This is a genomic window from Pseudomonas fluorescens, assembly GCF_004683905.1.
Taxonomy (GTDB): domain Bacteria; phylum Pseudomonadota; class Gammaproteobacteria; order Pseudomonadales; family Pseudomonadaceae; genus Aquipseudomonas; species Aquipseudomonas putida_A.
In genome coordinates, this window is sequence record NZ_CP038438.1 from 4122039 (window position 1) to 4179709 (window position 57671).

Annotated in this window: 45 protein-coding genes, 2 tRNA genes and 2 rRNA genes (2 of these 49 cut by a window edge); 27 read left to right on the forward strand and 22 right to left on the reverse strand. The window is 61.8% G+C overall.

The genetic code is table 11. The annotated features are described in order from the left end of the window. The 4 genes from E4T63_RS18905 to E4T63_RS18920 form a co-directional block, all read right to left on the reverse strand. Positions 1-536 (reverse strand): 23S ribosomal RNA (locus tag E4T63_RS18905); it reaches 2356 nt to the left of the window's first position. A 247-nt stretch (positions 537-783) separates the two neighbouring features. After that, positions 784-859: transfer RNA gene (locus E4T63_RS18910), tRNA-Ala, on the reverse strand. 29 nt (positions 860-888) lie between these two features. Further along, positions 889-965: transfer RNA gene (locus E4T63_RS18915), tRNA-Ile, on the reverse strand. Between the two features lie 81 nt (positions 966-1046). Continuing rightward, positions 1047-2583, reverse strand: a 16S ribosomal RNA gene (locus E4T63_RS18920). The 16S and 23S rRNA genes sit together here with 2 tRNA genes alongside, the layout of an rRNA operon. A 682-nt stretch (positions 2584-3265) precedes the next feature. On the opposite strand from E4T63_RS18920, the gene rhtA reads away from it, so the two are divergent. Both rhtA and E4T63_RS18935 read left to right on the forward strand, forming a co-directional pair. Next, positions 3266-4153 (forward strand): threonine/homoserine exporter RhtA, encoded by an 888-nt coding sequence (rhtA, locus tag E4T63_RS18930; protein WP_135296258.1) that lies wholly within the window; start codon positions 3266-3268, stop codon positions 4151-4153. 169 nt (positions 4154-4322) lie between these two features. Next, positions 4323-4604, forward strand: coding sequence for a hypothetical protein (locus E4T63_RS18935; RefSeq protein ID WP_096795010.1), 282 nt, complete (start codon positions 4323-4325; stop codon positions 4602-4604). 1 nt (position 4605) lies between these two features. On the opposite strand, the gene E4T63_RS18940 is transcribed toward E4T63_RS18935, so the two are convergent. Beyond that, complete coding sequence (locus tag E4T63_RS18940; RefSeq protein WP_135296259.1) at positions 4606-5184, reverse strand: TetR/AcrR family transcriptional regulator; 579 nt, start codon at positions 5182-5184, stop codon at positions 4606-4608. A 92-nt stretch (positions 5185-5276) separates the two neighbouring features. On the opposite strand from E4T63_RS18940, the gene E4T63_RS18945 reads away from it, so the two are divergent. Both E4T63_RS18945 and E4T63_RS18950 read left to right on the forward strand, forming a co-directional pair. After that, on the forward strand, positions 5277-6005 hold the full coding sequence (locus tag E4T63_RS18945) for an SDR family oxidoreductase (protein ID WP_135296260.1): 729 nt from the start codon (positions 5277-5279) through the stop codon (positions 6003-6005). Positions 6006-6045: 40 nt separating this feature from the next. Next, on the forward strand, positions 6046-6642 hold the full coding sequence (locus E4T63_RS18950; protein WP_135296261.1) for a 2-hydroxychromene-2-carboxylate isomerase: 597 nt from the start codon (positions 6046-6048) through the stop codon (positions 6640-6642). Between the two features lie 49 nt (positions 6643-6691). On the opposite strand, the gene E4T63_RS18955 is transcribed toward E4T63_RS18950, so the two are convergent. The 4 genes from E4T63_RS18955 to E4T63_RS18970 form a co-directional block, all read right to left on the reverse strand. Next, on the reverse strand, positions 6692-8500 hold the full coding sequence (locus E4T63_RS18955) for an aminopeptidase P family protein (protein ID WP_135296262.1): 1809 nt from the start codon (positions 8498-8500) through the stop codon (positions 6692-6694). A gap of 56 nt (positions 8501-8556) precedes the next feature. Further along, complete coding sequence (locus tag E4T63_RS18960) at positions 8557-9723, reverse strand: aminotransferase class V-fold PLP-dependent enzyme (RefSeq protein WP_135296263.1); 1167 nt, start codon at positions 9721-9723, stop codon at positions 8557-8559. Positions 9724-9928: 205 nt separating this feature from the next. Further along, positions 9929-10543, reverse strand: a complete 615-nt coding sequence (locus E4T63_RS18965; RefSeq protein WP_003226640.1) for a LysE family translocator — start codon at positions 10541-10543, stop codon at positions 9929-9931. Positions 10544-10643: 100 nt separating this feature from the next. After that, a complete protein-coding gene (locus E4T63_RS18970; RefSeq protein ID WP_135296264.1) occupies positions 10644-10901 on the reverse strand; it encodes a hypothetical protein in 258 nt (85 codons plus the stop codon). A gap of 392 nt (positions 10902-11293) precedes the next feature. Between E4T63_RS18970 and msuE the strand changes: the two genes are divergently transcribed. The 4 genes from msuE (at position 11294) to E4T63_RS18990 (ending at position 15458) form a co-directional block, all read left to right on the forward strand. Continuing rightward, a complete protein-coding gene (gene msuE, locus E4T63_RS18975; RefSeq protein ID WP_135296265.1) occupies positions 11294-11857 on the forward strand; it encodes an FMN reductase in 564 nt (187 codons plus the stop codon). A gap of 10 nt (positions 11858-11867) precedes the next feature. Continuing rightward, entirely contained in the window at positions 11868-13013 is a 1146-nt protein-coding gene (gene ssuD / locus E4T63_RS18980; protein ID WP_135296266.1) for an FMNH2-dependent alkanesulfonate monooxygenase, read from the forward strand. Positions 13014-13141: 128 nt separating this feature from the next. Next, on the forward strand, positions 13142-14329 hold the full coding sequence (locus tag E4T63_RS18985) for an acyl-CoA dehydrogenase family protein (RefSeq protein WP_135296267.1): 1188 nt from the start codon (positions 13142-13144) through the stop codon (positions 14327-14329). A gap of 25 nt (positions 14330-14354) precedes the next feature. Further along, positions 14355-15458, forward strand: a complete 1104-nt coding sequence (locus E4T63_RS18990; RefSeq protein ID WP_135296268.1) for a sigma-54 interaction domain-containing protein — start codon at positions 14355-14357, stop codon at positions 15456-15458. On the opposite strand, the gene E4T63_RS18995 is transcribed toward E4T63_RS18990, so the two are convergent. Next, positions 15455-15820, reverse strand: coding sequence for an antibiotic biosynthesis monooxygenase (locus E4T63_RS18995; protein WP_134786976.1), 366 nt, complete (start codon positions 15818-15820; stop codon positions 15455-15457). The two genes, E4T63_RS18990 and E4T63_RS18995, sit on opposite strands and share 4 nt — an antisense overlap. A gap of 95 nt (positions 15821-15915) precedes the next feature. Here E4T63_RS18995 and soxR point away from each other — a divergent pair, with 95 nt between their 5' ends. The 4 genes from soxR (at position 15916) to E4T63_RS19015 (ending at position 19017) form a co-directional block, all read left to right on the forward strand. Beyond that, a complete protein-coding gene (gene soxR / locus E4T63_RS19000) occupies positions 15916-16365 on the forward strand; it encodes a redox-sensitive transcriptional activator SoxR (RefSeq protein ID WP_103368494.1) in 450 nt (149 codons plus the stop codon). Positions 16366-16468: 103 nt separating this feature from the next. Continuing rightward, positions 16469-16927 (forward strand): VOC family protein, encoded by a 459-nt coding sequence (locus E4T63_RS19005; RefSeq protein WP_097088236.1) that lies wholly within the window; start codon positions 16469-16471, stop codon positions 16925-16927. 239 nt (positions 16928-17166) lie between these two features. Beyond that, positions 17167-18042, forward strand: a complete 876-nt coding sequence (locus E4T63_RS19010; protein WP_134786977.1) for an alpha/beta fold hydrolase — start codon at positions 17167-17169, stop codon at positions 18040-18042. 24 nt (positions 18043-18066) lie between these two features. Next, positions 18067-19017 carry a LysR substrate-binding domain-containing protein gene (locus E4T63_RS19015; RefSeq protein WP_135296269.1) on the forward strand — a complete coding sequence of 317 codons (951 nt, stop codon included), beginning with the start codon at positions 18067-18069 and terminating at the stop codon, positions 19015-19017. Positions 19018-19143: 126 nt separating this feature from the next. Here the strand turns inward: E4T63_RS19015 and leuD are convergent, their stop codons facing one another. Beyond that, the gene (leuD, locus tag E4T63_RS19020; RefSeq protein WP_134786979.1) at positions 19144-19758 is read right to left on the reverse strand and encodes a 3-isopropylmalate dehydratase small subunit; all 615 of its coding nucleotides are present in this window, start codon (positions 19756-19758) and stop codon (positions 19144-19146) included. Further along, the gene (leuC, locus tag E4T63_RS19025) at positions 19755-21173 is read right to left on the reverse strand and encodes a 3-isopropylmalate dehydratase large subunit (protein WP_135296270.1); all 1419 of its coding nucleotides are present in this window, start codon (positions 21171-21173) and stop codon (positions 19755-19757) included. Before leuC ends, leuD begins: the two co-directional genes overlap by 4 nt. Positions 21174-21579: 406 nt before the next feature. Between leuC and E4T63_RS19035 the strand changes: the two genes are divergently transcribed. From E4T63_RS19035 to E4T63_RS19075, 8 genes are all read left to right on the forward strand, one after another. After that, complete coding sequence (locus E4T63_RS19035; protein ID WP_135296271.1) at positions 21580-22770, forward strand: PepSY-associated TM helix domain-containing protein; 1191 nt, start codon at positions 21580-21582, stop codon at positions 22768-22770. After that, a complete protein-coding gene (locus E4T63_RS19040; RefSeq protein WP_027613388.1) occupies positions 22767-23309 on the forward strand; it encodes a hypothetical protein in 543 nt (180 codons plus the stop codon). The genes E4T63_RS19035 and E4T63_RS19040 overlap by 4 nt, the downstream gene beginning before the upstream one ends. Beyond that, positions 23306-23647 carry a hypothetical protein gene (locus E4T63_RS19045; RefSeq protein ID WP_097088250.1) on the forward strand — a complete coding sequence of 114 codons (342 nt, stop codon included), beginning with the start codon at positions 23306-23308 and terminating at the stop codon, positions 23645-23647. The genes E4T63_RS19040 and E4T63_RS19045 overlap by 4 nt, the downstream gene beginning before the upstream one ends. Beyond that, the gene (locus E4T63_RS19050; RefSeq protein ID WP_098964847.1) at positions 23644-24219 is read left to right on the forward strand and encodes a DUF6162 family protein; all 576 of its coding nucleotides are present in this window, start codon (positions 23644-23646) and stop codon (positions 24217-24219) included. Before E4T63_RS19045 ends, E4T63_RS19050 begins: the two co-directional genes overlap by 4 nt. Before the next feature lie 35 nt (positions 24220-24254). Further along, complete coding sequence (locus E4T63_RS19055) at positions 24255-25184, forward strand: metal ABC transporter solute-binding protein, Zn/Mn family (protein ID WP_135296272.1); 930 nt, start codon at positions 24255-24257, stop codon at positions 25182-25184. A 179-nt stretch (positions 25185-25363) separates the two neighbouring features. Then, positions 25364-26212, forward strand: coding sequence for a metal ABC transporter ATP-binding protein (locus E4T63_RS19065; RefSeq protein WP_098964851.1), 849 nt, complete (start codon positions 25364-25366; stop codon positions 26210-26212). Continuing rightward, complete coding sequence (locus E4T63_RS19070) at positions 26212-27111, forward strand: metal ABC transporter permease (protein WP_098964853.1); 900 nt, start codon at positions 26212-26214, stop codon at positions 27109-27111. The genes E4T63_RS19065 and E4T63_RS19070 overlap by 1 nt, the downstream gene beginning before the upstream one ends. Next, positions 27112-28017, forward strand: a complete 906-nt coding sequence (locus tag E4T63_RS19075; protein WP_135296273.1) for a metal ABC transporter substrate-binding protein — start codon at positions 27112-27114, stop codon at positions 28015-28017. Positions 28018-28203: 186 nt separating this feature from the next. On the opposite strand, the gene E4T63_RS19080 is transcribed toward E4T63_RS19075, so the two are convergent. The 5 genes from E4T63_RS19080 to E4T63_RS19100 form a co-directional block, all read right to left on the reverse strand. Further along, on the reverse strand, positions 28204-28428 hold the full coding sequence (locus E4T63_RS19080; protein WP_003226665.1) for an MbtH family protein: 225 nt from the start codon (positions 28426-28428) through the stop codon (positions 28204-28206). Positions 28429-28511: 83 nt separating this feature from the next. Then, entirely contained in the window at positions 28512-29927 is a 1416-nt protein-coding gene (locus E4T63_RS19085; RefSeq protein ID WP_135296274.1) for an aspartate aminotransferase family protein, read from the reverse strand. Between the two features lie 143 nt (positions 29928-30070). After that, positions 30071-30556, reverse strand: coding sequence for a GNAT family N-acetyltransferase (locus E4T63_RS19090; protein ID WP_134786987.1), 486 nt, complete (start codon positions 30554-30556; stop codon positions 30071-30073). Between the two features lie 217 nt (positions 30557-30773). Further along, on the reverse strand, positions 30774-32096 hold the full coding sequence (locus E4T63_RS19095) for an ATP-binding protein (protein WP_049827920.1): 1323 nt from the start codon (positions 32094-32096) through the stop codon (positions 30774-30776). After that, a complete protein-coding gene (locus tag E4T63_RS19100; protein WP_096794987.1) occupies positions 32096-32776 on the reverse strand; it encodes a response regulator in 681 nt (226 codons plus the stop codon). The genes E4T63_RS19095 and E4T63_RS19100 overlap by 1 nt, the downstream gene beginning before the upstream one ends. Positions 32777-32929: 153 nt before the next feature. Between E4T63_RS19100 and dsbD the strand changes: the two genes are divergently transcribed. From dsbD to dsbG, 3 genes are read left to right on the forward strand one after another with little or no spacing between them, the layout of a single operon-like run. Then, positions 32930-34663 carry a protein-disulfide reductase DsbD gene (dsbD, locus tag E4T63_RS19105; RefSeq protein WP_135296275.1) on the forward strand — a complete coding sequence of 578 codons (1734 nt, stop codon included), beginning with the start codon at positions 32930-32932 and terminating at the stop codon, positions 34661-34663. Next, entirely contained in the window at positions 34664-35533 is an 870-nt protein-coding gene (locus E4T63_RS19110; RefSeq protein WP_027613398.1) for a TlpA disulfide reductase family protein, read from the forward strand. Beyond that, complete coding sequence (dsbG, locus tag E4T63_RS19115) at positions 35509-36279, forward strand: thiol:disulfide interchange protein DsbG (RefSeq protein WP_027613399.1); 771 nt, start codon at positions 35509-35511, stop codon at positions 36277-36279. Before E4T63_RS19110 ends, dsbG begins: the two co-directional genes overlap by 25 nt. 113 nt (positions 36280-36392) lie before the next feature. On the opposite strand, the gene E4T63_RS19120 is transcribed toward dsbG, so the two are convergent. Continuing rightward, complete coding sequence (locus E4T63_RS19120) at positions 36393-37208, reverse strand: alpha/beta fold hydrolase (protein WP_135296276.1); 816 nt, start codon at positions 37206-37208, stop codon at positions 36393-36395. A gap of 198 nt (positions 37209-37406) precedes the next feature. Beyond that, complete coding sequence (locus tag E4T63_RS19125) at positions 37407-50405, reverse strand: non-ribosomal peptide synthetase (RefSeq protein WP_135296277.1); 12999 nt, start codon at positions 50403-50405, stop codon at positions 37407-37409. A gap of 369 nt (positions 50406-50774) precedes the next feature. Between E4T63_RS19125 and E4T63_RS19130 the strand changes: the two genes are divergently transcribed. Then, the gene (locus E4T63_RS19130; protein WP_134786992.1) at positions 50775-51329 is read left to right on the forward strand and encodes an RNA polymerase factor sigma-70; all 555 of its coding nucleotides are present in this window, start codon (positions 50775-50777) and stop codon (positions 51327-51329) included. A 134-nt stretch (positions 51330-51463) separates the two neighbouring features. Here the strand turns inward: E4T63_RS19130 and E4T63_RS19135 are convergent, their stop codons facing one another. The 3 genes from E4T63_RS19135 to E4T63_RS19145 all read right to left on the reverse strand — a co-directional run bounded on the left by E4T63_RS19135 (position 51464) and on the right by E4T63_RS19145 (position 54070). Continuing rightward, complete coding sequence (locus tag E4T63_RS19135; RefSeq protein ID WP_135296278.1) at positions 51464-52477, reverse strand: GNAT family N-acetyltransferase; 1014 nt, start codon at positions 52475-52477, stop codon at positions 51464-51466. A gap of 79 nt (positions 52478-52556) precedes the next feature. Then, positions 52557-53354, reverse strand: a complete 798-nt coding sequence (locus E4T63_RS19140) for a substrate-binding periplasmic protein (RefSeq protein WP_098964866.1) — start codon at positions 53352-53354, stop codon at positions 52557-52559. 92 nt (positions 53355-53446) lie between these two features. Further along, positions 53447-54070, reverse strand: a complete 624-nt coding sequence (locus E4T63_RS19145; RefSeq protein ID WP_027613405.1) for a TetR/AcrR family transcriptional regulator — start codon at positions 54068-54070, stop codon at positions 53447-53449. A gap of 183 nt (positions 54071-54253) precedes the next feature. Between E4T63_RS19145 and E4T63_RS19150 the strand changes: the two genes are divergently transcribed. The 3 genes in view from E4T63_RS19150 to atuC are tightly spaced (at most 12 nt apart) and all read left to right on the forward strand, a layout consistent with a single transcriptional unit that may run on beyond the window. Next, positions 54254-56044, forward strand: coding sequence for an acyclic terpene utilization AtuA family protein (locus tag E4T63_RS19150; RefSeq protein WP_134786995.1), 1791 nt, complete (start codon positions 54254-54256; stop codon positions 56042-56044). 12 nt (positions 56045-56056) lie between these two features. Further along, positions 56057-56926: an SDR family oxidoreductase gene (locus E4T63_RS19155; RefSeq protein WP_115989249.1), complete on the forward strand. Its 870-nt coding sequence runs from the start codon at positions 56057-56059 to the stop codon at positions 56924-56926. 3 nt (positions 56927-56929) lie between these two features. Further along, a protein-coding gene (atuC, locus tag E4T63_RS19160; RefSeq protein ID WP_027613408.1) for a geranyl-CoA carboxylase subunit beta crosses the window boundary here: on the forward strand, positions 56930-57671 show its 5' portion. Its footprint extends 875 nt past the window's final position; only the first 742 of its 1617 coding nucleotides appear in the window; the start codon lies at positions 56930-56932; its stop codon lies beyond the right edge, outside the window.

Consider the following 57671-nt stretch of genomic DNA (forward strand, 5'->3'; position numbering starts at 1 on the left):
AGTGGGCTCCCACTGCTTGTACGCATACGGTTTCAGGATCTATTTCACTCCCCTCTCCGGGGTTCTTTTCGCCTTTCCCTCACGGTACTAGTTCACTATCGGTCAGTCAGTAGTATTTAGCCTTGGAGGATGGTCCCCCCATATTCAGACAAAGTTTCTCGTGCTCCGTCCTACTCGATTTCATGACTAAGAGACTTTCGCGTACAGGGCTATCACCCACTATGGCCGCACTTTCCAGAGCGTTCCGCTAATCTCAAAGCCACTTAAGGGCTAGTCCCCGTTCGCTCGCCACTACTAAGGGAATCTCGGTTGATTTCTTTTCCTCAGGGTACTTAGATGTTTCAGTTCCCCTGGTTCGCCTCTTGCACCTATGTATTCAGTACAAGATAACCATCTTATGATGGCTGGGTTCCCCCATTCAGACATCTCCGGATCAAAGTCTGTTTGCCGACTCCCCGAAGCTTTTCGCAGGCTACCACGTCTTTCATCGCCTCTGACTGCCAAGGCATCCACCGTATGCGCTTCTTCACTTGACCATATAACCCCAAGCAATCTGGTTATACTGTGAAGACGACATTCGCCGAAAATTCGCAAAACTCTTAAGAGTCACTCACAAATTTTACCTTAGCCTGATCCGTTACCAGTGAAAGTAACGTTCAGTCTATCTTTCTATCACATACCCAAATTTTTAAAGAACGATCTAATCAAAAGACTAGAAATCAGCATTCACCATCACAGCGATGGAATGCTCATTTCTAAGCTTTCAAACTTCAGAAGCAGTGGTGGTGGAGCCAAGCGGGATCGAACCGCTGACCTCCTGCGTGCAAGGCAGGCGCTCTCCCAGCTGAGCTATGGCCCCGTATTTCTACAGGTTTCCCACACAAAAATTGGTGGGTCTGGGCAGATTCGAACTGCCGACCTCACCCTTATCAGGGGTGCGCTCTAACCAACTGAGCTACAGACCCAATTTCGGGCTGCTTCTATCGTCTTCTTCAATGAATCAAGCAATTCGTGTGGGAACTTATGGAGCAGCTGATGTCGTCGATTAAGGAGGTGATCCAGCCGCAGGTTCCCCTACGGCTACCTTGTTACGACTTCACCCCAGTCATGAATCACACCGTGGTAACCGTCCTCCCGAAGGTTAGACTAGCTACTTCTGGTGCAACCCACTCCCATGGTGTGACGGGCGGTGTGTACAAGGCCCGGGAACGTATTCACCGCGACATTCTGATTCGCGATTACTAGCGATTCCGACTTCACGCAGTCGAGTTGCAGACTGCGATCCGGACTACGATCGGTTTTATGGGATTAGCTCCACCTCGCGGCTTGGCAACCCTCTGTACCGACCATTGTAGCACGTGTGTAGCCCAGGCCGTAAGGGCCATGATGACTTGACGTCATCCCCACCTTCCTCCGGTTTGTCACCGGCAGTCTCCTTAGAGTGCCCACCATTACGTGCTGGTAACTAAGGACAAGGGTTGCGCTCGTTACGGGACTTAACCCAACATCTCACGACACGAGCTGACGACAGCCATGCAGCACCTGTCTCAATGTTCCCGAAGGCACCAATCCATCTCTGGAAAGTTCATTGGATGTCAAGGCCTGGTAAGGTTCTTCGCGTTGCTTCGAATTAAACCACATGCTCCACCGCTTGTGCGGGCCCCCGTCAATTCATTTGAGTTTTAACCTTGCGGCCGTACTCCCCAGGCGGTCAACTTAATGCGTTAGCTGCGCCACTAAGAGCTCAAGGCTCCCAACGGCTAGTTGACATCGTTTACGGCGTGGACTACCAGGGTATCTAATCCTGTTTGCTCCCCACGCTTTCGCACCTCAGTGTCAGTATCAGTCCAGGTGGTCGCCTTCGCCACTGGTGTTCCTTCCTATATCTACGCATTTCACCGCTACACAGGAAATTCCACCACCCTCTACCATACTCTAGCTTGCCAGTTTTGGATGCAGTTCCCAGGTTGAGCCCGGGGATTTCACATCCAACTTAACAAACCACCTACGCGCGCTTTACGCCCAGTAATTCCGATTAACGCTTGCACCCTCTGTATTACCGCGGCTGCTGGCACAGAGTTAGCCGGTGCTTATTCTGTCGGTAACGTCAAAATTGCAGAGTATTAATCTACAACCCTTCCTCCCAACTTAAAGTGCTTTACAATCCGAAGACCTTCTTCACACACGCGGCATGGCTGGATCAGGCTTTCGCCCATTGTCCAATATTCCCCACTGCTGCCTCCCGTAGGAGTCTGGACCGTGTCTCAGTTCCAGTGTGACTGATCATCCTCTCAGACCAGTTACGGATCGTCGCCTTGGTGAGCCATTACCTCACCAACTAGCTAATCCGACCTAGGCTCATCTGATAGCGCAAGGCCCGAAGGTCCCCTGCTTTCTCCCGTAGGACGTATGCGGTATTAGCGTTCCTTTCGAAACGTTGTCCCCCACTACCAGGCAGATTCCTAGGCATTACTCACCCGTCCGCCGCTGAATCCAGGAGCAAGCTCCTTTCATCCGCTCGACTTGCATGTGTTAGGCCTGCCGCCAGCGTTCAATCTGAGCCATGATCAAACTCTTCAGTTCAAACATCTTTGGGTTTTTAAGAAACCCTAAACTTGGCTCAGCAATCGTTGGTTACATCTTTGATTTCTCGCGGAGTAACTTGTGATGCTGATAATCTTGTTGACTATCAGTCTGACTCCACAAGCACCCACACGAATTGCTTGATTCAGTTGTTAAAGAGCGGTTGGTTAAGATCTTTCGTCTCAACCGAGGCGCGCATTCTACAGCAGCCTCATTTGCTGTCAAGTGATTATTTTCAGAAGTTTTCGAAGATTTCTTCAACAACTTCAACCACTTGCGCTTCCGATCTCTCGTTAGCGGGAGGCGAATTCTACAGCGTTACACGCTGCTGTCAACACCTCTTTTTCTCCGCTTTCGACCGAGAAGATCGAACCGTCAAAAGAGCCAAACATCACCGCTCTTTCAACTCCTTCCAGGCTTCGATGAACTGAAGCAAGTCGCTGTCGAAAACCGCGTAACTCGTTGAATCTCAAGGAGTTTTCCGTTTCGACTGCGCCGGAAGTGGGGCGAATTATAGACTTCCTGAATCTGCCGTCAACCGTTAATTTCAGTTTTCTATCAATGCACCGAAAAAGCCTGCTTATATATAGATGCAACGTCAGCGAATGCGCAGTATATTGCCCAACACTTAAAACAACACCCTGCTCTCAACCCTGCTCTCACCTTCGGATGATGCCTCGCAATGACTGACCAACCTCGCTCTCTGGCCTCAATGCTGTTCCCGGTTGGCCTCTTATTAATAGCCATGGCATCCATTCAGTCTGGCGCCTCTCTGGCCAAGAGCATGTTCCCGGTGGTTGGCGCTCAGGGGACGACCACCCTGCGCCTGGTCTTTGCCAGCGTAATCATGCTGTTACTACTGCGTCCGTGGCGCGCCAGGCTGACAGCTCAGTCCCTGCGCACGGTGATCGTTTACGGAATGGCACTGGGCGGGATGAACTTCCTCTTCTATATGTCATTGCGCACCGTGCCACTTGGCATCGCAGTCGCGCTTGAATTCACGGGTCCGCTGGCCGTCGCCATCTACGCCTCTCGCCGTGCGATCGACTTCCTCTGGATTGCTCTGGCGGCAGCTGGCCTGCTCCTGTTGATCCCCACCGGAGCGACCTCCACGGGAATTGATCTGGTCGGCGCCGGTTACGCCTTGGGGGCCGGCGTGTGCTGGGCGCTGTACATTCTGTTCGGCCAAAAGGCTGGCGCCGACAACGGCGTGACGACCGCGGCGCTGGGCGTGATGATTGCCGCACTGTTTGTCGCCCCGATCGGCATCGTGCATGCCGGCGCGGCATTGCTCACCCCGTCGCTGATCCCGGTGGCCATCGGCGTCGCCATCCTCTCGACTGCTTTGCCCTACACGCTGGAGATGGTCGCCCTCACCCGCATACCAGCCCGCACCTTTGGGACTTTGATGAGCATCGAACCGGCCTTTGGCGCGTTGTCCGGGCTGCTATTCCTGCAGGAGTACCTCACGCTGTCACAATGGATGGCGATCCTGTGCATTATTCTGGCTTCCGTCGGGGCAACCATGACCATGGGCAGTAGCGCCAAACCCGTTGTAGCGTCAGATTGAAACAGGATTTGACGAAGGTCTGGCAATTGGCGTTCATTTAGGCCATGTTTAGACCCCTTAACTCAGTGCCAGGCATGGATTTTTTCGGACAGGGATATCGAACCGCTTAAAGCGCAGGCGAATACAGGCAGACCCGAGCGCCAGACTCGTGGCTACCATAAGGACGGTAATGAAACGAATTTTGATACTGATCGCTGTATTGGCAGTAGCGGGGTGCGCAGCCACCGCCAAGACCCAAGTGAAGCACGGTAAAAAAGGGCTGCACATCAACTGTTCCGGGCTGTCGTCCTCTTGGGACAAGTGCTACACCAGCGCCGCCAATGCCTGCGCCCCAAAGGGCTACAAAGTCATCGCCAAATCAGGGGACGCCGTGGAAGAACCCGGCGACTACCCGTTCGGTCTTAATCCGGCCGGTTATACCAGCCGCAGCATGATCGTCATCTGCAAATGAATCATGCTGGCTGCTCGCCTTGTCGAGCAGCCAGCTGACGCCCGATTTCCTCATGACTGGATTTCAAAACCGTCCGTTGAATCTCCGGCGTCACCAGCATCCGCGCCACTACCAACGCTCCGACGCATTGCGACAGAACCGCCCACGCCAGGCTGTCGCTTTCCAGGATCTGCGCCCAACTGGCGTGCAACCGACTAATCCACAACTCTGCCTGCTCGCGAACCTGATCATCTGAACGGGCAATTTCCGCACCCAGTGTCGGCAAGGCGCAGCCCGATTCAGGCTGCTCCACGTGAGCCATGCTCAGGTACTGTTTCAGACAGCGTTCCAGCCGCTCACGATCCTGCGCCCCCTGCCCTCCCAGTCGCTCCAGGCTCTGACACAGTTCACGCTCGACGATCGCCGTGAACAGCTCGTTTTTCGACGAGAAGTGGCTATAAAACGCTGCGCCACTCAGGCCGATAGCCTTCATCAAACCATCGACACCGACCGTGGAAAAGCCTGAACGCTTGGCTGACAGCGCGCTGCTGTTCAGCAGTTTTTCTCGGGTTTCCAGCTTGTGACCGGCGGAATACCGCATGTGCTTGCCCTCTTGATCGACCGCCTTGACGTTGCCCGGATCCTAGCATAACGTTCGTTCACTTAACGATCGTTTACTAAAGGGATCTACCCATGAATAACAAGAAGGTCGTGTTGGTGGTGGGTGCTGGCGATGCCACCGGCGGAGCGATTGCCAAGCGCTTTGCCAGAGAAGGTTTTATCGCTTGCGTCACCCGGCGCAGCGCCGACAAATTGCAGCCGCTGGTCGAGGCGATTCAGGCCGAGGGTGGCGAAGCTCACGGCTTTGCCTGCGATGCGCGCAAGGAAGAAGACGTCATTGCGTTGATTGAAGAGATTGAAACCCACCTCGGCCCGATCGAAGCGTTTGTCTTCAACATTGGTGCCAACGTGCCTTGCAGCATTCTCGAAGAAACTGCGCGCAAGTATTTCAAGATCTGGGAAATGGCCTGTTTCTCGGGCTTTCTCAATGCCCGCGAAGTGGCCAAGCGCATGGTCACCCGCCAACGCGGCACCATTCTGTTCACTGGCGCCACCGCCGGGCTGCGCGGTGCTTCCGGATTTGCCGCGTTTGCCGGCGCCAAACACGGTATCCGTGCACTGGCACAAAGCATGGCTCGCGAGTTGGGCCCGATGAATATCCACGTCGCCCATATAGTGGTCGATGGCGCGATCGATACCGACTTCATACGCAACAGTTTCCCGGAGAAGTACGCGACCAAGGATCAGGACGGTATTCTCAATCCCGAACACATCGCCGAAAACTACTGGTCTCTGCACAGTCAGCCACGGGATGCCTGGACCTTCGAGCTGGATCTGCGCCCGTGGAACGAACGCTGGTAAGCCCCGCCTCCTCCATAACAATAATCAGAGAGCAGCGAACATGACGAAAACCGTGGAGTTCTATTTCGACCTCGGCAGCCCTGCCACCTACCTGGCTTACACCCAATTACCGAAAATATGTGCCGCAACTCAAAGCGAGCTGATCTATATCCCGATGCTGCTGGGCGGCGTGTTCAAGGCGACTGGCAACGCGTCGCCGGCGATGATTCCGGCGAAGGGCCGCTACATGTTTCAGGATCTGGATCGCTACGCCAAACGTTATGGCGTGCCGCTGAAATTCAATCCGCATTTCCCGATCAACACGCTGATGCTGATGCGCGCGGTCACCGGCATCCAACTGCGCCAGCCGGAACGCTTTCACGCATTTATCGATTGTCTGTTCAAGGCATTGTGGGTGGAGGGACGCCCTCTCGATGAGCCGGAGACTGTCGCTGCGGTTTTGAGCGGACAGGGCTTCGATCCCAATGAAGTTCTGGCCCTGACCAGCGACGAGACAGTCAAGGCAGCCCTGAAGGACAACACCGAAACAGCCATTAAACGCGGGGTGTTTGGCGCGCCGAGCATGTTTATCGGCAACCAGATGTTCTTTGGACAGGACCGCCTCGACTTCGTCGAAGAGGCCCTGCGTCAGGCTTAGAAAAACCTCAGAACCCGGACGCTGCCAACAGCGCCCGGGTTTCAGCCATTCAAATCGCCGCTGTGCGCGTGTTCAGCCACTCCAGCGCGGCCCCCTCCAGCAACGGACTCAGACGCTCACGCACTTCAGCATGGTAGGCGTTGAACCACTGCTTCTCTTCCTGCGTCAGCAAGGATGGCTCCAGACAGCGCGTGTCGATCGGACACAGGGTCAAGGTTTCAAACTTGAGGAACTCGCCAAACTCGCTGCTCCCCGCCTCGCGGCTCATCGCCAGGTTCTCGATGCGCACGCCCCAACGACCCGGACGATAGGTGCCCGGTTCAATCGAGGTGATCATCCCCGCTTGCATCGCCGTTTGCGGTGCCGCTGCAGCCTGATAGGCGATCACCTGCGGGCCTTCGTGCACGTTGAGGAAATAGCCGACCCCATGACCTGTGCCGTGACCGTAATCCACGTTTTCAGCCCAAATCGGCGCACGCGCGATGGCATCGAGCAACGGCGAGAGAATGCCTTTCGGGAACTGCGCCCGCGACAGGGCAATCACGCCTTTGAGCACACGCGTGCAGTCACGCTTCTGCTCAGCCGTCGGCGTACCGACCGGCACCATTCGGGTGATGTCGGTGGTGCCACCCAGGTACTGGCCGCCCGAGTCGATCAGCAGCAAGCCGTCACCCTCGATCACCGCGTGTTCTTCTTCGGTGGCGTGATAGTGCGGCATCGCGCCATTGGCGTTAAACGCGGCAATCGTGTTGAAGCTCAGCGACACGTAATCCGGACGGCGCTCACGGGCAGCGGTGAGTTTTTCGTCGATGGTCAGTTCGGTGATGCGTTCACGCCCCCAGGCCGATTCCAGCCAGGCGAAGAATTCGCACAACGCCGCGCCATCCTGCTCCATGGCCTTGCGGATATGCTGCGCATCAGCCTCGCTTTTTTGCGATTTGGCGAGGGTGGTCGGGTTCAAGCCTTCGACCAGTTTCACCGCGCTGTCGAGGTTATCCAGCAAACCGCTGGTCACCCGCGCCGGATCCACCAGCAGGCTGGCGCCGCCTGGTACAGCGCGCAAGGCGTCGGCGACCTCGCGGTAATCGCGCAGAGTCACGCCGTCCTGTTCCAGCACTGCACGCAGCTCGGCATCGACTTTGCTCAAGGCCACAAACAGCGTGGCCTGCTGTTGATTGATCAACGCAAAAGAAACAAACACCGGGTTGAACGACACGTCGCCGCCGCGCAGGTTGAACAGCCAGGCGATGTCATCGAGGGTGGCGATGAAGTGCCAATCGGCGCCACGTTCCTGCAGGGTCTCGCGCAGTTTGGCGAGTTTTTCGCCACGGCTGACCGTCGCTTGCGGTGGCAGATGCTGATAGATCGGCGCGTTCGGCAGGCTCGGGCGATCCGCCCAGACTTCATTCAACAGGTCGATGTCAGTGCGCAGACGCGCGCCGCGGGCTTCGAGCTTGCTACTCAGGGTGCGCGCCGAAGCCACGGCCATCACCGCACCGTCGACCGCGACTACGCCACCTTCCGGGGTCTGCTCGGCCAGCCAGTCCAGCGAGCTGGGCTGCCCCGGTTGCAGCTTGACCAGCTCGATGCCACTGCCCTTGAGTTCCTTGGTCGCCTGTTCCCAATAGCGACTGTCGGCCCAGACCCCGGCGAAATCAGCGGTAACGATCAAAGTGCCGACCGAACCATGGAAGCCCGACAGCCATTGCCGCCCCTGCCAGTAGCCCGGCAGGTACTCCGACAGATGCGGGTCGGCCGATGGCACCAGCAACGCATGAATGCCTTCGCGGCGCATCAGTTCACGGGTGTGCGCCAGGCGCTGGGGAACCGTTCCTTCGGTCAAAGTCTGGGTACTCATCATGTCTCCTGCCAATCACTTCATCGTTATTGTTCGTAGCCGTGAAAACCGGCTGGTTAAAGCCCTGTCGCCCAGAATGCCGGGGCACTGGCGCAGGCGCCTTTGATCAGTGCTGCCGCCTGATCGACATCATCGGCGGTGGTGAAACGGCCGAGGCTCAGGCGAATGGTGCGACCGGCCAGCCGGGCGTCGTGCCCCAGTGCCAGCAGCACGTGAGAAGGCGTGTTGCTCGCCGAGTTGCAGGCCGAGGTCGCGGAAAAGGCGATCGACTGGCTCAAGGCCGCACTGTTGAATTCAACTTCGCTGAAAGTCAGGCTCAACGTGTGCGCAATACGCTGGCTGGCGCTGCCGTTGAGGCGTACGCCCGGCAGACTCAGCAACTGTTCGAGCAGCCGTTCACGCAGCGCCACGATGGACTTTTTCTCGGCATCGAATTCGGCTGCCGCCAAGGCGAATGCCGCGCCCATGCCGGCGATCTGATGCGTCGCCAGGGTCCCGGAGCGCAGCCCGCCTTCGTGGCCGCCGCCATGAATCTGCGCCTGCAAACGCTGCTGCGCCCGTGGGCCGACATACAACGCGCCGATCCCCTTGGGGCCGTAGAGCTTGTGCGCCGAAAACGACATCAGGTCCACCGGCCACTGCTGCAGATCGATCGCCACTTTGCCGGCGCCCTGCGCGGCATCGACATGGAACAACGCGCCACGGCCACGCACGACTTCACCGATGGCCGGGATGTCATTAAGGGTGCCGAGTTCGTTGTTGACCAGCATCAGCGACACCAGAAAGGTGTCGTCGCGCATGGCTTCGCTGACCGCCTGCGGGGTGATCAGGCCTTCGGCGTCCGGCACCAGATAGGTCACCGCGACGCCGGCATCCTGCAATTGCCGGGCAGTATCGAGAATGGCTTTGTGTTCGATCTGGCTGGTAATGATGTGGCCGCCGGCAACGCCGCGCGCCTGGGCCACGCCCTTGAGGGCGAGGTTGTTGGACTCGGTGGCGCCGGAAGTCCAGACGATCTGCGTGGCCTCGGCGCCGACCAGTTCGGCGACTTGCCGACGGGCCTGCTCGACCGTGTGCCGGGCCTGCTGGCCGAAGGCATGGGAGCTGGACGCCGGGTTGCCGAAGTTACCGTGAAACCCCAGACAATCGATCATCACCTGGATGACCCGCTCGTCCACCGGGGTGGTGGCGGCGTAATCGAAATACAACGGACGTTTATTCATAAAAGACTCGCAGAGCGTGTTCCGGGATCAGGAGGCTCGTGTCTGCAAACGGCACAGCGCAGCCTTGTGAGCTGCGCCTGGGTTCGAGACCGTCATCAATACCTGATCGGATGCCGTTAAAGAAGAACAACTTCATTTAAAAGTGCGTAGGAACGCTCCTGAAGCCGAGCTTAACAGGCATCGGGCCGGCGGTTGAAGCAATGCGTCAGTGAAAGCTTTCGAGAAGTAACGGGTACAGCGAAATCACCAACAGCGCCGCCATGCCCCAGTTGAACACCCGCAACCAGCGCGGGTCCTTCAGCACGTTACGCAGCAGCGTGCCGCACGCTGCCCAGACGCCGACGCTGGGCAGGTTGATGATGGCGAACACCGCAGCGATCACCACCACGTTGGTGAAGTAACCCTGCATCGGCGTGTAGGTGCTGATGGCGCCGATGGCCATGATCCAGGCCTTGGGATTGACCCACTGAAACGCCGCGGCACCCAGATAGCTGATCGGTTTGGCCTCGCCTTCCACGCCTTCACCCACCGGCCCCGAATGGGCGATTTTCCACGCCAGGTACAACAGATATGCAGCGCCGAGATAGCGCAGCACGGTGTAGAGAATCGGGTAAGTCTGGAACACCGCGCCCAGGCCAAAGCCCACGGCGACCACCAATACGAAGAAACCGCAGGTAATGCCGAGCATGTGAGGAATGGTGCGGTTGAAGCCAAAGTTCACGCCCGACGCCAGCAACATGGTGTTGTTCGGCCCCGGTGTAATCGAGGTGACAAGGGCAAACAGGGCAAAGCCCAACAGTAGATCAAGCGAGAGGGTCATGGGGTAATCCGTCAGGGGTCATTCTGGTGTTGACCCTATCGCACGGCGGCCCACGAACCCACGGACAGTTACGTGAAAATTCGAGCAGTACAGTTTTCGATTAACTTGGACGACCGTGCAGCTGTATCGCACGCCCGGCGCTCATTTCAGCTTTCTTGTCGAATTGCGACTCGCCCAGCAGTGCGGCTTTCTTCGCGTGATATTCGTCGAAAGACAAGCCGCTGCGGTTCAGCGCCTCCATCGCCAGTTCGCGGGATTCTTCGGCGGTGTACGGCCGTTGTTCGGGGGAAACGTGGCTCGCGCAACCGGCGAGTACGGAGACAGCGAGCAGCAGCGAAACAGTCAGTAAACGATTCATGGGGAGCGTCCTGGCGAGCGGTGGTAGTCGATGGACAAAGGCTACGCCCGCGCCTCTCCGGGCAAAAATCAACGCTCTCAATAGTGGCTATCAGGATTTCAGCTTTAACGCCTTCATATCTCTTAACGATCTATAAATATCGATTAACGTTCTTTTACGGAATAACCAGCAGCCGCTATAAATCCCTGCACACGGCGAACAACTGTTGCTCCAGCAACTGTTGCCCAGGCAACAGCAGATCAGCAAACCCGCCTGATATCTGCACAACCGACTCACGCCAGAGCGCTAAGGCCCAAGTAAACCGGGCCTCTCAGGAATTGGTACAGCGCTTGCTCAAGCCATGGCACTTACTCACTGCTCGCTGAGCAACTGTTGATAAAAAGGAACTGATCATGTCGCGTCCCCTGAAAGTCGTCGCCCTCTCCGGCGGCACCTGGCGTCCATCGCGCACGCTGGTGCTGACCCAAGCGCTGTTGGCCGAACTGGCCGGACACTTACCGGTCGAGAGTCATCTGATCGAACTCGGTGACATCGCCCGCCCGTTGGGTGGTGCCCTGTCGCGTCAGGAGCTGAGCGCCGAGGTCGAGGCCGAACTGCAAGCCATCGAACAGGCGGATCTGCTGATCGTCGCCGCGCCGGTGTATCGCGGTTCCTACCCGGGCCTGCTCAAGCATCTGTTCGACCTGATCGACCTCAACGCACTGATCGACACCCCGGTGCTGCTCGCCGCCACCGGTGGCAGTGAGCGCCATGCACTGGTGCTCGATCACCAGTTGCGGCCACTGCTCAGTTTCTTCCAGGCCGTGACCCTGCCCATTGGCGTGTACGCCACCGAGGCCGACTTCGCCGATTACCAGATCACCAGCGAACCGCTGAAAGCGCGGATCCGCCTGGCCGCCGAACGCGCCGCGCCGCTGTTCGGCACGCAAATCAAACCGTTGCTGAAAATCGCTTAAGGAGCTGCTCATGGATGTTTTCTGGTTCCTGCCGACCCACGGCGACGGCCATTACCTGGGCACCACCCAAGGCGCGCGCCCGGTCACCCTGAATTATCTGAAACAAGTGGCGCAAGCCGCCGACAGCCTCGGCTATCACGGCGTGCTGATTCCCACCGGGCGCTCCTGCGAAGACTCGTGGGTGATCGCCTCGGCGCTGGTGCCGTTGACCGAACGCCTGCGTTATCTGGTAGCGATCCGCCCGGGGATCATTTCGCCCACCGTTTCGGCGCGCATGGCGGCGACGCTCGATCGACTGTCCAACGGTCGTCTGCTGATCAACGTGGTGACCGGCGGCGACCCCGACGAAAACCGTGGCGACGGCAGCTTCCTGAGCCACAGCGAACGCTACGAAGTCACCAACGAATTCCTCAGGATCTGGCGCCGGGTGTTGCAAGGCGAATCGGTGGATTTCGAGGGCAAGCACCTGAAAGTGCAGAACGCCAAAGCCTTGTATCCGCCGGTGCAGAAACCGTATCCACCGTTGTATTTCGGCGGCTCGTCCGACGCGGCGCATGACCTCGCTGCCGAGCAAGTCGACGTGTACCTGACCTGGGGCGAACCGCCCGCCGCCGTTGCCGAAAAACTCGCCGATGTACGTGAACGTGCCGCTCGCCATGGACGCAAGGTGAAGTTCGGTATTCGCCTGCACGTCATCGTTCGCGAGACCGCCGAAGAGGCGTGGAAGGCTGCGGACAAACTGATCGAGCACATCAGCGACGAGACCATCGAAGCCGCGCAGAAATCCTTCTCGCGCTTCGACTCCGAAGGCCAGCGGCGCATGGCGGCGTTGCACGACGGGCGTCGCGACAACCTGGAAATCGCCCCCAACCTGTGGGCCGGCGTCGGTCTGGTACGCGGCGGTGCCGGTACCGCGCTGGTGGGCGATCCGCAGCAAGTGGCCGCGCGGATCAAGGAGTACGCCGACCTCGGTATCGAGAGCTTCATCTTTTCCGGTTATCCGCACCTGGAAGAAGCGTACCGCTTTGCCGAACTGGTGTTCCCGCTGCTGCCCGAACCGTATGCAAGCCTGGCCGGACGCGGCGTCACCAACCTCACCGGGCCGTTTGGCGAAATGATTGCCAACGATGTGTTGCCCGGCCAAGCCAAGGCCTAAAAACGCCCATTGTAGGAGTGAGCCTGCTCGCGAAAGCGGTGTATCTGAGACGGTGATGTCGACTGTGCTGACCACATCGCGAGCAGGCTCACTCCTACAGGGATTGCATCGATTTTGAGGAACACCGCGTGACCGCCAAACCACAAAGCACCCTGCTCTCCCCGCTGCAGACCGCGCGCCAACTGGCCGCCGAATTCGCCTTGACCGCCGTCGAACGTGACGAGCGCGGCGGTACGCCGAAGGCCGAACGCGATGCCCTGCGCGACAGCGGCCTGCTGGCCCTGAGCATTCCCACCCGCTACGGCGGCCTCGGCGCGACATGGAGCGAAACCCTGCAGATCGTGCGCGAGTTCGCCAAGGTCGACAGTTCCATCGCCCACGTCTTCGGTTTTCATCACCTGATGCTCGCCACCGTGCGCCTGTTCTCGCGGCCCGAACAATGGCAGCCGTGGTTCGAACAGACCGCGCGGCAGAACTGGTTCTGGGGCAACGCCCTCAACCCGCTCGACACCCGCACCGTGGTCAAGGACTTCGGCGGTTGGCGCGAGTTTTCCGGGAAGAAAAGCTTCTGCTCCGGCGCCAGCGATTCGCAGATGCTGATCGCTTCGGCCGTCGACGAAAGTGCCGGCGGCAAGTTGCTGATCGCGGCGATCCCCAGCGGTCGCAGCGGCATCACTCTGCACGACGACTGGAACAACATCGGCCAGCGCCAGACCGACAGTGGCAGCGCCACGTTCGAACGGGTGCGGGTCGAAGAATCCGAGCTGCTGCTTGACCCCGGTCCGTTGAGCACACCGTTCGCCTGCCTGCGTCCGCTGATCGCGCAACTGACCTTCACCCACATGTTCCTCGGGATCGCCGAAGGTGCCTTTGAGGAAGCCCGGCAATACACCCTGAGCGAAACCCGGCTCTGGCACAAATCCGCCGCCCGCAATGTTCGTGAAGACCCGTACGTGCTCGCGCATTACGGCGAGTTCTGGGTCGCGCTGGAAGGCATTCGCCTGCTGGTCGAACGGGCCGCCGCGCTGCTCGATGAGGCCTGGGCCAAAGGCCCGAACCTGACCGCTGAGGAACGTGGACATCTGGCCACGGCGATTGCCACCGCCAAGGTCGCCGCCAGTCGTCAGGGGCTGGAGATTTGCAGCCGCTTGTTCGAAGTCACAGGCGCGCGTTCGACCCACGCTTCGCTGCGTCTCGATCGGCACTGGCGCAACCTGCGCACGCAGACCCTGCACGACCCGCTCGATTACAAACTTCATGAGCTGGGCGACTGGGCGCTGAATCAGGCGCTGCCGGTGCCGACGTTCTATTCCTGATCTTGCCTTTAATGGAGCGAGCCCCATGCAACTGCTGACCCTTCCGCCCTCACCCGCTCTGGCGACGTCGATCCGCGCCACCGCGCAGGTCTTCGAAGACCCCAAGTCCCAGGCCCTGCTCGCGCATCTGCAACAAGTCGCGCCGAGCGAAGCCAGCGTACTGATCATCGGCGAGACCGGCACCGGCAAGGAGCTGGTGGCGCGGCACATCCATAACCTGAGCCACCGCCGGCATCGGCCGTTTGTCGCGGTCAACTGCGGCGCGTTCTCCGAATCGCTGGTGGAAGCCGAACTGTTCGGCCATGAAAAAGGGGCTTTCACCGGCGCGCTCAGCGCCAAGGCCGGGTGGTTCGAAGAGGCAGATGGCGGCACCTTGTTCCTCGACGAAATCGGCGATTTGCCGATGGCGATTCAGGTCAAGTTGCTGCGGGTGTTGCAGGAGCGCGAAGTGGTGCGCCTCGGCTCGCGCAAAAGCATTCCGATCGATGTGCGCGTGCTGGCCGCGACCAACGTGCAACTGGAGAAAGCGATCAATGCCGGAAACTTCCGCGAAGACCTGTTCTACCGGTTGAACGTGGTCAATCTGGAACTCAGTCCGCTGCGCGAACGACCCGGCGATATCCTGCCGCTGACCCGGCATTTCATCGAGGCCTACAGCCAGCGCCTGGGTTACGGACGGGTCAGCATCAGCCCCGGTGCCGAACAGAAACTGCGCAGCTACAGTTGGCCGGGCAATATTCGCGAACTGGAAAACGTCATCCACCACACCCTGTTGATCTGCCGCAACGGCGTGATCGAACGCGATGATCTGCGCCTGTCGAACCTGCGCATCGAGCGCCCGGACGATCAGCAGTCGAACACCGACGATTCACCGGAAGCGCTGCTGGAGCGAGCCTTCCAGAAGCTCTTCGAACAACAGGCCGGCGCCCTCCACGAAAAGGTCGAAGACGCCCTGCTGCGCGCCGCCTATCGCTTCTGCCATTACAACCAGGTGCACACCGCCGCGCTGCTCGGTCTGAGCCGCAATGTCACCCGCACGCGGCTGATCAAGATCGGCGAACTGGCGGTGAACAAGCGGCGACTCACGGAGAACCTGCACGGTGAACGCCTGATCCAGTTGTCGATCTAGCCGACCAGATTGCAGTGCAGCGCATCGTCATGACTGCGGGCGATGCTGCTCAACACCTGAAATGAATTGAAGGTCACGGTCTTCGCCTGATGGGCGCGGATCAGCTGCCAGAAATCCTGCTCGCCGCTTTCATAGCGACAGAACGCCGCCTCCCCGGCTTCGCGGCTCTGCCACTGGAGCAAGCTCAGCACCCGCCGACCGTCGTCGCTGACCTGGACGCTGGCGCTGACAAAGCCTGCGTAGCGCTGCGCCAGATGTTCACTCTGCTGCGCCAGCGCACTGACCAATGCCGGTTGCTGGCGCGGCTCGATCTCGAATTCGATCAATTGGGTAAAACTGCGATTTTTCGTCGAGGTTTGCATGAGAAGTCCCCATTCATCGTAAGACGAGTCTTGCGACTCGAAGGCCTGCAGGGTAAAACCTCTAGTTAAGTCAAGGTCAAGAGCCCTATTGCAAAATGATCACCCCGGAAAACCTGCACAAACAGCTCACCGTGGGCGAAGTCGCCGCGCGCAGCGGAGTCGCGGTCACTGCCCTGCACTTTTATGAAGCCAAAGGCCTGATCACCAGCCAGCGCAATGCCGGCAATCAGCGCCGTTATCCACGGGCAGTCTTGCGCCGGGTGGCGTTGATCAAGGTCGCGCAGCGTCTGGGCATTCCGCTGGCGGAGATTGGCGAGGCGCTGAAGAGACTCCCCGACGACCGCGCTCCGACAGCAGCAGACTGGAAAGTCCTGTCCGAACAATGGCGCCGCGAACTGGACGAGCGGATCAATCAGCTGACCTTGTTGCGTGACCGGCTCACCGGTTGCATCGGTTGCGGGTGTCTGTCGATGGAGGCCTGCCCGTTACGCAATCAGGGCGATGTGCTCGGTGATCAGGGGCCGGGGGCGCACTTTCTGGACTGACTGCTCGTCGGGGAAAAATCCTGGCCGCGCAGACAGTTCTATAGTGAATCTTCCACAAATCCGGTGGAGCCATACCTCGCAAAACAAAAACAGGGAGAACGTCATGAGCGTCAAACCCATTCCCGAGGGGTATCACAGCATTACCCCGTACCTCGGCATCCTCAAGGCTGCCGAAGCCATCGAGTTCTACAAGAAAGCCTTTGGCGCGACCCAGGTCATGCGCCTGGACATGCCCGACGGGCGCGTCGGCCACGCCGAACTGCGCATTGGCGACAGCGCGATCATGCTCGGCACGCCGTGCGATCAAGGGCCGTTGAGTGGTCCGGACAATGCCGTGTCGGTCGGTCTGCATCTGTATGTCACTGATGTCGACAAGTCCTTTCAACGGGCGCTGGATGCCGGGGCGAGTGCGGTGTCGGAGGTCAAGGATCAATTTTATGGTGATCGCAGCGGGACGCTGAAGGATCCCTATGGGCACCTGTGGTTTCTGGCGACGCGCAAGGAGGATCTGACGGAAGAGCAGATCAAGCAGCGGGCGATGGAGATGTTCAGTCAGGGTTGAGATTTTCAGGGTTTGGGCTGGCCTCTTCGCGGGCAAGCCCGCTCCCACAGGGATCTCCGGTGTTTATACGATGGGTGTCACACAGAAAAACACTGTGGGAGCGGGCTTGCCCGCGAAGGGGCCAGCCCTGGCGACACACATCACACTTCATGAACCACCACACCACGCTTCAACCCTTGCCCCGAATGCCGAACACTTTCAGGATGCATCCCACCCGCACCTGAACAAGGATCAGCCCGATGTTTGCCGGATTCGTCAAAGACCAGCGCCACGTCAACGGCGTCGACATCGCCTATCGCCTTGGCGGCAGCGGCCCGGGGCTGTTGCTGTTGCACGGACACCCGCAGACCCACGTGATCTGGCACAAGATTGCCGAGCAGTTGGCGGAGCATTTCACCGTGGTCGCCGCCGACCTGCGCGGCTATGGCGACAGCGCCCGACCGGTTGCCGATGAACAACACCGCCGTTACTCAAAACGCGAAATGGCCAGGGACAACCTCGAGTTGATGCAGGCGCTGGGCTTCGAACAATTTTCGATTCTGGCCCACGACCGTGGCGCCCGGGTCGGCCATCGCCTGGCCCTCGACCACCGCGCTGCGGTGCAACGGATGATGCTGCTGGACATCGCCCCGACCCTGGCAATGTACACGCAGACCAACGAAGCGTTCGCCCGCGCCTATTGGCACTGGTTCTTCCTGATCCGCCCGGCGCCGTTGCCGGAAACCCTGATCGAAGCCGATCCCGCAGCCTATCTGCGCAGCGTGATGGGCAGCCGCAGCGCCGGACTCGCGCCGTTCACCGAGCCAGCGTTCGGCGAATACCTGCGTTGCCTGCAACGTCCCGGCAGCGCCCGAGGCATTTGCGAGGACTACCGCGCCAGCGCCAGCATCGACCTGGAACATGACCGGGCCGACATCGCTGCCGGCCATCATCTTGACCTGCCGCTGCGGGTGCTGTGGGGTGCGCAAGGCACAGTCGGGCGCTGCTTTGACCCGCTCAAGGAATGGCAGCATGTGGCGACCAACGTCAGTGGCAAGGCGCTGCCGGCCGGGCATTATCTGGCCGAAGAAGTGCCCGAACTGTTGCTCGCCGAAGCGCTGGATTTCCTGCGCTGAATCGAGCCCTGCACGGCCGGTGCTATGCTGGCGGCTTGTGCCGCCAGTGCTCGTTCCCACATGTCCCAGAACCAAGACCCCGTGCCCCTGCCCGAAGACCTGCGCGTGCTGCTGACCGTGATCCGCAAGAACGGTTTCGCCGCTGCCGCCGATGAACTGGGCCTGTCCCCGGCCTACGTCAGCAAACGCATCCAGATTCTCGAATCGACCCTCGGCACTCGCCTCCTGCACCGCACCAGTCGCCGGGTGTCGCTGACCGAGGACGGCGAGCGGGTGCAGCGCTGGGCCTTGCGCATCCTCGATGATTTTCAACAACTGCATGACGATCTCGCCGACGCTCACGACAGCCCACGCGGGCGCTTGCACATCTGCAGCAGTTTCGGTTTCGGCCGCAACCATGTGGCGCCTGCGGTTTCGCGGCTGGCCGAGCTTCACCCGCAGTTGCAGATCCGCCTGGACCTGTTCGACCGCGCAGTGGACATCGTCAACGAGGGTTTCGATCTGGAAATCCGCGTCGGCGACGACCTGCCCGGCCAGCACATCGGCCGGCAACTGGTGAGTAACCGCCGGGTGCTGTGCGCTGCGCCCGCATACCTTGAGCGCCGCGGCACACCGCAGACTCTGGACGATCTGCAACAACATGACTGCCTGGTGATCAAGGAGCGCGACAACGCTTTCGGCGTCTGGCATCTGGATCGTGACGGCACACAGGAAAGCGTGCGGGTCAGTGGGCCGCTGTCTTCCAACAACGGCGAGATTGTCCTGCAATGGGCGCTCGACGGACGCGGCGTGTTGCTGCGTTCATTGTGGGATGTGAAACCATTGCTGGAACAGGGCCGACTGCTGCCGGTGCTGGCCGCTTACAGCCAGAGCGCCAATGTCTGGGCGGTGTACCCGACGCGGCTGGCCAACTCCGGAAAGCTGCGGGCGTGTGTGGAGTTTTTGCAGGGGCATTTCAAGGATTTGTCGCTATAGCGGGTGCAACACCAAACCCTTGTAGGAGTGAGCCTGCTCGCGATGGCGGTCATTCAGCCAATGATTATTTCGACTGACACGACGCCATCGCGAGCAGGCGAAGGCCTACAGAGGGCTAGTTGGGTGTCAGGTCAGCCATGGGTTGGCGGCCAGATGTTCGCGCTCGAACGCCTCGATCTGCTCACGCCGCTGCAAGGTACTGCCAATCGCATCCAGCCCCAGCAACAGCGCGGTCTTGCGCAAGTCATCAATCTGGAAATCGATGACTTCACCGTCCGCCAGACGTATCTGCTGCGCCTCCAGATCCACATTGATCAGTACCGTTTCAGGCTGACTCACCAACCGGCCAATGCGCTGCACCTGTGCCTCGTCCAGGGTAATCAGCAACACCCCGTTGCGCTGGCAGTTGTCGTAAAAGATCCCGGCAAAACTGCTGCCGATCAGCGCGCGAATGCCCATTTGCTGCAACCCCCACACCGCGTGTTCGCGGCTGGAACCGCAGCCGAAATTCGCCCCGACTACCAGAAAACTCGCGCCCTGCCAGGCTGGCTGGTTCAACACGAATTCCGGGTTGGGCGTGCCGTCGGCAAGAAAGCGCAGATCGAAAAACAGCCCACGATCCAGTCCCTGACGGTCGATACCCTTGAGAAACTGCTTGGGCATGATCACGTCGGTGTCGACGTTGGCCGCGAGCAGCGGCGCGGCCTGGCCGCTGACTTGCGTGAAGGGTTGCAGGCTCATGGGCGTTCTCCAAAGTGGCGGATGTCGGTGAGGTGGCCGCTGATGGCGGCAGCGGCAACCATCGCCGGACTCATCAGATGGGTGCGCGCCCCGGCACCCTGGCGGCCTTCGAAATTGCGGTTGGTGCTGGAGGCGCAACGGTCGCCGGGCGCGAGCACGTCATCGTTCATCGCCAGGCACATCGAGCAGCCGGACTGGCGCCATTCAAACCCGGCGTCGATGAAGATCTGCGCCAGCCCTTCGGCTTCAGCCTGAGCGCGGACCTCACTGGAGCCGGGCACGATCATCGCCCGCACATGCCCGGCCACCCGCCGACCGCGCACCACGCTGGCGGCGTCACGCAGATCCTCGATCCGCGCGTTGGTGCAGGAGCCGATAAAAGCGTGGCTGATGACGATATCGCGCAGCGCCATCCCCGCCTCCAGGCCCATGTATTGGAGGGCGCGGCGCATGTCCTGACGCAGGATCGGATCGTCGATGCGTTGCGGGTCCGGCACCTGCGCACCGATCGGCGCGGCCTGATCGGGGCTGGTTCCCCAGGTGACCATCGGCTCCAGCAGGCTGGCGTCGAGATGGATTTCGCGGTCGAACACGGCACCGGGATCGCTGCGCAGTTCACGCCACTTTTCCACGCCGCGCGCCCACAGTACGCCTTGTGGTGCGCGGGGTTTGCCGTTGAGATAAGCAAAGACTTTTTCGTCCGGCGCCATGAACGCACCGCGTGCACCGGCTTCGACCGCCATGTTGCAAATGGTCATCCGCGCTTCGACGCTCAGCTCATCGATGGTCGATCCGCAGAACTCGATCGCATAGCCAGTGGCGCCCGACGCACCGATGCGGCCGATCAGCGCCATGATCACGTCCTTCGACGTCAGCCCCGGCACCAGTTCGCCATCCACCGTCACGCGCATGCTTTTCAGACGTTTGTAGACCAGCGTCTGCGAGGCCAGCAGGTGCTCGATTTCCGAGGTGCCAATGCCAAATCCGAACGCCCCCAGCGCACCGTACGTGGTGGTGTGGCTGTCACCGGCAGCGATGACCATGCCCGGCAGAATGAAGCCCTGCTCCGGGGCGATCACATGCTCGATGCCCTGACGTTTATCGAGGATATCCAGCAGTTCGATGCCGAAATCCCGGCAGTTCTCCGCCAGATACGACACCTGCCGCGCACCGCCGGCATCGGGCATTGCCGCCACCCGTTGCGGCGTGGTCGGGTTGACGTGATCGACCACCGCCAACGCCGTACCCGGCCGCCAGACCTTGCGCCCGGCAGCACGCAGACCGCTGAACGCCTGAGGGCTGGTGTATTCGTTGATCACCTGGCGATCGATATACAACAGCACATGACCCTGATCGTCGAGGCGGCACACGGTGTGCGAATCGATGTGTTTGTCGTAGAGGGTTCTGGGGTTCATCAGGGCGCTCGCTCAAGGGAATGCGGTGCTTTCCATCATAGGGAGCGCTTTGATGGCATCAATTGGCAGGCAGTGAGAGCGGCGTTCATGAATCGTGTTTGATCGGCTGATCAATGACTGCCCCTGTGGGAGCGGGCTTGCTCGCGAAGGCGTCGCGTCAGTCGACATCAAAGTTGAATGATCTACCGCATTCGCGAGCAAGCTCGCTCCCACAGGGGTTGGTGGTGACTGGGGGAATTGCGAAACATTTGCTTTCATATCACCTTTCGGGATTTCTCCGGCTCATCCGTCCTATAGAGATGCAGGCCGTTCGCACAGGCAACAGCCACGACCGCGCCTTTTGCGGACACCCGCGCTGCGAAGCCCGTAGCCGCGTGCCCTTTCATCGAAATCAAGACGCGCAATCATGTCGAAGAAATCCCGTTCCAAACTGTGGTTCCTGGTGCATAGCTGGCTCGCGCTGCCGATCTGGTGTTTTGTCCTGATCGTCTGTGTCACCGGCACGCTGGCGGTGGTCAGTCAGGAAATCGTCTGGCTGGCCAACCCGCAAATGCGCGCCAGCCAGCCATCGGATGACGCACCGCGGCTCAGTTACGATCAAGTGCTGGCCGCGATCAAACAGGCCGAACCGCAGACGCTGGTGGAAAGCATCAGCCGCCCCGACGAATCGCACTTCGCCCTCGACGTCGAGGTCAGCTACCCCGACGGCCGCTCGCAGACGGTCTACGTCAACCCGTACACCGGGGTGATCCAGGGCGCGGCGCCGGACTTCAACTTCAAGGCGTTCACCCGCGCCCTGCACGGCTGGTGGCTGGTGCCGTTCACCAACGGTTTCAGCTGGGGCTGGTACCTGGTGTCGTTCCTCGGCCTGCCGATGCTCGCTTCGCTGATCACCGGGCTGGTGGTGTACAAGCGCTTCTGGAAAGGTTTCTTCAAACCCACCCTGCGTTTTCGCCACGGCGCGCGGATTTTCTGGGGCGACTTCCATCGACTGAGCGGCATCTGGTCGATCTGGTTCATCGCGGTGATCTCGATCACGGGCACCTGGTTTCTGATCCAGGCCATTCTGGCCGACAACCAGGTGTCCATCAGCAGCGAACCGATCATTCCCGCCATGTCCCGGGAAAGCGTACCGATGTCGAGCGACGCCAGTCCTCCCCCACGAATCAGCCTCGATCGCGCGGTACAGATCGCCGAACAGCACATCCCCGGGCTGGAAGTCAGCTTCGTCAGCCTGCCGGGCAATGCCTACAGCCACTTGAGCCTTGGCGGGCGCGGCTGGTATCCGCTGATGTTCCAGACCGCCACGCTCAACCCGTACCACGGTGAGATGGCCGCCACGCGACTGCTGACTGACCGCTCCTCGCTGGAGTTCGTCACCGAGTCGATGCGCCCGCTGCACACCGGTGATTTCGGCGGTCTGTGGATCAAACTGATCTGGTTCTTCTTCGGTCTGCTGCTGAGCATGATGGTCCTCAGCGGCCTGTTGATCTGGACCAAGCGCACCGCGCTGGCCACCGCCAACGCGCTCAAGCGCGAAAATAAAAAGGCCCGCAGCCCCCGCGTCAGCCGTGAACCGGCGGAGGTCAGCCTGTGAGTCCGTCCAATCGCACTGCCCAACCGTCCGCCCTGCGCCGCTTCTGGCACAAATGGCGCTTTCATCTGAACGCCCTGCTACTGCTGATTCCGTTGGGCTTCATGCCCAAGTATTTCGCCGATGCCGCGCTGTTTCGCGGTGACGTCGGCCTCGGTGAGCATGAGGTCGGCGAAATTCAGGTCGGCCCGTGGAGCCTGCGCCTGGCCGAACTGCGTAACGAAGCACCGCGCCTTAGCGGCCCCGCCGGCTACATGAAGGACTTCAATGCCGCCCTGTGCGATGCCTGTGTCGAACAGGTCAAGGCCACCTACCTGCGCATCGGCAAACCGCGCAGCCTGCGCGCCGCCGGGGTGATTTTCTTTGGCACGCCGTATCGCATGGGCGCGCAATTGCCGGTGGCGGAAAAGACCAAAGCCGATGCCGAACTGTGGATCACCATGGAAGGCTGGGACGGCAGCATGCATCAGGCCTCGATTCCCCTGAGCCAGGCCTCCCCCGCCACCCTCGCCTGGCTGAACCAACAAGGAGCCAAACCATGAACCGCGTTCAACGCCCTTCCCGCCTGCAGTTGCGCGCCGCGTTGCTGATGCTGTGCGCAGGTTTCAGCGCCGGCGCCCTGGCCCATAACCCGATGTGCGAATGCAAAGCCGTCGATGCCGAGCAGATCAAATGCACCGGCGGCTTCTCCGACGGCAGCGGCGCACCGGGGGTGACCCTCGATGTGATCGGTTACGACGAAACCATTCTGCTGCCGGGCAAGCTCGGCGCCGACTCGACCGTGACGTTCAAGAAACCGGCGGCCGAGTTTTATGTGCTGTTCGACGCCGGCCCCGGCCACGTTGTGGAAATCGACCAAGCCGACATCGAGGCCCCATGAGCACGCCCACCACCCAAGTCGTCCGCCCGGCCGGTGCCGGGCATGAAACCCTCAATGTTCTGCTGTTGTGTTTACTGATCCTTGCCGTCGCCGGCTCGGTGGTGGCGTGGCGCGGGGTGTCCCATGAGCCGGAGCCGGTCGCCAGCCATCAGCTCGATGCGCGGCGCGATCTCAGCGCCGCCGAGCAAGGCATCTACGCCGACCTGCGGGTGACCCTCGATGAAATTCGCCTGCTGCATGAAGAACAGCAGAGCCTGCCGACGCCACAGACCCTGGCTGAAGAAGGTTTCGCCCCGTTCGCCCAGGACGCCAGTTCGGTCAGCCGTGGCGGGCATGCCTGGCAATTGCTGGCGGACACGGCCTATTTCGGCCACAGCCAGGCGCCCGCCGTCGCCGGTTCGTTCGTGATGCTATTGAGCGCCGACGCCACTGCCGCGCCGGACATCTGGCTCAACCGCGCCGCAGAGCTGCAGACGCCCACCGAACTGACTGACGCCGCGCTGTCCGCCGCCGGCTGGAAACAGATCGTCGCGCAGTTCGATGCCGGTGTGACCCGCGAGCATCGCCACTGAACCTTCGCCTTCACCCGAGAGAAGACCGCTTGCCCATGCTTATTTCCCTGACTCGCCGTCCCCTCCTGCGCACCCTGCTGTTAGGCCTGTGCGCGTGCCTGCTGAGCCCGCTGGCCAGCGCCGATCCGGGCAAACGCCTGCGCATCGGCATCACCCTGCACCCGTATTACAGCTATGTGGCGAATATCGTCGGCGACAAGGCCGAGGTGGTGCCGCTGATTCCCGCCGGCTTCAACCCGCACGCCTACGAGCCACGCGCCGAAGACATCAAGCGCATCAGCGGGCTGGATGTGATCGTGCTCAACGGGGTCGGTCATGACGACTTCGCCGACCGCATGATCGCCGCCAGCGAAACGCCGAACATCAAGACCATCGAAGCCAACGAAAACGTGCCGCTGCTGGCGGCCACCGGTACCGCTGCGCGCGGCGCCGGCAAAGTGGTCAACCCCCACACCTTCCTGTCGATCAGCGCCTCGATTGCCCAGGTCAACAACATCGCCCGCGAGCTGGGCAAACTCGAACCGGATAACGCCAAGAACTATACCCAGAACGCCCGCGCCTACGGCAAACGCCTGCGGCAGATGCGCGCCGATGCGCTGGCCAAACTGACCCAGGCACCGAACGCCGAACTGCGCGTGGCCACGGTGCATGCGGCTTATGACTATCTGCTGCGCGAATTCGGCCTGGAAGTGACGGCCGTGGTCGAACCGGCCCACGGCATCGAACCGAGCCCGAGCCAGTTGAAAAAGACCATCGACCAACTGCGCGAACTCGACGTGAAGGTGATTTTCTCGGAGATGGATTTCCCCTCGACCTACGTCGAAACCATCCAGCGTGAGTCCGGGGTGAAGCTGTACCCGCTGTCGCACATTTCCTATGGCGAATACACCGCCGACAAGTACGAAAAGGAAATGACCGGCAACCTCGACACCGTGGTGCGGGCGATTCAGGAGTCCGGGGCATGACAGCAAAAGAATCCCTCTCTGACACCCCGCCATCCCCTGTGGGAGCGGGCTTGCTCGCGAAAGCGCCGGATCAGCCAACATCTTTATCGAATGACACACCGCATTCGCGAGCAAGCCCGCTCCCACAAGATGACCGGCAACCTCGACACCGTGGTGCGGGCGATTCAGGAGTCCGGGGCATGACAGCAAAAGAAACCCTCTCTGACACCCCGCCATCCCCTGTGGGAGCGGGCTTGCTCGCGAAGGCGTCCGGTCAGTCAGCATCATTATTGAATGAACCACCGCATTCGCGAGCAAGCCCGCTCCCACAAGGGGTAAGTGGGCCGACTCTGGATTTTGCGGGAGTCTCTCTGACCCTCGGGCGCACCACGATCCTCGACAACGTGACCTTCCAGGTTCAGCCCGGTCACGTCCACGCCCTGGTCGGCCCCAACGGCGGTGGCAAGAGTTCGCTGATCAAGACCTTGCTCGGGCAGATGCCGCATCAAGGCCAGTTGAGCCTGCACTGGCCCGGCCAACCCGGCACCATCGGCTACGTGCCGCAGGCGCTGGAGTTCGATCGCGGCCTGCCGATGACCGTCGACGATTTCATGGCCGCCATGTGCCAGCGCCGCCCGGCGTTTCTCGGCCTGAGCAAGCACTACGCCAAGGCCATCGGCGAGGCGCTGGAACGGGTCGGTATGCAGGACAAACGCAAGCGGCGCATGGGCGCGTTATCCGGTGGCGAACGGCAGCGCGTATTGCTCGCTCAAGGCCTGATCCCGGCCCCGCAATTGCTGGTGCTGGATGAGCCGATGTCAGCCCTCGACGAAGCCGGGATCCAGGTCTTCGAACGCCTGCTCGGCGACTGGCGCGCCGCCGGCATCACCGTGCTGTGGATCGAGCACGATCTGGAAGCGGTCAAGCGTCTGGCCGACCGGGTCACCGGTCTCAACCGCCGCGTGCTGTTCGACGCCACGCCGCAACAGGCGCTGACTCCGGAACGGCTGCTGAGTCTGTTTTCCACCCATCCACGGAGCGCGGTCTAATGAGTTACGAAGCCTTTCGTTTGATGGTCCAGGGCTGGGCGTCGTCCGGTTACCTGCCGGAAGCGCTGGCCTACGGCTTTGTGGTCAACGCACTGCTCGCCGGCCTGTTGATCGGCCCGGTGCTCGGCGGCCTCGGCACGCTGGTGGTGGTCAAGCGCTTCGCGTTTTTCTCCGAAGCGGTCGGGCACGCGGCGCTGACCGGCGTGGCCATCGGCATTCTGCTCGGTGAACCCTATACCGGGCCGTACGGCAGTCTGTTCGGCTACTGCCTGCTGTTCGGCATCCTGCTCAATTACCTGCGCAACCGCACCGGCCTGGCGCCGGATACCCTGATCGGCGTGTTCCTCTCGGTGTCGCTGGCGCTCGGCGCGAGCCTGCTGCTGATTCTCGCCGGCAAGATCAATGTGCACATTCTGGAGAACGTGCTGTTCGGTTCGGTGCTCACCGTCAATGGCAATGACCTGCTGGTGCTGGCCATCGTCGGTTCGCTGGTCATGGCCCTGGCACTGCCTTTGTACAACCGGATCATGCTCGCCAGTTTCAACCCGCAACTGGCGTCGGTGCGCGGCGTCGCGGTGAAGACTCTGGATTACCTGTTCGTGATTCTGGTGACGCTGATCACCGTCGCGGCGGTGAAGGTCATCGGCGCGATTCTGGTCGGCGCGTTGCTGGTGATTCCGGCGGCGGCCGCGCGTTTGCTCAGCCAGTCGCTCAAGGGCTTCTTCTGGTGTTCGGTGCTGATTGCTACCGTCAGCACGCTGTGCGGGATTCTCGCGCCGATCGTCTTCGATCTGCCGATCCCGTCCGGCGCCGCGATCATTCTGGTCGCCGGCATCGCCTTCGCCCTCGCCGCCATCGCGCGCGGGGTTGTCCCGAGTCTGAAAGGGAACCTTGGATAAATGACTTTCTCACTGCGAAAACTGACCCTGGCCATGGCCCTGTGCGGCGTGGTTGGCAGCCCGTTGCTGGCGGCTGAAAACACCAAACCATTGCGCGTACTGGCCTCGTTGCCCATCACCTACGGCCTCGGCGAAGTGCTGCTCAAAGGCACCGACGTCAGCCTGGAGCGCGCAGCTCCGGCGAATCTGCCGGGCAGCCGTCAGACCGCATACTTCACCGGTCGCGGCGCTCCGGCGCTGGGCAAACTGGCGAGCAATGCCGACGCGGTGATCGGCGTGCGCTCGCTGTGGGCCGATGATCCGCTGTACCCGGTCGCGCGGCGCAGCAACATTCGCATTGTCGAAGTCGACGCGGCGCGCCCGGTGGATGGCGCCCTGCCGGGGATCGCCGTGCAGCCGGGGCTGAAGGTCGATGGCTTGAACAGTCAGCCATGGCTGGCGAGCAACAACATGGGACGGATGGCCGACGTGATCGCGGCGGATCTGGTGCGTCTGGCGCCGTCCGCCAAGCCGAAGATCGAGGCTAATCTGGCGGCACTGAAACAGCGCCTGCTCAAGCTCAGCGCCGACAGCGAAGCGCGCCTGGCCGAGGCTGAAAACCTGAGCGTGATGAGCCTCAGCGATCACTTCGGTTACCTGATCGGCAGCCTGAATCTGGAGCTGATCGGCCAGGACGCGCGAGCAGATGCCGAGTGGACAGCCGAAGATCTGAAGAAGCTCACGGCGACGCTGAAGGACAACGACGTGGCGATGGTGCTGCATCATCGCCAGCCGTCGGAAGCGGTGAAAGCGGCGATTGCCGAATCGGGGTGTCATCTGCTGGTGTTGAGTACCGATGCAGCGGATCCGGTGGCGGAGCTGGAAGGGAATGTGGATTTGCTGCTCAAGGGGTTGAGTGGGGCGTAGTTTCAGTAATACCGCGTTATCGTTCTTCGCGAGCAAGCCCGCTCCCACAGGGGAGTTGTGCGCACCACAGATCCAATGTGGGAGCGGGCTTGCTCGCGAAGAGGCCCGCTAGAACAACACCATTGCGAGCAATGAAAAAACCCGCTGCCTGTCACCAGTCCAGCGGGTTTGTTTTTGGCGGATAAATTACTGAGCCGCCGCCTGCCCTTCCATCTTCTGCCGCAGGCTCAACGGACGCATGTCGGTCCAGACTTCTTCAATGTAGGCCAGGCATTCCTTCTTCAGGCCGCTCTTGCCCACGGTGCGCCAGCCCTCCGGCACGGCTTTGTAATCCGGCCAGATCGAGTATTGCTCTTCGTGGTTGACCACGACCTGAAAGAGGATGTCCTCGCGGTCGAATACTGACGTCATGCTGGTTCTCCATCGTTGTAAGGGTGGGCTGCACCGGGGGTGCAGCCGGGTATGTAGTAAGAACGTTCGGCGCTGCGAAAAATTTACTCGGCGGCGGCGGTGGCGGCGGCCAAGGCCCGGCCGAAGATCTCGGCGACGCGGTCGATTTCGGCGGCGGTGATCACCAACGGCGGCAGGAAGCGCACCACCGCGCCATGCCGGCCGCCCAGTTCGAGAATCAGCCCACGCTTGAGGCATTCGCGCTGCACCAGCGGTGCCAGACGCGCGAACGCGGGTGGGTGACCGAGCGCATCCGGCGCGCCGTTCGGATCAACCAGTTCGACGCCGAGCATCAAGCCACGACCACGAATGTCGCCCAGTTGCGGGAAGTCGCGTTGCAGGATGCGCAGGTGTTCGCTCAGGCGTTCGCCCATGGCGGCGGCGTGTTCGCAGACCTTGTGTTCAAGCAGATAACGCATCACCGCGGAACCGGCGGCCATCGCCATCTGATTGCCACGGAACGTGCCCGCATGGGCACCCGGTTGCCAGGTGTCGAGCCAGTCGCGATAGACCACCACCGCCAGCGGCAGGCTGCCGCCGATGGCTTTGGACAACACCACCACGTCGGGGACGATGTCGGCGTGTTCGAAGGCAAACATCTTGCCGGTACGCGCGAAACCGCTTTGGATCTCGTCGACGATCAGCGCCACACCGGCCTTTTCGGTGATTCGACGCAAGCCGCGCAGCCACTCGATGTCGGCCGGGATCACCCCGCCCTCGCCCTGCACCGCTTCGACAATCACCGCTGCCGGCAACTGCACACCGGCCTCAGGATCATTAAGCAGGTTTTCCAGATAACTCAGGTTGGCTTTGACCCCGGCCGCGCCGCCGAGACCGAACGGGCAACGATAGTCATAAGGGAACGGCATGAATTGCACACCGTTGCTGAGCAAGGCGCCCAGCGGCTTTTTTGGCCCCAGACTGCCCATCAGGCTCAATGCGCCTTGGCTCATGCCGTGATAACCGCCGGAGAACGACAACACCGTGCTGCGCCCGGTGGCGGTGCGCACCAGTTTCAACGCGGCTTCCACCGCATCGGTACCGGTCGGGCCGCAGAACTGGATTTTCGCTTCGGCCGCCAGTAATGGCGGCAGCAAACCGAACAGGTCCTGGACGAACTGATCCTTCACTGGCGTGGTCAGGTCGAGGGTGTGCAGCGGCAGCTCATCGGCCAGCACTTGCTGGATCGCCTCGATTACCACCGGGTGGTTGTGCCCCAAGGCCAGAGTCCCGGCACCGGCCAGGCAATCGATGAAGGTCCGGCCTTCGACATCTTCGACGTACAGGCCCTTGGCGCGCTTGAGTGCCAGCGGAATGCGTCGCGGATAGCTGCGGGCATTGGATTCCTGCTGGCTCTGCCGGGCCAGTAGTGGTGATTCGTTGAACTGATACAGGGTTTCCGCCGGCGCGGAGCTGATCCGGGCCGACGACTCTTCGATAAGGCTGGTGGCGACTGACATCTCTCGACCCCTCAATACGCTATGGATAGTGACCAAAACAGCACACCGCACAGGTGCGCGTTCCGGTCGCGGGGCGCACATGCAGGTTTTCCTGTTCTGGAAACGCTTAAGCGGGGCGAGGATTTAGACCCTTGATCGAGATGTCAGTCGGACAATGGCAACAGCTTGTGCAGCGTAACGCGGTGCAAGCCCTGATCGCTGGCGCGTGGCACTGCATCGCAGTAGCCCAGATGCCGATAAAAAGCCGCGCCGCTACGTGTGCTGGCGATGCGCGCCTGCGGCACACCACGAATCCGCAGCCAGCCTTCAAGGTCGGTCATCAGGGCGCGCCCTGCGCCACGGCGAAACCATTCCGGCTGCACATGACAAAAACCTATCTCACCGCTGGCCGTGGCCATGCCGACACCCACCGGTTTGTCCTGCAACAAGGCGATATTCAGGTAGCAATGCGCGTCGGCAAGGTGCGCGCTGATGACGTCGGCAGATTGTCGGCCGATCCAGCGGCTGACCAGTTGCGGATCGTTGCGGTGTTCGAGCGCACAACCGACGCGAATCGATCGCTCGATGATGCGACTGATGATGCCGGCGTCGGCAGGTTTCGCCGGGCAGATGCAGATCGATGCTTCCATGGCGCGTTCCCTCAATCCATTGAGTCACAGCAGCCCCGAGCTTAGCGCCGAGGCTGGCGAATCACCAACGCAGAGACGTTACATTTGATGTGCCACACCACGGATCCCCTAATGTGAGAGCGGGCTTGCTCGCGAAGGCGGCGTGCCAGTCAGCAACCTGTCGACTGACCGGACGCCTTCGCGAGCAAGCCCGCTCCCACAGGGGATTTTTGCTGGTTCAGACAGGTTGCAGCGGCATGGTCAACTCGACGCGCAAGCCATCCGGCCGGCTGTCGAAATGCAGGGTGCAGGCGCAGCGCTGGACGATGGCTTGCACGATGGCCAGGCCGAGACCGCAGCCGGTGCTCTGGCCGTTGCGCCAGAAGCGTTGGGTCAGATGCTGCAGATCTTGCGCCGCAATCCCCGGGCCGTGGTCGCGCACCACAAAACGGGCGCGCTGGCCGACCGTTTCCAGGCTCAGCTCCACCTCAGCATCCGCCGGGGTATGGCGCAGGGCGTTGTCGAGCAGATTGCGCAACGCGGCAATCGACAGCACCGCCGGCATTTGCACCGGCGCACTGGAGAGCTGCTTGGGCAATTGCAGCTTGATGCGCTGACGCTCGCCACCAGCCGCATCCTGCATCGCCAGTTTCGCCACCTGTTCGGCGCTGCACTGCACGCCGTCATCGAACGACAGACTGCCCTCGACCCGCGCCAGCAACAGCAGTTGCTCAAGGGTGCGGTGCATGCGGTCGGCGCCCTCTTCGGCCCTTGCCAGCGACTGATCGCGGGCACTGCCTTCGGTCATGCGTGCCACTTGCAGGTGGGTCTTGATCGCCGTCAGCGGGCTGCGCAGTTCGTGGGCGGCATCACCGGTCAGGCGGCGTTCGCGCTCGATGGTCTTGCCGATGCGCTGGAACAGCTGGTTCTGCGTATCGAGCAACGGTTTCAGTTCGCTGGGAAACGATTGCAATTGCAGCGGCTCAAGCGAGTCGGCATTACGTCGCATCAGTGCTTCGCGCAGCCGATTGAGCGGCGCCAGCCCCTGGCCGATGCCCAGCCACAACAGGCACAGGCAACCGAGCAACGCCACGCCCACCGGCACCGAGGCCGCCAGCAGGATCGACATGTTCAGCGCTTCGCGTTCGATCTGCCGATCGGCCGTGGTGATCCGCACATCCCCCCGCGCGAGAGTGAAACTGCGCCACGGCGCGCCATCGATCATCTGATCGTGGAAGCCCATTTTTTCCGCTTCCAGGGTTTGCTCGGGACTGCTGTGACTACGGGCCAGAATTTCCCCGCGCAACGAACTGACCTGACAGGCCATGCCGCCGGGAATGTTCAGTTGTTCGGCACTGAAATGGGTGCCCTCGCCCTTGCTCGGCAGCGCCGGCAATTGCTCCAGCAGCCCGGCGACCATGCGCGCCGAGGCTACCAGCCGCTGGTCGAGGGAAAACATCATCTGATTGCGCAAGTCGCTGAGCATCCAGGCCGCAGCCAGTGCCCAGATCAGGGCGAACGCGGCGCCGAGGGTCAGACTCAGGCGCAGACGCAGACTCATCACTTCTGCTGCTCTCCACCATCGGCCGGCCCAAGGCGATAGCCCAGACCGCGCACGGTTTCGACGATGCCCTTGCCGAGTTTGCTGCGCAGGTGATGGATATGCACGTTCAGCGCGTTGCTCTCCAGCTCGTCATTGAAGCCGTAGACGCTGTCCTTCAACTGCTCGGTGGACAGCACTCGGCCACGGTTGTGCAGCAGCGCCTGCAACAGCGATTGCTCGCGGCGCGACAAGTCCACCGGTTGCCCGGCCAACATGGTTTCGCGGCTGCTTGGATCGTAGGTCAGTGCGCCGTGTTCGATCAGGTTGACGCTGCGCCCGGCGACCCGGCGCAGGAGGGTTTGCAGACGGGCGAACAATTCCCGCAGATCGAAGGGTTTGAGCAGGTAATCGTCAGCCCCGGCCTGCAAGCCATCGACCCGGTCGGTCACCGAGTCGCGTGCGGTCAGGATCAGCACCGGAATTTCCAGGCCCTGCTGACGCAGTTGTTGCAGCAACTTGAGGCCATCTTCGTCGGGCAGGCCGAGATCGAGCACCATCACGTCGAATTCGGCAACTTTGAGCATCGCCCGTGCTTTCGAGGCGGTGTTGACGTGCTCGACCGTCAGGCCCTGCGCCGTGAGACCGGCAACGATACCGCTGGCGATCAGTTCATCGTCTTCGCAAACCAGTACGTGCATGATCCGTCCCGTAGAAAAAAGCCGATTAGGCCGTTGGCCGATTAAGCTGACATTATGGCGCCCAACGCCACAGCGACAAGGGCGTGACGGTTAATCATCGGTTAATCGCCATCCACCATTGTGCCCACACTTGCACAGGGACAAGGCTCCTCCATGCGTCATTTTTTTCTTTTGTTTGCACTGCTGATCTCCGGCCTGGCCCAGGCGGGAAACAACCCATTCGAGACCAAACCGGAGTTTCTGCCGGTCGACAAAGCCTTCGTGCTCACCTCCGAACGCCTTGAGTCCGGGGAAACCCAGCTGTTCTGGCAAATCACCGACGGCTATTACCTGTACCAGAAACGCCTGAAATTCGACGGTTTGGCGGCCGAGCAGCAGCCGGCGCTGCCCGAGGGCGAGTCGCACAGTGACGAGTTCTTCGGTGAACAACCGGTGTATCGCCAGGGCTTGGAGGTAAAAATTCCGGCCTCGGCCAGCGGTCAGATCAAGGTCAGTTATCAGGGCTGCGCCGATGCCGGCCTGTGTTATCCGCCGCAGACCCGGGTCATCGATCTGGGCGGCAAAGCGACGCCAACGGCCAGTGCCGAAGCACCGGATCAGGCCCTGGCCAGCAGCCTGCAACAACGGGCGCTGGGCTGGAGCCTGCTGGTGTTCTTCGGCCTCGGCCTGTTGCTGGCGTTTACCCCGTGTTCGTTGCCGATGCTGCCGATTCTGGCGGGCATGATTGTCGGCAGCGGTGCAACCCCACGCCGTGGTTTCGCCCTGGCCAGCAGCTATGTGATCTGCATGGCGCTGGTGTATGCAGCGATGGGGGTGATCGCTGCGCTGCTCGGCGCCAACCTGCAGGCGTGGCTGCAAAATCCATGGCTGCTCGGTGCATTTGCAGCAGTGTTCGTGGTGCTGGCGCTACCGATGTTTGGCTTTTTCGAATTGCAATTGCCGGTGGCCCTGCGTGACCGCCTCGAACACGCTTCGCGCAGTCGCAATGGCGGCAGTCTGATCGGTGCCGGGGTGCTCGGCGCATTGTCCGGTCTGCTGGTCGGCCCGTGCATGACCGCGCCACTGGCCGGCGCTTTGCTGTACATCGCGCAGAGCGGCAATGCGCTGCACGGTGGCTTGATTCTGTTCGCGTTGGGCATCGGTATCGGGGTGCCGCTGTTGCTGTTGGTGACCGTCGGCAATCGCTTCCTGCCAAAGCCTGGCGCGTGGATGAACCTGCTCAAGGGCATCTTCGGTTTCCTGTTCCTCGCGACCGCGCTGCTGATGCTGCGCCCAGTGCTGGACTCGTCGCTGTGGCTGGGCCTGTGTGGCGCGCTGCTGCTGATCGCCGCGTTCTGTGCCTGGAAGCAATCGGACGGCTTCGGCCGGGTTGCCCAGGTGTTCGGCGCCAGTTCGTTGCTGCTCGGTCTGTGGGGCAGCCTGTTGCTGATCGGCGCTGCCGGTGGCAGTGACGACCCGTATCAGCCATTGCAGGTGTACAGCGCCGGCCGGGCCGCCAGCGCTACGCCGAGCGGGCATGACGCGTTCACCACGATCAAGGATCCGGCCGCCCTGCAGCGCGAACTGGATAGCGCCAAGGCTCAAGGCCAGTGGGTGCTGCTCGATTACTACGCCGACTGGTGCGTGTCGTGCAAAGTCATGGAAAAACAGGTGTTCGGCAAGGACAAGGTCATGCAGGCACTCAGCGATGTGCGCCTGCTGCGCCTCGACGTCACTGCCGACAATGCCGCCAGCCGCGAGCTGCTCGGCCGCTACAAAGTCCCGGGGCCACCGAGTTTTGTCTGGATCGGCACCGACGGCGAAGAACGACGTAGCCAGCGCATCACCGGTGAGGTGGATGCCGAGACGTTCCTGCAACGCTGGACCACCACCCGAGACGCCAATTAAATGCTGACGTTCACCCTCGGCACCTTTGCCATCGCGCTTAACCACCTGCTGCTGATCAGTGCCCTGGCGCTGGCGACCTTTGTCGGCTGGCGGGTGGCCAAGCGTGGCGGCGATAACCCCGAGTCGGCGCTGTTCAGCCTGTTTCTGCTGGGCATGCTCGCGGCACGCGTGGCGTTTGTCGCCCTGTACTGGGGCCACTATCGCAACGATCCGTGGCAGATCATCGACCTGCGCGATGGTGGATTCCTCGCCTGGCCGGGGGTGATCGTGCTGCTGCTCACCGCTCTCTATCGCGGCTGGCGCCGCCCGGGCCTGCGTCGGCCATTGGGTTTTGGCGTGGCCAGCGGCGTGCTGTTCTGGTTGTTGGCGACCCTGTCACTGAACATCTACGAACAAGGCACGCGCCTGCCGGAAATCACCCTGCGCAACGCCGCAGGCGAGACCATCCAGCTCAGCGACTATCAGGGCGGTCCATTGGTGATCAACCTCTGGGCAACCTGGTGCCCGCCCTGCCGGCGCGAGATGCCGGTGCTGGAAAACGCTCAACAACAACGCCCGGACCTGACCTTTCTGTTCGTCAATCAGGCCGAAAGCATGCAAAGCGTTGCCACCTTCCTGGAAACCCAGGGCCTGAGCCTGAACAACGTGCTGTTCGACCGCAGCGGTCGACTGGGTCAGGCCGTGGGCTCCATGGCGTTGCCGACTACGCTGTTCTATAGCCCTGACGGTCGCTTGCTGAGCAGTCATCTGGGCGAACTGTCGAACGCCAGCCTGGCCCGCGCCCTGGAAAATTTCGACATCCCGAATCCAACCGCCGCACCGGCCACCTCTGCAAGGAAACTGCCATGCCCCGCCTCCGCCACCTGCTGACGCTGACTCTGGGCACTGCCCTGCTGCACCTGCCGTCGGTGCAGGCCGCCGAAGAATTGCCCGCCGCGATCAAGCAGATCGAAGCCAAGGGCGCAAAAATCGTCGGCCAGTTCGACGCCCCGGACGGCTTGCGTGGTTATGCGGCGCAGTACCAGAACCGTGGCATGGCGCTGTACCTGACGCCAGACGGGAAACACGTGTTGCTCGGCAATCTGTACGACGCCGACGGCAAGGATCTGAGCAGCGAGCCGTTGCAGAAACTGGTCTATGCGCCGATGGCCAAGGAAATCTGGGGCAAGTTCGAAGCCAGCAACTGGATTCAGGACGGCAACAAGGACGCGCCGCGCACCGTGTATCTGTTCAGCGATCCCAACTGTCCGTACTGCAACATGTTCTGGGAACAGGCGCGACCATGGGTCAAGGCCGGCAAGGTGCAGCTGCGGCACATCATGGTCGGGATCATCCGCGAAGACAGCCCGGCGAAATCCGCCGCGCTGCTGGCGGCGAAAGATCCGGCCAAGGCCCTGGAAGATCACGAAAAGGCCGGCAAGGCCAGCACCCTCAAACCATTGAAAGACATTCCAAAAGCGGTGCAGACCAAACTGGCCGCCAACATGCAGTTGATGGAAGACCTGGAACTGCAGGCGACACCGGCGATTTTCTACATGGATGACAAGGGCGAGCTGCAACAGCAGCAAGGCGCGCCTTCGCCGGAGAAACTGGCGAAAATTCTCGGGCCAAAGTGAGTCCGGCTTCTTTATTGCCTGATCGGGCCTCTTCGCGAGCAAGCCCGCTCCCACAGGGATCACCGCGGTCACTGTGGGAGCGGGCTTGCTCGCGAAAAGAACGATGACACGGTTTAGCGGTTGCGCTCAGCCAAAAAAGTAAACAACACCTCGCTCACAAACTGCGGATTCTCCAGACTGGAGATATGCCCCGCTTCCGGCACCAGTACCCACGGGCAACCGATCAATTCAGCCATTTCCTGTGCCTCCGACGGCGGTCGCGGTTTGTCCTGATCGCCGCACAGCACCAGGGTGGTCGCGGCATTCAGTTCGCCCAGGCGCGGCAACAGATCATCACGACTGAAGGTGATACGCCCCATCGGCACGATGCTTTCGCGCAGGCGATCCGCGGTGTAGGCCGCCAGTTTGGCGCGGAAGTCCTGATACAGCGCCGACTGCGGATCGATGCCCGGGCGGAAGAAGATCGGCACCACGATGTCGAGCAACTGAGGCGCAATCTCGCCGCTTTCCTCGATCTGCTTGAACAGCGAGAAATAGTACTGACGGGTTGGCTCAGGCTCGACGCCGACGTAGGTGTCGAGCAGTACCAGACCGTTGATCCGCTGCGGTGCCGACAACGCCAGCCGCACGCCCCACATGCCGCCGACCGATAGCCCCGCCAGCGTGACCCGTTCGATCTGCAGGTGATCGAGCAAGGCCTCGACCTGCCGCGCGATGTCATCCAGTGAGGTGGTGCCTGGCGGCAAGCGCCCGGATTCGCCGTGGCCCCACAGGTCCAGGGCAATCACCCGATAGTGCGGCGACAATGCAGCGATCTGCGGCGCCCACATGGCCGTGTCCCACAGATAACTGCCCGCCAGCAACACGGCCGGGCCGGTGCCTTGATCAATGTAGTGCAGCGCTTGTCCGTCAACCGTGAAGAAAGGCATCGACCACCCCCGAGACAAAAAAGAGAACCGGCAGACTGAGCTGCCGGTTGTCGATCGTCAACCTGGGAAATGATGCGGTGTGTGTTGATGCTACTGACGCCTTCGCGAGCAAGCTCGCTCCCACATTGGTTCTGCGTACACAGTACTAAATGTGGGAGCGAGCTTGCTCGCGAAAGGGCCAGTGCCGGCACTAGAGAATCAAAGCCCTTCCAGCTCCGCCATCAGATCATTCAAGCGATCCACCTTGTCCTCGGTCATGTCACTCGCCGCCAGGCCTTCGATGTACTCGGCCAGTTCCTGCACCGTGCTGCACTCGAACATCGCCCGCAGCGGCACATCGCGTTGCAGGGTTTTCTGCACCCGCGAGGCGATCTGCGTGGCCAGCAACGAATGCCCGCCCAGCTCGAAGAAGTTGTCGCGCACCCCGACCTTGTCGACCTTGAGCACTTCGGCCCAGATGTCGGCCAGGGTCTGCTCCAGCTCGTTGCGCGGGGCCAGGTAATCCTGACTCTGCAACTGGCCGATTTCCAGGGCCGGCAAGGCCTTGCGGTCGAGTTTACCGTTGGCGTTGTGCGGCAGCTGATCGAGCCACAACCAGTGCAGCGGCACCATGTATTCCGGCAGTTCGCTACGCAGGCGTTGCTTGATCCGCTCCAGACGTTCGCTCGGGTTGAGCGCCGAATCCGCCGCGACCAGATAACCGACCAAGTGCTTGCCATTCACGCCTTCCTGCACGCCGACCGCCGCATCGCGGACTTCCGGCTGTTCGTGCAGACGCGCTTCGATTTCACCCAGTTCGATCCGGTAACCGCGAATCTTCACCTGATGGTCGACCCGGCCAACGTACTCCAGCACCCCGTCACTGCGCCGCCGCGCGAGGTCACCGGTGCGATACAGACGCTCGCCCGGCGCGCCGAACGGGTTCGGCACAAATACCGGCGCGGTGCGCAGCGGATCGCTGACGTAACCGCGACCGACACCGGTCCCGGCCACGCACAACTCACCCACCGCGCCCAGCGGCACCAGTTCCAGCGCGCCATCGACCAGATACAGCAAGTTGTTGTCGGTCGGCGTACCGATCGGCAAATAGCTGCCGTGAGTCGAAGCCATGTCCACACGGAAGAACGCCACGTCATCGGAGCATTCCGCCGGGCCATAAGCATTGACCAGACCGATCTGCGGATAACGCAGCAGCCACTGGTGCGCGAGTTCCGGCGGCATGGCTTCACCGGTCGGCAGCATCCAGCGCAGACCGTCGAGGCTCAGGCGCTCGGAGGCGAGCATGCCCTGAATCAACGACGGCACGCTCTCGAGCACGGTGATCCCCTGCGCCTGCACATGCATCAGCAACCCCTGCGGATCGTGAGCGATAGTGTTCGGCACAATGTCCACCCGCGCCCCGAACAGCGGCGCGGCGAGGAACTGCCAGACCGAAATGTCGAAGCTTTGCGATGCGGTCTGCGCGATCACGTCGGCGTCCGTCAGTTGCAGGTACGGCACTTTGCTCAATTGGTTGTTGAGCATGCCGCGCTGCTCGATCATCACGCCTTTCGGCAGACCGGTCGAACCCGAGGTGTAGATCACGTAGGCCAGGTTGTCCGGACCGCTGTGGATACCGAGGTTTTCGGCGCTAGTCGCAGCAGCCTGAATCTCCTCCCAGACCAACAGCCGTGGACGGTTGGCGCAGCTGAACTCATCGAGCAAAGTCTGCGCCTGTTCGCGGCAGGCTTCGCTGCACACCAGCACTGGCGTGCGGCTCAGTTCGATGATGCGTTGCAGACGCTGGCTCGGCAGGCCCGGATCCAGCGGCAGGTAACCGGCACCGGCCTTGAAGCTGCCGATGATCATCCCCAAAAGATCCAGATTACGTTCGGCCAGCAACGCTACCGGTTGATCCAACTGCACCCCGGCGGCGACCAGTGCATGGCCGAGGCGGTTGGCGTTGAGGTTGAGCTCGGCATAGCTCAGTTGCTGATCGAGGCAAGTGGCGGCGATGCGCTGCGGATGCGCCGCGACCTGCGCTTCTAACAGTGCCACGTAGCTGTGCTCCAGCGGATAATCGTGCGCGCTCTGGTTGCAGCCGTGCAGCAGAAAGTCCTGCTCCTCGGCCCCCAGCAGCGGCAGATCAGCCATATCACCGTGGAAACCATCGACCAGTGCCAGCAGCAGGCGCTTGAACTCACCGAGCATGCGCTCGATGGTCGACTCGTCGAAGTAACGCTGGTCATACGACAGATGCAGGCCGAGGTCATCGCCCGGGTAGCACACCGCCGTCAGCGGGAAGTTGGTGTGGGTTCGACCGGAGTCAGAAGTCGCGTTGAGGCTCTGCGCACGGTCCAGCACCGAGACTTCCACCGGCGCGTTCTCGAACACGAACAGACTGTCAAACAGCGGCTGGCCTTTCGGCAATTCGCTCTGTTCCTGGATGTTCACCAGCGGCAGGTATTCGTACTCGCGCAGTTGCATGTTGCTGTCGAGCAGCCCGCTCAACCACTGCCGCACGCTGCTGCGCTGATCGTCCTCAGGCATTTTCACCCGCAGCGCGATGCTGTTGATGAACAGGCCGACGGTGCGCTGCATTTCCGGCATTTCCACCGGGCGCCCGGCCACGGTTACGCCGAACAGCACGTCGCGATCACCGCTCAGGCGGCGCAGCACCAAGGCCCATGCCGCTTGAGCGAAGGTGTTGATGGTCAGTTGATGAGCCTGGGCCAGCTCGCGCAGCCGGACGCCATCTTCAACGTTGAGACGGGTGTAGCGGTCACCGACGATCATGCCGCCGCTTTCGCCGGCGTGTTCGCGTAGGAACGGTCGGTCGCTCGGGATCGGCGTGGTGCGTTCGAAACCTTGCAGGTTCTGCTGCCACCACTGACGTGCCTCGGCCAGGCTCTGGCGTTGCAGCCAGCCGATGTAGTCGCGGTAACGCGGCGGCACCGACAACTGTGCTTCGCGACCTTCACCGAGGGCGGTGTAGATCTCGAAGAAATCGTTCATCAGCAACGAACGGCACCAGGCATCGATGAGGATGTGGTGGTTACTCATCATGAACCAGTAACGCGCCGCACCGACCTTGATCAGGCGCAGGTGGAACGGTGCCTGATTGAGCAGATCGAATCCGGCCTCGCGCTCGCTTTTCAGCAGCGCTTGCAGCTTCGGTTCTTGCTCGTCCTCGGCGATGGCGCTCCAGTCCAGGTACTCGATCGGCGTACGACCCGGGGTGTGGATCACTTGCAGCATGTCCTCGCCGACGTTCCAGCAGAACGACGCACGCAGCGCTTCATGACGAGCGACCACCGCTTGCCAGGCCTGGGCGAAACGCTCGGGATCGAGCTCGCTGTTGATCCGGTAGCGATCCTGCATGTAGTACAGACCGGTGCCCGGTTCGAGCAAGGTGTGCAGCAGCATGCCTTCCTGCATCGGCGTCAGCGGGTAGACGTCTTCGATGTGCGCCGCCGGCACCGGCAGTGCATCGAGTTGCGCCTGGGTCAGTTTCGCCAGCGGGAAGTCCGACGGCGTCAGGCCACCGGCCGTGTCTTGCAGGCAATGTTCGATCAGGCTTTGCAGCTCGCCGAGGTAAGCGTCGGCCAGATCGTTGATGGTTTGCCTCTCATGGCGCTCGGCGCTGAAAGTCCAGCGCAGCAGCAGTTCGCCGCCATACACCTGACTGTCGATGCTCAACTCGTTGGGCAACGGCGCCTGCGGATCGTGGGCCGCACCGACCGGCTCGTCCAACGGACGGAACAGCGCATCGCTGGCGAAACTCTGGTCGAACTGGCCGAGGTAGTTGAAGGTCACCGGAGCATTCGGCAACGCCGCCATGCTGCGCTGACTGAGGTCATCGGCCAGATAACGCAACACGCCATAACCGAGGCCTTTGTGCGGCACGGCGCGCAGTTGCTCCTTGATCGCCTTGATCGAAGCGCCCTGTCCGGCGGCCTCTTCGATGTTGTGCGGGGTCAGGCGTAATGGATAGGCGCTGGTGAACCAGCCGACGGTGCGGGTCAGGTCGATCTCGTCGAACAGGGTTTCGCGGCCGTGGCCCTCCAGTTGAATCAGTGCCGACGGCTGCCCGCTCCAGCGGCACAGCACGCGGGCCAGCGCCGTCAACAACAGGTCATTGACCTGCGTGCGGTAGGCCCGCGGTGCCTGTTGCAGCAGTTGTTGGGTACGCTCGGCATCAAGGCGCACGCTGACGGTTTGCGCGTGACGATTCTGTTGTCCGCCCTGCGGGTTTTCGCACGGCAGATCGGCGTTCGATCCGGCCAGTTGGGTTTGCCACCAGTTCAGTTCTTCACGCAACGATTCGCTGCCGGCATAGGCCTGCAAACGTGCCGCCCAGTCTTTGAAGGCACTGGTTTTCGCCGGCAGTTTCACCGACTGTTCGGCTTCGAGCTGGCGATACACGGTTTGCAGATCGTCGAGCAAAACGCGCCACGACACACCGTCGACCACCAGGTGATGAATCGCAATGAACAGCCGTTGCTGCCCTTCGCGACCATCGACCAGCAAGGCGCGCAGCAGCGGGCCGTTTTGCAGATCGAGACTGCGCTGGGCATCGGCGAACAGCGCTGCGCACTGGTCCATCGCCGCCACCCGCACCTGCCACAACACCTCGACGTCGGATACCGGTTGATGCGTGACCTGCCATTGATCGTTGACCTGAGTGAAGCGCAGACGCAAAGCATCGTGCTGCTCGATCACCGCCAGTAGCGCCTGCTCAAGACGATGCGGTTCCAGCGCCACGCTCGGCTCCAGCAGCAGCGCCTGGTTCCAGTGCTGACGCTCAGGAATATCAGTGTCGAAGAACCAGTGTTGAATCGGCGTCATGGCCGACTCACCGAGCACCAGTCCCTGCTCGGCAGTCACCTGCTCGCTACGGCTGGCGACCGCAGCCAGAGTCTGCACCGTCTGATGCTGGAACAGATCACGTGGACTGAAATGAATGCCCTGCTGTCGCGCACGACTGACCACCTGAATCGACAGGATCGAGTCGCCGCCGAGTTCGAAGAAGTTATCGTTGAGCCCGACCTGCTCGACGTTGAGCACCTCGCACCAGATCTGCGCCAGGGTCTGCTCCAGCTCATTGCTCGGGGCGACGTAGTGCTGACGGTTCAACTCAGGATCCGGCGCCGGCAAGGCGCGGCGGTCGAGTTTGCCGTTGGCGGTCAGCGGCATGCTCGCCAGCAGGATCAGATGCGTTGGCACCATGTAATCCGGCAGTTGCGCCTTGAGGTGTGACTTCAGTGCTTCACGCAGTTCGGCCTGTTGCGCTTCGCCTTGCTCGGCAACTTCGCTGACCAGGTAGCCCACCAGTTGCTTGCCGCTCGGCGCATCCAGCGCCAGCACCACCGCTTCGCGGATCGAGTGGTGATCGAGCAGACGGGTTTCGATTTCGCCCAGCTCGATACGGAAACCACGGATTTTCACCTGATGGTCGATCCGGCCCAGGTATTCCACCAGACCATCGGCGCGCTGGCGCACCAGATCGCCGGTGCGGTACATGCGCCCGCCATCGGCGGCAAACGGGTCGGCCACGAAACGCTCGGCGCTGATGCCCGGACGGTCGTGATAACCCTGGGCCAGACCGGCGCCGCCGACGAACAATTCACCGGTCGCGCCTTGCGGCACCAACGCCAGATCGGCATCGAGAATGTACGCCACGCGGTCACCGATCACGCTGCCGATCGGCACGCTGCCGGCGCCCTCTTCCAGCACTTCCGGGGCGAGACTGGCGAGCGGCATGACCACCGTTTCAGTCGGGCCATAGGCGTTGAAGAACAGGCTCGGTTTGAACGCGGCGCGAATCCGTTGCAGGTGCTCGCCAGTCAGCGCTTCGCCGCCGGTGATGATCATCCGCACCGGCAGAGTTTCATTCTGCGTGGCGAGGAACTGCGCCAGCTGGCTGCCGTAGCTCGGGGTGAAGCCGAGCACATTGATCCGATGGGTGCGGATCAACCCGCAGATTTCTTCCGCATCCCACTGCCCTTGCGCTCGCAGCACCACGTGCGCGCCGCTGAGCAACGGCACCAGCAGACGCTCGGTGGCGGCGTCGAAGTTGATCGAATAGAAGTGCAGTTCGCAGTCGTCCGGACGCATGCCGAAACGTTCGATCACGGCCTGGCAATGCATGGCGATTTCACCGTGGGACACCACCACGCCTTTCGGCTTGCCGGTCGAACCCGAGGTGTAGATCAGGTACGCCTGATGCTGCGGCAGGCTGATAAAGGGCAGCTCAGTGGCCGGGTAATCCGCCAGCGCCGCGCAGTCGTCTTCCAGGCACCAGCGCGCCACGTTCGACGGCAGAGCGCCAAGCGCTTTGAACATCGCGCGGTCGCTGAGCAGCAGACCGATGCGGCTGTCTTCGATCATGTAGTGCAGGCGATCGAGCGGGTATTCCGGGTCCAGCGGCACATAGGCGCCACCGGCCTTGAGAATCGCCAGCAGGCCGACGACCATTTCCAGCGAGCGCTCCAGCGCCAGACCGACCCGCACCTGCGGGCCGACCCCACGCTCGCGCAGGGCCCAGGCCAGGCGATTGGCGCGAGCGTCGAGTTCGGCGTAGCTCAGGGTCTGCCCGGCGAAGGTCAGGGCCGGGGCATCTTTGCGCGCCAGCGCCTGCTCGGCGAACAGATGATGGATGCACTGATCGAGACGACGTTCGCCCGGTTCAACACCGAGGCTTTCGAGCAGCTGCTGTTGTTCAGTCGGGTCGAGCAGCGGCAACTGGCTCAAACGCTGTTGCGGGTCGGCGATCAGCGCTTCCAGCAGGTTGCGCCAATGCTGGGCCATGCGTGCAATGGTCGGTTCGTCGAACAGATCGGTGCTGTAGGTCAGGCAGCAACCGAGGCGATGGTCGAGGTCGGTGACTTCCAGGTTGAGGTCGAACTTGGTCGCCCGCGCATCGTTGGCCAGGTACTCGACGGTCATCCCAGCGAGCATGCGGCTCTGCTGGAATTCCCAGCGCTGCACGTTGCACATCACCTGGAACAACGGGTTGTACGCCGCGCTGCGTGGAGGTTGCAGCGCTTCAACCAGATGATCGAACGGCAGATCCTGATGGGACTGGCCTTCGATCACCGTGTGGCGCACTTGCTCGAACAATTCGCCGACCGACATCTGGCCGTCGAGCTGGCAACGCAGCACCTGGGTGTTGAGGAAGGCGCCGATCAGCCCTTCGCTTTCCGGGCGGATACGGTTGGCCACCGGTGCGCCGATGCGCAGGTCGGTCTGGCCGCTGTAGCGGTAGAGCAAGGTGGCGAGCGCAGCGGTCATGGTCATGAACAGGGTCAGACCGTTTTGCGCATTGAACGCGCGGACGCGAGCGGCGAGATCGTCGCTCAGATCGAAACGGAACAGTTCGCCCTGATGGCTTTGCACCGGTGGCCGCGGACGGTCGCCGGGCAGTTCCAGCAACGGATGTTCGCGACCGAGTTGCGCGGTCCAGTAGTCGAGCTGGCGCTGACGTTCACCGGACTCCAGCCACTGCCGCTGCCAGACGCTGTAATCGAGGTACTGCACCGGCAACGCTTCGAGCGGCGAATCGCGCTCATCGACAAAGGCTTCGTACAGCGCGCTGAGCTCGCGGGCAAAAATATCCATCGCCCAGCCTTCGGTGACGATGTGGTGCAGGGTCAGCACGAAGTAGTGTTCGTGCTCGGCGGTCTTCACCAGACAGGCGCGCAGCAGCGGACCGCTTTCCAGATCGAACGGCAGATGCGCCTCGTCATCGGCCAGTTGCTGGACCTGCTGCTCACGCTGGTCAGCCGGCAGTTTCGAGAAATCCTTCCAGCCCATGCGCACGCTGGTCTCGGCATGCACCTGTTGACGGGCCACGCCATCGACGCTCGGGAACGTAGTGCGCAGGGTTTCGTGGCGCAGGATCAGCGCCTGCAAGGCCGCCTCGAAATGCTCGACGTGCAACACGCCGCGCAGGCGCGCCATGCCGCCGACGTTGTACGCCGGGCTGTCCGGCTCCATCTGCCAGAGGAACCACATGCGTTGTTGCGAGTACGACAGCGGCACGACTTGGCGGCGATCGACTTTGGCAATCGGCGGCTGCTGGTTGGTCTGGCCGCTGGCCTGGATCAGGCGGATCTGCTCGGCGAAGTCACCGAGTTCGCTGTGCTCGAACAACGCGCGTAACGGCAACTCGACGTCACAGGCCTGCCGGCTGCGCGAGATGATTTGCGTGGCCAGCAACGAGTGCCCGCCGAGGGCGAAGAAGTCGTCGCGCAGACCGATCCGTGGCAGACCCAGCACTTCGCGCCAGATCGCGGCGATCTGTTGTTCCAGCTCGGTGACCGGTTCGATATGCTCACGCACTTGCCACTGCGGCTCGGGCAAGGCGCGACGGTCGAGCTTGCCGCTCGGGCTCAGGGGCATTGCGTCCAGGCGCATCAGTTGCGCCGGGACCATGTATTCCGGCAGTTCGCCGGCCAGCGCGGTTTTCAGGCGGGCGATCTGCACGTGCTGATCTTCGCTGGCATCGACAGCGGTGAAGTAGCCGATGAGTTGCGCGCCGGCTGCGGTGTCGCGCACCAGCACCACGGCTTGAGCGACGCCGTCCTGGGCCAGCAGCCGCGCCTCGATTTCTTCCGGTTCAACGCGGAAGCCACGCAGTTTGACCTGCTGATCGAGACGCCCGAGGTATTCGATCACGCCGTCCGAGGTCCAACGTGCACGGTCGCCGGTGCGGTACAAACGTGCGCCCTGCTCGCCCAACGGGTCGACTACAAAGCGCTCGGCCGTCAGCGCCGGGCGACCGAGGTAACCCCGGGCCAGACCGATGCCGCTGATGCACAGTTCACCCGGCACACCGGCCGGCACGGGATTGAGATCGGCGTCGAGCACGCGGCAGATCACATTGCCCAGCGGCCGGCCAATCGGCGAACGCTCGCCGTCGGCCGTGGTGCAGTGCCAGTGGGTGACGTTGATCGCGGTTTCGGTCGGGCCGTAACGGTTGTGCAGTTGCACCGCCGGCAGCTGCGCCAGCACGCGGTTGCGCAGTTCCGCCGGCAGCGCTTCACCGCCGGAGAATAACCGGCGCAGGCTGGTGCATTCGGCGCTCAGCGGCTCATCGATGAACAGCGCGAGCAGCGGCGGCACGAAGTGCAGCGTAGTCACGCCGTACTGCTGAACCAACTGCGCGATGCGATGCGGATCGCGGTGTTCACCGGGGCCGGCGATCAACAGACGCGCGCCAGTGATCAGCGGCCAGAAGCACTCCCACACCGACACGTCGAAACTGATCGGCGCCTTTTGCATCAACACGTCGCTGTCGTTCAGGCGATAGCTGTTCTGCATCCACTGCAGCCGTTCGGCCAATGCGGCGTGGGTGTTACCGACGCCTTTCGGTTGACCAGTGGAGCCGGAGGTGTAAATCACGTAGGCGAGATTGTCGCCGTGCAGGTGCAGACCCGGTGCCTGGCTCGGCCAGTTCTCCAGATGCAGCGCGTCCATGGCGATCACGCTGACGCCGTCACTGGCCGGCAAGCGATCGAGCAATGCGGTCTGGGTCAGTAGCAGTTCGACGCCGCTGTCGCTGAGCATGTAAGCCAAGCGCTCGGCCGGATAATCCGGATCCAGCGGCACATAAGCGCCACCGGCCTTGATGATCGCCAGCAGGCCGATCAGCAGTTGCGACGAACGCTCGGCGGCAATCGCCACGCACACATCCGGGCCGACACCTTTGTCGCGCAGATAATGCGCGAGACGGTTGGCCTGGGCGTGCAATTCGGCAAAATCGAGACTGCCGCCGTCCCACACCAGCGCGGTGCGTTCCGGAGTTTGCCGCGCCTGTTCGTTGAGCAGTTCCGGCAGCCAGTGTTGCGCCGGGGTGCACGGGGCGATGCTCCATGCTTGTTGCTGTTCGTGCTCGCATGGAGTCAGCAATTGCAGGTCGCCAATCGCCTGCTGTGGTTGCTCGCAGACGGCGCGCAGCAGATTGCTGAAGTGTTCGGCCAGACGCTCGATGGTCGCCGCGTCGAACAGTTCATCGGCGTAGTCGAAGGACAAGGTCAGGCGCCCGTTGCGATCTTCTTCGCTGTGCAGTTGCAGGTCGAACTTGGCTTCGCGGCTGTGCCACGGCAGTTCTTCGGCGAGCAGGCCCGGCAGGCGCTTGAGCGCACTCAAGTCGCGTTGCTGGTGGTTGAACATGACCTGGAACAGACCCTGTTCACGGGCCTGCGGGAACGCTTCGAGCAGTTGCTCGAACGGCAGATCCTGATGGGCCTGAGCACCCAGTGCAGCCTCGCGGGTCTGCGCCAGCAACTCGACAAACGACAGCCGCGAATCAACCTCGGCACGCAGCACCTGGGTGTTGATGAAGAACCCGATCAAGCCCTGGGTTTCCAGGCGCGGACGGTTGGCGTTGGGGATGCCGATGCGGATATCGCGCTGACCACTGTAACGGTGCAGCAGGCTCTGGAAGGCCGAGAGCAACAGCATGAACGGCGTCGATTGATGCGCCTGCGCAGTCTGCTTGATCGCATCACTGAGGCTGACGCCAAGGCGCACACTGTGGCGCGCGGCGCTGTGCAATTGTCTGGCTGAACGCGGGTGGTCGGTGGCCAGTTCCAGCACCGGATGTTCGTCGCCCAGCCGGGCTTTCCAGTACGCCAGTTGCCGCTCGCCCTCGCCTTGCGCCAGCCACTGGCGCTGCCAACTGCCGTAGTCGGCGTATTGGGTGGGCAGCGGCGCGAGTTCGGCGCGCTGGCCTTGGAATGCCGCAGCGTACAGGCGCGAGAATTCGTCGATCAGCACGTTCAGCGACCAGCCGTCGGCGATGATGTGGTGCAGCGTCACCAGCAACTGGTGATCTTCGTCGTCGAGACGCACCAGCGTCACCCACAGCAGCGGGCCTTTTTCCAGGTCGAACTGGGTGCGAGCTTCGTCCTCGCGGATCTGTTGCGCGCGGGCTTCACGCTCGTGCGCCGGCAGGTCGCTGATGTCGATCAGTTGCAGGTTGAATTCAGGTGCGGCGTCGACTTGTTGCAGCGCCACACCGTCGCGTTCGAAGAAACGCGTGCGCAGCGATTCGTGGCGTTCGATCAGTTGCTGGAAGCTGGTGCGCAGCGCATCCTCGTCCAGTTCGCCACGCAGACGCAGGGCGCCGGGGATGTTGTAGGCGCTGCTGTGCGGGTCGAGTTGCCAGGTGATCCAAAGTCGGTTTTGCGCCAGCGATTGCGGCAGTGCTTCGCTGCGCGACAAGGCGTTGATTGCGTCTTGGGCGTTACCGCCATCCTGTTGCTGCTGCGCCACGGCAGCGGCGAATGCCGACAGGGTCGGTGCTTCGAACAACAGGCGCAGGTTCAGCTCCAGGCCCAGTTCTTCGCGCACCTTGGCGATCACCTGAGTTGCCGCAATCGAGTTGCCGCCGAGCAGGAAGAAGTGGTCGTCGGCGTTGACCTGTTTGAGGTTGAGTTGCTCGGCCCAGATCTTGCCGATCAGGGCTTCCAGCTCGGAAGCCGCCAGGGTCGACTCGGTACTTTGCACCTCGACAGACGGAAACACCGCGTAGCTGTCGAGGCTGCCGTCGGCCAGACGATTGCGGCATGCCGAGCGTTGCAGCTTGCCGCTGGACGTCTTCGGCAACGCGCCCGGATTGAGCAGCACCACCACGCCTGGCGCTTCCTGATAGGCCTCGGCCACCGCTTGGCGAATGGCTTTGATCAGTGCTTCGGGCGGCAGGATTTTTTGCACGCTGCGGCTGATTTCTGCGGCGATGCCAATGCCTTCTTCACCGTCCTGAGTGACCGCAAATGCCGCGACGCGACCTTTGCGCACCACTTCCACTTCACGCTCGACGGTTTGCTCGATGTCCTGCGGATAGAGGTTGTGACCGCGCACGATCAGCATGTCTTTCAGGCGCCCGGTGATGAACAGTTCACCGTCGCGGATGAAGCCCAGGTCGCCCGTACGCAGCCAGGTGCGGCCGGCGTGCTGAACGAAGGTTTTGGCGCTGGCCTCGGGGTTGCGCCAGTAGCCGTGAGCGATGCTCGGGCCGGCGGCCCAGACTTCACCGACCGCATTGTCATTGAGTTCTTGCAGGCTGCCCGGATCGACGATCAGCACCGCATGTTCAGGCTGGCTGATGCCGCAACTCATGATCGGGCTGCCGTTGCCCGGTTCAGCGCGATTTTGCGCCAGTGCCTGATCATCGACACGCAGAGCAGGAATACCGGTGCCACGCGGTGTGCCGGCGACGAACAGGGTCGCCTCGGCCAGACCATAGGAGGCCATGAAGCTGTCTTCGCTGAAGCCGCACGGGGTGAACTTCTCGGCGAAGCGCTCAAGGGTATCGAGACGGATCGGTTCGGAGCCGGAATAGGCCACGCGCCAGCGGCTCAGGTCGAGGCGCTCCAGCGCCGATTCGCTGACCCGCTCGCTGCACAAACGATAGGCGAAATCCGGCCCGCCGCTGATGGTGCCGCCGTATTGGCTGATCGCTTCAAGCCAGCGCAACGGGCGACCGAGGAAGTACGCCGGCGACATCAGGATGCACGGCACACCGCTGAAAATCGGCTGCAGCAATCCGCCGATCAGGCCCATGTCGTGGTACAGCGGCAGCCAGCTGACGATCACATCGTCGGGGTTCACGTCGATGCCGAAACCGTGGCGGATCAGCAGCTCGTTGGCCACCAGATTACCGTGGCTGACCTGCACGCCTTTGGGCAGCGCGGTGGAGCCGGAGGTGTATTGCAGGAAGGCGATGTGGTCTGCGGGCAAAGTCGGTTCGACCCAGCGCTCGGCCTGGGCGTTGTCGAGGGTATCGACGCACAGCAACGGCGGCGCGCCATCGATTTGCTGCAAGGCATCGCGCAGGTCGGCGCTGGTCAGCAGCAGACGCGGTTCGGCGTCGGCAATGATAGACAGCAGGCGTTCCTGGTGATGCCGACGTGCGGATTCCGGCGGATAGGCCGGCACCGCGATCACCCCGGCGTACAGACAACCGAAAAACGCCGCGACGTAATCCGCGCCGCTGGGAAACAGCAGCACCGCGCGATCACCGAATTCAGCCTGGGCCTGCAACGCGGCAGCAATGGTCCGCGCGCGTTGATCCAGTTCGCGGTAACTGAGCACCACGCCCTGCTCCTCGGTTTCGGCGAGAAAGCGCAGGGCCAGGCGATCCGGCGTCTGTGCCGCACGGCGCTGGAGGGCTTGGACCAGAGTGCTGGGGAGTTCGAACGCGTCGGTCATGAGGTTTCCTGCCTGAATTCGGCTTGCTAAGTGGAATCGAGTTGCTGCGTCACGCCGGTCGAGGGCGTGCAGGGCGCGGTCTGTGCCGACCGCGCAAGGCATCGGAATGCTGTCTGGCCGGGGCTCGGTACCCGGAACCATTCACCAATGAGAACGGATGACGTCTTGAAATAATTAGTCGGCAGGCTGGATCGCCAACGGGGGCTGGGGTGTGGCGGTGTGTCGCAGTTCTCGATTCGCACCTTTAAGGAGCATTAGTTCTCTTTCTCAATTGACAATCATTATCATTCAACATAATTTGTCGCTCGATGTGTAGGACGGCCCCGTCCCCCGGCGTCCCACTAACCTATTGGCAGCAAGGTGATTTCCATGACGGAACAAGTATCCACAAGCAGGTGCGATTCACCGCTACTTCAGGCCTTCGTCGACAATCGACTGATTCTGGTGAAGATCGCAGCGCGCATTACCGGCTGCCGTTCGCGCGCCGAAGACGTGGTGCAGGATGCGTTCTTCCGCTTGCAGTCGGCCCCGCCGATCACGTCGTCGATCAAGGCGCAATTGAGTTATCTGTTCCAGATCGTGCGCAACCTCGCCATCGATCACTACCGCAAACAGGCGCTGGAACAGAAGTACTCAGGCCCGGAAGAGGAAGGGTTGAATGTGGTCATTCAGGGCGCTTCGCCGGAAACCTCGCATATCAACTTCTCGACGCTGGAACACATCGCCGACGCGCTGACCGAACTGCCCAGCCGCACCCGCTACGCCTTCGAGATGTACCGTCTGCACGGCGTGCCGCAAAAGGACATCGCCAAGGAACTCGGCGTCTCGCCAACCCTGGTCAATTTCATGATTCGCGATGCGCTGGTGCACTGCCGCAAGGTGTCGGGCAGTCGTGGGGGTGCGGCTTCGATGGGTCGTCGCTAAGCCCTGAATTCGGCGTCAAGCCATTCGCGAGCAAGCCCGCACCCACATTTGACCGGCGTACACAGGTCGATGTGGGAGCGGGCTTGCTCGCGAAGGCAGACTTGAAACCGCAATAGATCCCAGGCCTTGTCACTTCAGGCCAGCTTGCACCGATCAAAAAACCGCTCACGCCCCAGAATCATCAACGCCGCGCGCTTGTGCGGAAAGTCGAATTCCTTCTCGCAGTGGAAGCACTGATTCTGCATGTGGCCGATCATCTTCGCGTTGTCGGCACGCGGTTCGGCGACCACGCGCTGGGTACGCGGATCATCCAGAAACAGATAGTGCACCAGCGCCGACAACCAGCTCGCGACCTTGTGCGGGCCACGGTGATTCTCTTCCCCCACCAGCATGTGAATGCCACGGTCGTAATTGTCGACATCATAGAACGGCGCGATACGGTCTTCCTTGGCCCAGTAGGCTTCGAAATAGGCAAACGGCTGATCGTCGAAACAGCCGATCAACGTCAGCGTGTGCGGATCGGCGTCGAGCTTGCTCAGGTATTCGCGATGCTGCTCAAGACTGCCCTCCTCCTGCCAGAAGCTGGCGACTCGCGGACTGTTCTGCCAGCGATTGAACCGCGCCAGATCCTGCTCGATCTCCAGCGTGCGCAGGGAAATCCACGCCCCGAGGCGTGCATCGAAACGTCGATAGACTTCACCGCGCGGCTTGACCGGGCGCTGCGGATGGCGCTTGCCCTGGCTGATCACCATTTGTTGCGGGTAGCTGCCGCTCAGCGATGTACCGAGCCATGGCTGCGGCAATTGCCAGAACAGGGTGCGCTCGCAACGGTATTCGCCGGCCACTTCGGTGTTGACCAGCAAGCCGCTGAGCAAGGCTTCGGTGGGTGGCTGATCCAGCTGCCAGAGCAATTGCTGGCGCTCCGGCTCACGGGCGAACAACCAGTAACAGGCAGCCCACAACGCCAGGCCGGGCGGCAGGGCAAAACGCTCATCGAGCTGAATCGGGCCGGTGCCGTCACGATTCAGACGCAAGCGAACCAGCGGTTGCCCGTCCAGGCTCAGGCTCAGACGGCTTTCAGTAGCATCGGCTACCAGTTCACTGCCCGAAGGCAAGGCCAGGGCAGTCAGGTCATTCAGATTGGACATGGGTCGGGCTCACGATAATCGTCGACAGTTCAACGATGGGACGTGAGCCGCACGGGAAAATTTAGCCGGCGGGGTCAAATCAGTGTTGCGGTACCGGTACCAGAGCGATCTTGTATGGCTCGAAAATCTTCAGCATCTGCCCGTTGTCCCGCAGCTCCTGCAACAATTTGCCAAACGCCTCGCCGGTGATCGGCGCGGCCGGGCGCAGAATGGAGTAATGGTGATAAACCTGATCGATGCGCTGCGACACCAGCAACTTGTCGGCCACCTTTTCGTTGCGTTTCAGGTAGTCGAACAGGTAAGAGCGCGTGACCAAGGCGATGTCGGCGCGCCCGCGCAGCACCATCAACAGGTTGCTGTCATGGGAATAGGTCAACGTGGCCTTGAACGTATCCGCGAGAAATTTGGGGTCGGCGTTGAAATTGGCGAACTCGTAGTGATAACCGCTGTACAGCGCCAGCCGCTTGCCCTTGAGGTCCGAGAAGTAATCCTGCTGCCGACCCTCTTCGCGTTGCGCGACGAAAATCTCGGCATCTTCCAGACCCATATCGACCGTGGTGTGTGGAATGTCCTTCCAGCCCCACTCCGGGTTTTCGAAAATCGCCATGTCGGTGCGCCCTTCCTTCAAGTCACCGAAACGCCGGGGAATCGAGGTCGGTACCAGGACAAACTGATACTCCTTCTGCAACGCATTCAGCGCTTCGACCAATTCCGGCAGCAGACCGGTGTCGGCACCGTTTTCCGGGCGGATGGTGTAAGGCGGAAAGTGCGCGGCGCCCACTCGAACCAGTTGCGCCGCCTGCGCAGGCAGCCCTGAAAATGCCGTCAGCGCGACGAGTACCAGCCCCGTGGCCGTCCGAATTGGCGAAGACTTCAAAACACCCCACTCCCCGAAAAAATACCGATCAATGCATTCAAGCTAGGCGGTTTCGCCCAGTTAGCCAGTTTCCTGACCTGTTGAAACGTGGGTTAACGCTCTTCGAGCACCAGAATCAGCGCTTCATCGGCCAACTGATCGAGGCTCAGGCTGCCGCCGGCACGAAACCAGGTGGTGGTCCAGGACAGCGCGCCAGTGAGAAAACGTCGGGTAATGAATACATCGCCACGGATAAACCCCGCCTCCTTGGCTTCGCCCAGCACCTGCAACCAGAGGTCTTCATAGACATCGCGCAGGGCCAGCACCCGGGCCTGACCTTCTTCGGACAGCGAACGCCATTCATAGACCAGCACCGCCATGGCTTCGCCGCTGCCGCCCATGATCGACTGCAACTCGCAGCGAATCAGCGCCAGCACCCGCTCGCGCACGTTACTGGCTTCGGCCAACGCGGCGCGCATCAGCGCGGTGTTGTAGCGGATGGTTTCTTCCATCACCGCCCGGAGGATTTCATCCTTGCTCTTGAAGTGATGAAAAATGCTCCCGGACTGGATCCCCACCGCCCCCGCCAGGTCACGCACCGTGGTGCGCTCGTAGCCTTTGTTGCGGAACAGGTGAGCGGCCACTTGCAGCAGTTTGCCGCGGGCGCTGTCGGGGTCAGTCAACTGGCCCTGGTCGACCAGTTCGCGCATGACCCTCAGGGCTTTTTGCTCGTCCACCCGTTCTCTCCTACAGTCGATCAGTCTGTTGCCCCCTGAACACGCAGGGTTGCGCGCAATTTAAGCCGCGGGCCGCAACCAAGCAAGCGCTTGGGCAGAAGATATTTCAGTGGTTTACAAACCAAGCGCTTGCTTGGTAGCCTCCAGACACTTCTGTCGCAGGTTCCTGAGTCGGAGATAAAAATGCCCACCACCGTTCGGATCGGATGCGCCAGCGCATTCTGGGGTGACACCAGTACCGCCGCCGCACAACTTGTGGCCGGCGGGCAGCTGGATTATCTGGTGTTCGATTACTTGGCCGAAATCACCCTGTCGATCATGGCCGGCGCGCGCATGAAGGACCCGCAGGCAGGGTTCGCCGGGGACTTCGTTGAGGTGCTCGCGCCGCTGCTGCCGCAACTGGCTGAACAGAAAATTCGCGTGATCAGCAACGCCGGCGGGATCAATCCGAAAGCCTGTGCCGCCGCCCTGCAGGCTGCCTGCGACAAGGCCGGGGTCAGTCTGAAAATCGCCGTGCTGCTCGGCGATGACCTGCAACCGCAATTCAAGCAACTTGCCGCCCAAGGCATCCACGAAATGTTCAACGGCACGCCGCTGCCGCCGATGTGCGTATCGACCAACGCCTACCTCGGCGCACCGGGCATCGTCGAAGCCCTGCGCCTGGGCGCCGACATCGTCATCACCGGGCGTGTGGTCGACAGCGCGGTGGTCAGTGCGGCGCTGGTGCATGAGTTCGGCTGGGCGTGGCACGACTACGACAAACTGGCCCAGGCCGCGCTCGCCGGGCACATCATCGAATGCGGCGCGCAATGCACCGGGGGCAATTTCACCGACTGGCGCGACGTGCCGGACTACGAACACATCGGTTTTCCCATCGTTGAAGTCAGTGCCGACGGCCAGTTCATCGTGAGCAAACCCGAAGGCTCCGGCGGATTGGTGACGCCGCTGACCGTTGGCGAGCAGATGCTCTATGAAATCGGTGATCCGCAGGCCTATCTGTTGCCGGATGTAGTCTGCGATTTCACTCAAGTGAAACTGCAGCAACAGGGCAAAAACGCCGTGCACGTCCACGGAGCCAAAGGCCTGCCGCCCAGCGATAAATACAAGGTCAGCGCGACCTGGCCGGACGGATTCCGCTGCACAGCCAGTTGCCTGATCGCCGGCATCGATGCGGTGGACAAGGCGCGCCGCGTCAGTCAGGCAATCATCGACAAGACTGCAGAAATGTTCAGCCAGCGCGGCTGGCCACCCTACAGCGAAGTCAACATTGAACTGCTCGGCAGCGAAGCCACATACGGCCCTCACGGCCAGCGTCGTGACAGCCGCGAGGTGGTGATCAAACTTGCGGTGCGCCATCCACTGAAACCGGCGCTGATCCTGTTCTCCCGGGAAATCGCCCAGGCTGCCACCGGCATGGCACCGGGACTGACCGGCATCGTCGGCGGACGGCCGACGGTGTATCCGCTGATCCGTCTGTTCTCGTTCCTGATCGATAAAACCGCCTGCAGCCTGCACATCGACATGGCCGGTGAACAGCATCCCTGCGCCCTCCCCGCGCAAATGCCGCTCGACAGCCATGACCTGCCAACCCCCGACCAGCCACCCAAACCCCAAGGCCGCGCCGACGCCAGTGTGCCGTTGGTGAAACTGGCGGTGGCGCGCTCCGGTGACAAGGGCAACCACAGCAACATCGGTGTCCTGCCGCGTCGACCGGAATACCTGCCATGGATCGCCGAAGCGCTGACGCCAGCGGTGATCGTCGACTGGATGCGCCATGTGCTCGACCCGATTCACGGCCGGGTCGAACGCTGGTACCTGCCCGGCACCCACAGCCTGAATTTTCTGCTGGAGAACGCGCTTGGCGGCGGTGGCGTGGCGAGTCTGCGCATCGATCCCCAGGGCAAGGCCTTCGCTCAGCAACTGCTGGAAATCCAGATCCCGGTGCCGCAGAGCATCGCCGAACAACTCGACTAGAGGTTGGGCTTCATGGCTTACGCATCGATTTTCAAAGCCGATCTGTTCAGCGGCCAGACCATCATCGTCACCGGTGGCGGCAGTGGCATCGGCCGTTGCACCGCGCATGAACTGGCGGCGCTCGGCGCCACTGTGCTGCTGGTCGGGCGCAAACCGGAGAAGCTGCAAAAGGTCGCCGCCGAAATCAGCGAAGACGGCGGCCGCGCCCATTGGCAGGCCTGCGATATCCGTGACGAAGACGCGGTGAAACAACTGGTCGCCGGGCTGATCGCCGAACACGGGCCGATCCACGGTCTGGTCAACAATGCCGGCGGCCAGTACCCGTCGCCACTGGCCGCGATCAATCAGAAAGGCTTTGAAACCGTATTGCGCACCAACCTGGTCGGCGGCTTCCTGATGGCCCGGGAAGTGTTCAACCAGTCGATGAGCAAACACGGCGGCAACATCGTCAACATGCTTGCCGACATGTGGGGCGGCATGCCCGGCATGGGCCACTCGGGCGCGGCACGTTCGGGGATGGACAACTTCACCAAAACCGCCGCGTTCGAGTGGGGGTACGCCGGGGTGCGGGTCAATGCGGTGGCGCCGGGCTGGATCGCGTCCAGCGGCATGGACACTTATGAAGGCGCTTTCAAAGCCGTGATCCCGACCCTGCGCGAACACGTGCCACTCAAACGCATCGGTACCGAATCGGAGGTCAGTGCGGCGATCGTTTTTCTGCTCAGCCCGGCGGCGGCGTTCATCAGCGGCAGCACCTTGAAAATCGATGGTGCGGCCAGTCTCGGCAGCCGCGCATGGCCGTTGCACAAGGCAAGCCACAGCGAGTCGTTCAACGGTTTCCATCGGGCGTACCTGCCCGACGTGCTCAAGGACAAGGAGTAAGCCATGCCGCAGATCCAGTCCCAACTCGATCCGCACAGTGAAGCTTTCGCGCGCAACTGCGCGGCGATGCTCACGGCCATCGAGCAAGTCCAGCAACTGGAACAGAACCTGCTGAACAAGGCTGCCGAAGCCAAGGGCAAATTCGACAAGCGCGGGCAACTGCTGCCCCGCGAACGCCTGAACCTGCTGCTCGACCCCGGCGCGCCGTTCCTCGAACTGGCGAGCCTGGCCGGCTACAAGCTGCACGACGACAAGGACGGCAGCGCTGCCGGTGGCGGCCTGATCGCCGGCATCGGTTACGTGTCCGGCATACGGGCGATGGTGGTGGCCAACAACAGCGCGATCAAGGGCGGCACGATCTCCCCCACCGGCCTGAAAAAATCCCTGCGGCTGCAACAGATCGCCCTGGAAAACAAACTGCCGGTGATCACTCTGGCAGAGAGCGGCGGCGCCAACCTCAATTATGCGGCGGAGATATTCGTCGAAGGCGCACGCAGTTTTGCCAATCAGGCGCGGATGTCGGCCATGGGGTTGCCGCAAATTACCGTGGTGCACGGCTCGGCGACGGCCGGTGGCGCCTATCAACCGGGGCTGTCGGATTACGTGGTGGTGGTGCGCGGCAAGGCCAAGCTGTTTCTCGCCGGACCGCCACTGCTCAAGGCCGCGACTGGCGAGGTCGCCACCGATGAAGAGCTGGGCGGCGCCGAGATGCACGCGCAGGTCGCCGGCACCGCCGAGTATCTGG

What these genes read in the sequence shown, in the direction of transcription:
- E4T63_RS18960 (WP_135296263.1), bottom strand. Translation starts at nt 9,723, where the DNA reads ATGAATAAACGTCCGTTGTATTTCGATTACGCCGCCACCACCCCGGTG.
- E4T63_RS19075 (WP_135296273.1), top strand. Translation starts at nt 27,112, where the DNA reads ATGACTTTCTCACTGCGAAAACTGACCCTGGCCATGGCCCTGTGCGGC.
- E4T63_RS18965 (WP_003226640.1), bottom strand. Translation starts at nt 10,543, where the DNA reads ATGACCCTCTCGCTTGATCTACTGTTGGGCTTTGCCCTGTTTGCCCTT.
- E4T63_RS18970 (WP_135296264.1), bottom strand. Translation starts at nt 10,901, where the DNA reads ATGAATCGTTTACTGACTGTTTCGCTGCTGCTCGCTGTCTCCGTACTC.
- dsbD (WP_135296275.1), top strand. Translation starts at nt 32,930, where the DNA reads ATGCGTCATTTTTTTCTTTTGTTTGCACTGCTGATCTCCGGCCTGGCC.
- E4T63_RS18935 (WP_096795010.1), top strand. Translation starts at nt 4,323, where the DNA reads ATGAAACGAATTTTGATACTGATCGCTGTATTGGCAGTAGCGGGGTGC.
- E4T63_RS19045 (WP_097088250.1), top strand. Translation starts at nt 23,306, where the DNA reads ATGAACCGCGTTCAACGCCCTTCCCGCCTGCAGTTGCGCGCCGCGTTG.
- E4T63_RS19100 (WP_096794987.1), bottom strand. Translation starts at nt 32,776, where the DNA reads ATGCACGTACTGGTTTGCGAAGACGATGAACTGATCGCCAGCGGTATC.
- E4T63_RS19110 (WP_027613398.1), top strand. Translation starts at nt 34,664, where the DNA reads ATGCTGACGTTCACCCTCGGCACCTTTGCCATCGCGCTTAACCACCTG.
- E4T63_RS18945 (WP_135296260.1), top strand. Translation starts at nt 5,277, where the DNA reads ATGAATAACAAGAAGGTCGTGTTGGTGGTGGGTGCTGGCGATGCCACC.
- E4T63_RS19005 (WP_097088236.1), top strand. Translation starts at nt 16,469, where the DNA reads ATGAGCGTCAAACCCATTCCCGAGGGGTATCACAGCATTACCCCGTAC.
- E4T63_RS18940 (WP_135296259.1), bottom strand. Translation starts at nt 5,184, where the DNA reads ATGCGGTATTCCGCCGGTCACAAGCTGGAAACCCGAGAAAAACTGCTG.
- E4T63_RS18950 (WP_135296261.1), top strand. Translation starts at nt 6,046, where the DNA reads ATGACGAAAACCGTGGAGTTCTATTTCGACCTCGGCAGCCCTGCCACC.
- E4T63_RS19125 (WP_135296277.1), bottom strand. Translation starts at nt 50,405, where the DNA reads ATGACCGACGCGTTCGAACTCCCCAGCACTCTGGTCCAAGCCCTCCAG.
- E4T63_RS19130 (WP_134786992.1), top strand. Translation starts at nt 50,775, where the DNA reads ATGACGGAACAAGTATCCACAAGCAGGTGCGATTCACCGCTACTTCAG.
- E4T63_RS19015 (WP_135296269.1), top strand. Translation starts at nt 18,067, where the DNA reads ATGCTGGCGGCTTGTGCCGCCAGTGCTCGTTCCCACATGTCCCAGAAC.
- E4T63_RS19155 (WP_115989249.1), top strand. Translation starts at nt 56,057, where the DNA reads ATGGCTTACGCATCGATTTTCAAAGCCGATCTGTTCAGCGGCCAGACC.
- ssuD (WP_135296266.1), top strand. Translation starts at nt 11,868, where the DNA reads ATGGATGTTTTCTGGTTCCTGCCGACCCACGGCGACGGCCATTACCTG.
- E4T63_RS18955 (WP_135296262.1), bottom strand. Translation starts at nt 8,500, where the DNA reads ATGAGTACCCAGACTTTGACCGAAGGAACGGTTCCCCAGCGCCTGGCG.
- E4T63_RS19070 (WP_098964853.1), top strand. Translation starts at nt 26,212, where the DNA reads ATGAGTTACGAAGCCTTTCGTTTGATGGTCCAGGGCTGGGCGTCGTCC.
- E4T63_RS19055 (WP_135296272.1), top strand. Translation starts at nt 24,255, where the DNA reads ATGCTTATTTCCCTGACTCGCCGTCCCCTCCTGCGCACCCTGCTGTTA.
- E4T63_RS18990 (WP_135296268.1), top strand. Translation starts at nt 14,355, where the DNA reads ATGCAACTGCTGACCCTTCCGCCCTCACCCGCTCTGGCGACGTCGATC.
- dsbG (WP_027613399.1), top strand. Translation starts at nt 35,509, where the DNA reads ATGCCCCGCCTCCGCCACCTGCTGACGCTGACTCTGGGCACTGCCCTG.
- rhtA (WP_135296258.1), top strand. Translation starts at nt 3,266, where the DNA reads ATGACTGACCAACCTCGCTCTCTGGCCTCAATGCTGTTCCCGGTTGGC.
- E4T63_RS19095 (WP_049827920.1), bottom strand. Translation starts at nt 32,096, where the DNA reads ATGAGTCTGCGTCTGCGCCTGAGTCTGACCCTCGGCGCCGCGTTCGCC.
- E4T63_RS19120 (WP_135296276.1), bottom strand. Translation starts at nt 37,208, where the DNA reads ATGCCTTTCTTCACGGTTGACGGACAAGCGCTGCACTACATTGATCAA.
- E4T63_RS19035 (WP_135296271.1), top strand. Translation starts at nt 21,580, where the DNA reads ATGTCGAAGAAATCCCGTTCCAAACTGTGGTTCCTGGTGCATAGCTGG.
- E4T63_RS19135 (WP_135296278.1), bottom strand. Translation starts at nt 52,477, where the DNA reads ATGTCCAATCTGAATGACCTGACTGCCCTGGCCTTGCCTTCGGGCAGT.
- E4T63_RS19085 (WP_135296274.1), bottom strand. Translation starts at nt 29,927, where the DNA reads ATGTCAGTCGCCACCAGCCTTATCGAAGAGTCGTCGGCCCGGATCAGC.
- E4T63_RS19065 (WP_098964851.1), top strand. Translation starts at nt 25,364, where the DNA reads ATGACAGCAAAAGAAACCCTCTCTGACACCCCGCCATCCCCTGTGGGA.
- leuC (WP_135296270.1), bottom strand. Translation starts at nt 21,173, where the DNA reads ATGAACCCCAGAACCCTCTACGACAAACACATCGATTCGCACACCGTG.
- E4T63_RS19150 (WP_134786995.1), top strand. Translation starts at nt 54,254, where the DNA reads ATGCCCACCACCGTTCGGATCGGATGCGCCAGCGCATTCTGGGGTGAC.
- E4T63_RS19050 (WP_098964847.1), top strand. Translation starts at nt 23,644, where the DNA reads ATGAGCACGCCCACCACCCAAGTCGTCCGCCCGGCCGGTGCCGGGCAT.
- soxR (WP_103368494.1), top strand. Translation starts at nt 15,916, where the DNA reads ATGATCACCCCGGAAAACCTGCACAAACAGCTCACCGTGGGCGAAGTC.
- E4T63_RS19090 (WP_134786987.1), bottom strand. Translation starts at nt 30,556, where the DNA reads ATGGAAGCATCGATCTGCATCTGCCCGGCGAAACCTGCCGACGCCGGC.
- E4T63_RS19010 (WP_134786977.1), top strand. Translation starts at nt 17,167, where the DNA reads ATGTTTGCCGGATTCGTCAAAGACCAGCGCCACGTCAACGGCGTCGAC.
- E4T63_RS18995 (WP_134786976.1), bottom strand. Translation starts at nt 15,820, where the DNA reads ATGCAAACCTCGACGAAAAATCGCAGTTTTACCCAATTGATCGAATTC.
- E4T63_RS19080 (WP_003226665.1), bottom strand. Translation starts at nt 28,428, where the DNA reads ATGACGTCAGTATTCGACCGCGAGGACATCCTCTTTCAGGTCGTGGTC.
- msuE (WP_135296265.1), top strand. Translation starts at nt 11,294, where the DNA reads ATGTCGCGTCCCCTGAAAGTCGTCGCCCTCTCCGGCGGCACCTGGCGT.
- leuD (WP_134786979.1), bottom strand. Translation starts at nt 19,758, where the DNA reads ATGAGCCTGCAACCCTTCACGCAAGTCAGCGGCCAGGCCGCGCCGCTG.